Annotated in this window: 42 protein-coding genes, 1 tRNA gene and 1 pseudogene (1 of these 44 running past the window's edge); 11 read left to right on the top strand and 33 right to left on the bottom strand. The window is 68.6% G+C overall.

Annotated features, from left to right (window positions below):
- Positions 1-118, top strand: a pseudogene (locus AB4079_RS05390) (IS30 family transposase); the annotation flags it as partial.
- 76 nt (positions 119-194) lie between these two features.
- Here AB4079_RS05390 and AB4079_RS05385 read toward each other — a convergent pair.
- The 6 genes from AB4079_RS05385 to sufB all read right to left on the bottom strand — a co-directional run bounded on the left by AB4079_RS05385 (position 195) and on the right by sufB (position 6050).
- Positions 195-1793, bottom strand: coding sequence for an ABC-F family ATP-binding cassette domain-containing protein (locus tag AB4079_RS05385; RefSeq protein WP_441786253.1), 1599 nt, complete (start codon positions 1791-1793; stop codon positions 195-197).
- Between the two features lie 101 nt (positions 1794-1894).
- Complete coding sequence (locus AB4079_RS05380) at positions 1895-2224, bottom strand: metal-sulfur cluster assembly factor (RefSeq protein WP_018191123.1); 330 nt, start codon at positions 2222-2224, stop codon at positions 1895-1897.
- Positions 2225-2264: 40 nt separating this feature from the next.
- Positions 2265-3071: a Fe-S cluster assembly ATPase SufC gene (sufC, locus tag AB4079_RS05375; RefSeq protein ID WP_441786252.1), complete on the bottom strand. Its 807-nt coding sequence runs from the start codon at positions 3069-3071 to the stop codon at positions 2265-2267.
- 2 nt (positions 3072-3073) lie between these two features.
- Entirely contained in the window at positions 3074-3403 is a 330-nt protein-coding gene (locus AB4079_RS05370) for a non-heme iron oxygenase ferredoxin subunit (protein WP_441786251.1), read from the bottom strand.
- On the bottom strand, positions 3403-4635 hold the full coding sequence (sufD, locus tag AB4079_RS05365) for a Fe-S cluster assembly protein SufD (protein WP_441786250.1): 1233 nt from the start codon (positions 4633-4635) through the stop codon (positions 3403-3405). The genes AB4079_RS05370 and sufD overlap by 1 nt, the downstream gene beginning before the upstream one ends.
- Positions 4632-6050, bottom strand: coding sequence for a Fe-S cluster assembly protein SufB (sufB, locus tag AB4079_RS05360; protein WP_441786249.1), 1419 nt, complete (start codon positions 6048-6050; stop codon positions 4632-4634). The genes sufD and sufB overlap by 4 nt, the downstream gene beginning before the upstream one ends.
- 377 nt (positions 6051-6427) lie before the next feature.
- Between sufB and AB4079_RS05355 the strand changes: the two genes are divergently transcribed.
- Positions 6428-7369: a COX15/CtaA family protein gene (locus AB4079_RS05355; protein ID WP_441786248.1), complete on the top strand. Its 942-nt coding sequence runs from the start codon at positions 6428-6430 to the stop codon at positions 7367-7369.
- Here the strand turns inward: AB4079_RS05355 and AB4079_RS05350 are convergent.
- Together AB4079_RS05350 and AB4079_RS05345 are read right to left on the bottom strand one after the other, a co-directional pair.
- On the bottom strand, positions 7343-7888 hold the full coding sequence (locus AB4079_RS05350) for a GNAT family N-acetyltransferase (protein WP_441786247.1): 546 nt from the start codon (positions 7886-7888) through the stop codon (positions 7343-7345). The two genes, AB4079_RS05355 and AB4079_RS05350, sit on opposite strands and share 27 nt — an antisense overlap.
- Positions 7889-7958: 70 nt before the next feature.
- Positions 7959-8879, bottom strand: a complete 921-nt coding sequence (locus AB4079_RS05345; protein ID WP_441786246.1) for a heme o synthase — start codon at positions 8877-8879, stop codon at positions 7959-7961.
- Positions 8880-9186: 307 nt separating this feature from the next.
- Between AB4079_RS05345 and tkt the strand changes: the two genes are divergently transcribed.
- Genes tkt through pgl form a run of 6 tightly spaced genes read left to right on the top strand, consistent with a single transcriptional unit; the run spans position 9187 to position 17336 of the window.
- Positions 9187-11277, top strand: coding sequence for a transketolase (gene tkt, locus AB4079_RS05340; protein ID WP_441786245.1), 2091 nt, complete (start codon positions 9187-9189; stop codon positions 11275-11277).
- 27 nt (positions 11278-11304) lie between these two features.
- Entirely contained in the window at positions 11305-12435 is a 1131-nt protein-coding gene (gene tal / locus AB4079_RS05335; RefSeq protein ID WP_441786244.1) for a transaldolase, read from the top strand.
- The gene (locus AB4079_RS05330) at positions 12432-14042 is read left to right on the top strand and encodes a glucose-6-phosphate isomerase (protein ID WP_441786243.1); all 1611 of its coding nucleotides are present in this window, start codon (positions 12432-12434) and stop codon (positions 14040-14042) included. The genes tal and AB4079_RS05330 overlap by 4 nt, the downstream gene beginning before the upstream one ends.
- A 23-nt stretch (positions 14043-14065) precedes the next feature.
- A complete protein-coding gene (zwf, locus tag AB4079_RS05325; RefSeq protein WP_441786242.1) occupies positions 14066-15607 on the top strand; it encodes a glucose-6-phosphate dehydrogenase in 1542 nt (513 codons plus the stop codon).
- The gene (locus AB4079_RS05320) at positions 15604-16569 is read left to right on the top strand and encodes a glucose-6-phosphate dehydrogenase assembly protein OpcA (protein WP_441786241.1); all 966 of its coding nucleotides are present in this window, start codon (positions 15604-15606) and stop codon (positions 16567-16569) included. The genes zwf and AB4079_RS05320 overlap by 4 nt, the downstream gene beginning before the upstream one ends.
- Positions 16566-17336 carry a 6-phosphogluconolactonase gene (pgl, locus tag AB4079_RS05315; protein WP_441786240.1) on the top strand — a complete coding sequence of 257 codons (771 nt, stop codon included), beginning with the start codon at positions 16566-16568 and terminating at the stop codon, positions 17334-17336. The genes AB4079_RS05320 and pgl overlap by 4 nt, the downstream gene beginning before the upstream one ends.
- Here the strand turns inward: pgl and AB4079_RS05310 are convergent.
- The 23 genes from AB4079_RS05310 to polA form a co-directional block, all read right to left on the bottom strand.
- A complete protein-coding gene (locus AB4079_RS05310; protein WP_441786239.1) occupies positions 17317-17751 on the bottom strand; it encodes a hypothetical protein in 435 nt (144 codons plus the stop codon). The two genes, pgl and AB4079_RS05310, sit on opposite strands and share 20 nt — an antisense overlap.
- A gap of 113 nt (positions 17752-17864) precedes the next feature.
- On the bottom strand, positions 17865-18230 hold the full coding sequence (locus tag AB4079_RS05305) for an RNA polymerase-binding protein RbpA (protein WP_441786238.1): 366 nt from the start codon (positions 18228-18230) through the stop codon (positions 17865-17867).
- A gap of 26 nt (positions 18231-18256) precedes the next feature.
- A complete protein-coding gene (gene secG / locus AB4079_RS05300) occupies positions 18257-18502 on the bottom strand; it encodes a preprotein translocase subunit SecG (protein WP_018191139.1) in 246 nt (81 codons plus the stop codon).
- A gap of 72 nt (positions 18503-18574) precedes the next feature.
- Positions 18575-19378 (bottom strand): triose-phosphate isomerase, encoded by an 804-nt coding sequence (gene tpiA / locus AB4079_RS05295; protein ID WP_441786237.1) that lies wholly within the window; start codon positions 19376-19378, stop codon positions 18575-18577.
- On the bottom strand, positions 19366-20583 hold the full coding sequence (locus AB4079_RS05290; RefSeq protein WP_441786236.1) for a phosphoglycerate kinase: 1218 nt from the start codon (positions 20581-20583) through the stop codon (positions 19366-19368). Before AB4079_RS05290 ends, tpiA begins: the two co-directional genes overlap by 13 nt.
- Positions 20584-20598: 15 nt before the next feature.
- Entirely contained in the window at positions 20599-21603 is a 1005-nt protein-coding gene (gene gap / locus AB4079_RS05285) for a type I glyceraldehyde-3-phosphate dehydrogenase (protein ID WP_441786235.1), read from the bottom strand.
- Between the two features lie 104 nt (positions 21604-21707).
- Positions 21708-22334 carry a superoxide dismutase gene (locus AB4079_RS05280; RefSeq protein ID WP_441786234.1) on the bottom strand — a complete coding sequence of 209 codons (627 nt, stop codon included), beginning with the start codon at positions 22332-22334 and terminating at the stop codon, positions 21708-21710.
- Positions 22335-22439: 105 nt separating this feature from the next.
- A complete protein-coding gene (whiA, locus tag AB4079_RS05275; protein WP_441786233.1) occupies positions 22440-23420 on the bottom strand; it encodes a DNA-binding protein WhiA in 981 nt (326 codons plus the stop codon).
- Positions 23421-23476: 56 nt separating this feature from the next.
- Positions 23477-24376, bottom strand: a complete 900-nt coding sequence (rapZ, locus tag AB4079_RS05270; RefSeq protein ID WP_441786232.1) for an RNase adapter RapZ — start codon at positions 24374-24376, stop codon at positions 23477-23479.
- A 36-nt stretch (positions 24377-24412) separates the two neighbouring features.
- Positions 24413-26479, bottom strand: a complete 2067-nt coding sequence (gene uvrC / locus AB4079_RS05265) for an excinuclease ABC subunit UvrC (RefSeq protein WP_441786231.1) — start codon at positions 26477-26479, stop codon at positions 24413-24415.
- Positions 26480-26487: 8 nt separating this feature from the next.
- Entirely contained in the window at positions 26488-29355 is a 2868-nt protein-coding gene (gene uvrA, locus AB4079_RS05260) for an excinuclease ABC subunit UvrA (protein ID WP_441786230.1), read from the bottom strand.
- A 275-nt stretch (positions 29356-29630) separates the two neighbouring features.
- Positions 29631-30152 carry a hypothetical protein gene (locus tag AB4079_RS05255; protein WP_441786229.1) on the bottom strand — a complete coding sequence of 174 codons (522 nt, stop codon included), beginning with the start codon at positions 30150-30152 and terminating at the stop codon, positions 29631-29633.
- Entirely contained in the window at positions 30149-31468 is a 1320-nt protein-coding gene (locus AB4079_RS05250) for a DUF58 domain-containing protein (RefSeq protein ID WP_441786228.1), read from the bottom strand. The genes AB4079_RS05255 and AB4079_RS05250 overlap by 4 nt, the downstream gene beginning before the upstream one ends.
- Positions 31465-32493, bottom strand: a complete 1029-nt coding sequence (locus AB4079_RS05245) for an AAA family ATPase (RefSeq protein ID WP_441786227.1) — start codon at positions 32491-32493, stop codon at positions 31465-31467. The genes AB4079_RS05250 and AB4079_RS05245 overlap by 4 nt, the downstream gene beginning before the upstream one ends.
- Positions 32483-33160 carry a hypothetical protein gene (locus tag AB4079_RS05240; RefSeq protein ID WP_441786226.1) on the bottom strand — a complete coding sequence of 226 codons (678 nt, stop codon included), beginning with the start codon at positions 33158-33160 and terminating at the stop codon, positions 32483-32485. Before AB4079_RS05240 ends, AB4079_RS05245 begins: the two co-directional genes overlap by 11 nt.
- Positions 33157-33915 carry a DUF4129 domain-containing protein gene (locus tag AB4079_RS05235; RefSeq protein ID WP_441786225.1) on the bottom strand — a complete coding sequence of 253 codons (759 nt, stop codon included), beginning with the start codon at positions 33913-33915 and terminating at the stop codon, positions 33157-33159. Before AB4079_RS05235 ends, AB4079_RS05240 begins: the two co-directional genes overlap by 4 nt.
- A gap of 110 nt (positions 33916-34025) precedes the next feature.
- Positions 34026-36092, bottom strand: coding sequence for an excinuclease ABC subunit UvrB (gene uvrB, locus AB4079_RS05230; RefSeq protein WP_441786224.1), 2067 nt, complete (start codon positions 36090-36092; stop codon positions 34026-34028).
- A 306-nt stretch (positions 36093-36398) separates the two neighbouring features.
- A complete protein-coding gene (gene coaE / locus AB4079_RS05225) occupies positions 36399-37001 on the bottom strand; it encodes a dephospho-CoA kinase (protein ID WP_441786223.1) in 603 nt (200 codons plus the stop codon).
- A 112-nt stretch (positions 37002-37113) separates the two neighbouring features.
- Complete coding sequence (gene rpsA, locus AB4079_RS05220) at positions 37114-38556, bottom strand: 30S ribosomal protein S1 (RefSeq protein ID WP_441786222.1); 1443 nt, start codon at positions 38554-38556, stop codon at positions 37114-37116.
- Positions 38557-38663: 107 nt separating this feature from the next.
- Entirely contained in the window at positions 38664-39647 is a 984-nt protein-coding gene (locus AB4079_RS05215; RefSeq protein WP_441786221.1) for an epimerase, read from the bottom strand.
- The gene (locus AB4079_RS05210) at positions 39647-40279 is read right to left on the bottom strand and encodes a DUF4166 domain-containing protein (protein ID WP_441786220.1); all 633 of its coding nucleotides are present in this window, start codon (positions 40277-40279) and stop codon (positions 39647-39649) included. The genes AB4079_RS05215 and AB4079_RS05210 overlap by 1 nt, the downstream gene beginning before the upstream one ends.
- Before the next feature lie 19 nt (positions 40280-40298).
- On the bottom strand, positions 40299-41972 hold the full coding sequence (locus AB4079_RS05205) for a DUF885 domain-containing protein (protein WP_441786219.1): 1674 nt from the start codon (positions 41970-41972) through the stop codon (positions 40299-40301).
- 65 nt (positions 41973-42037) lie between these two features.
- A complete protein-coding gene (gene polA / locus AB4079_RS05200; RefSeq protein ID WP_441786218.1) occupies positions 42038-44710 on the bottom strand; it encodes a DNA polymerase I in 2673 nt (890 codons plus the stop codon).
- 57 nt (positions 44711-44767) lie between these two features.
- Between polA and AB4079_RS05195 the strand changes: the two genes are divergently transcribed.
- Positions 44768-45172, top strand: a complete 405-nt coding sequence (locus AB4079_RS05195) for a hotdog fold thioesterase (RefSeq protein WP_441786217.1) — start codon at positions 44768-44770, stop codon at positions 45170-45172.
- A 229-nt stretch (positions 45173-45401) separates the two neighbouring features.
- Here the strand turns inward: AB4079_RS05195 and AB4079_RS05190 are convergent, their stop codons facing one another.
- The gene (locus tag AB4079_RS05190; protein WP_374010458.1) at positions 45402-46007 is read right to left on the bottom strand and encodes an ANTAR domain-containing response regulator; all 606 of its coding nucleotides are present in this window, start codon (positions 46005-46007) and stop codon (positions 45402-45404) included.
- Between the two features lie 38 nt (positions 46008-46045).
- On the opposite strand from AB4079_RS05190, the gene AB4079_RS05185 reads away from it, so the two are divergent.
- A tRNA-Leu gene (locus AB4079_RS05185) sits at positions 46046-46128 on the top strand.
- Between the two features lie 329 nt (positions 46129-46457).
- On the opposite strand, the gene AB4079_RS05180 is transcribed toward AB4079_RS05185, so the two are convergent.
- Positions 46458-46958, bottom strand: coding sequence for an FBP domain-containing protein (locus tag AB4079_RS05180; protein ID WP_441786216.1), 501 nt, complete (start codon positions 46956-46958; stop codon positions 46458-46460).
- Positions 46959-47043: 85 nt separating this feature from the next.
- On the opposite strand from AB4079_RS05180, the gene trxA reads away from it, so the two are divergent.
- Positions 47044-47095, top strand: partial view of a thioredoxin gene (gene trxA / locus AB4079_RS05175; RefSeq protein ID WP_441786215.1) — the beginning only. 272 nt of this gene lie beyond the right edge of the window; the window shows 52 of its 324 coding nt (coding positions 1-52); it begins with the start codon at positions 47044-47046; the stop codon falls past the right edge of the window.

Genomic DNA, 47095 nt, shown 5'->3' with positions numbered 1-47095 from the left:
CACCCAGGAAGACCTCGACGAAATCGCCCGCCAACTCAACGGACGCCCCCGGCAAACCCTCGGCTGGCATAATCCAGCCAACAGGTTAAACCAACTCCTCGTTGCATCCACCACCTGAAACCGCCCCGCGGCAAGCGTGCAGAAAGTGTGGACTCGACGGTGGGTGGAGGGTGGAGGGCGGGACGCGGTGGGCGCTACGCGAGGGAGATGAGGTCGAGGTAGTCGCGGTTCCAGTGGTCCTCGACGCCGTCGGGCAGGATGAGCACCCGCTCGGGGTTGAGCGCCTCGACGGCGCCCTCGTCGTGGCTGACCAGCACGACCGCGCCCTCGTAGTGCGCGAGCGCATCCAGGATCTCTTCGCGGCTCGCGGGGTCGAGGTTGTTGGTGGGCTCGTCGAGCAGCAGGACGTTCGCTCCCGAGACGACGATCATCGCCAGGGCGAGGCGGGTCTTCTCGCCTCCGGACAGGACGCCGGCCGGCTTGTGCGCGTCGTCACCGGTGAAGAGGAAGGAGCCGAGTACCTTGCGCGCCTCGGTCTCGGTGAGCGACGGCGACGAGGAGACCATGTTCTGCAGCACGCTGCGCTCCACGTCGATCGTCTCGTGCTCCTGCGCGTAGTAGCCGACACGCAGGCCGTGGCCGGGTTCCACCTGCCCGGTGTCGGGTCGGTCGACGCCCGCCAGCATCCGGAGCAGCGTGGTCTTGCCCGCACCGTTGAGACCGAGGACGACGACCTTCGAGCCGCGGTCGATCGCCAGGTCGACCGCTGTGAAGATCTCCAGCGAGCCGTAGCTCTTCGACAGGTCGCTCGCCTGCAGCGGCGTGCGGCCGCACGGTGCGGGCGTCGGGAAGCGCAGTTTCGCCACGCGGTCGACCTGCCGCACCTCGTCCAGACCCGCCAGCAGCTTCTCGGCACGCGCCACCATCTGGTGGGCGGCCGCCGCCTTCGTCGCCTTCGCCCCGAACCGCGCGGCTTGCAGTTGCAGCGCGCCAGCCTTCTTCTCGGCGTTGGCGCGCTCCTTCTTGCGGCGCTCCTCGTCGGCGGCGCGCTGGCGCTGGTAGTTCTTCCAGCCCATGTTGTAGATGTCGATGACCTGGCGGTTGGCATCCAGATAGAAGACGCGGTTGACGGTCTCGCCGACCAGCTCGACATCGTGCGAGATGACGATGAAACCGCCGCTGTAGTTCTTCAGGAAGTCGCGCAGCCAGATGACCGAGTCGGCGTCGAGGTGGTTCGTCGGCTCGTCGAGGATCATGGTGCGCGCATCCGAGAACAGGATCCGCGCCAGTTCGATGCGCCGGCGCTGGCCGCCCGACAGGGTCTTCAGCGGCTGCTCCAGGATGCGATCCGGAAGGTTGAGGTTGGAGGCGATGGACGCCGCCTCCGCCTCCGCCGCATACCCGCCGAGCAGGTGGAAGCGCTCCTCCAGCCGGCCGTAGGTCTTCATCGCGGCCTCGGACACGGACGTGTCGGTGCTCGCCATATCCACGGTCGCCCGCTGCATCCCGAGCACGATGGAGCCGAGGCCCCGAGCGTCGAGGATGCGCGTGCGCGCCAGGTCGTCGAGGTTGCCGGAGCGCGGGTCCTGCGGCAGGTAGCCGAGTTCGCCCGAGCGGTCGACCTTGCCCGCGGTGGGCAGCAGGTCGCCGGCGAGCACCTTCGTCAGCGTGGTCTTGCCGGCGCCGTTGCGCCCGACCAGCCCGATCTTGTCGCCGTCGGCGACGCGGAAGCTCACGTCCTCCATGAGGAGGCGCGCGCCAACGCGCAGTTCTAGCCCCTGCACGGCAAGCACAGTTGCTCCATTCGTTCAGAAGCCATCCGTTCCTCGGTTAATCAGGCGGCACGCCGGGCGCGCGCCGGATCAAGCGAGGAACGGATGGCTGGGAGAGTAAGTCAGATAGCGAAGCCGAGGGCGCGCATCATGTCGCGGCCGTCGTCGGTGATCCGCTCGGGACCCCACGGCGGCATCCACACCCAGTTGATGCGGAAGGCCTCGACGATACCGTCGAGCGCCTCGGCGGTCTGCTCCTCGAGCACATCGGTGAGGGGGCAGCCGGCACTGGTCAGCGTCATCGAGATGATGAGCGCGTTGTTCTCGTCGTCCCAGGCCAGGTCGTAGATCAGGCCCAGGTCGACGACGTTGATCCCGAGTTCGGGATCCATGACGTCTTTCAGCGCCTCCTCGACCTGGTCGAAGAGCGCGGGGCTCAGCGTGGCGGGCATGATCCCTCTTTCCCTGTCAACACAGACTACCTCTCGCCGCTCACGCTTCGGTGGGAGCCGCGGCCAGCTCGGCCGCTGCGGCGGAGGCGGACTCGGGGGCGTCGACGTAGCGGTCGTAGCCCTCCTCCTCCAGCCGATCGGCAAGCTCGGGACCGCCCTGCTCCGCGACGCGGCCGGCGACGAAGACGTGCACGAAGTCCGGTTTGATGTAGCGCAGGATGCGCGTGTAGTGCGTGATCAGCATGATGCCGAGTCCGGTGTTCGCCTTGGCGCGGTTCACACCCTCGGACACGATCTTCAGCGCATCGACGTCGAGCCCGGAGTCGGTCTCGTCGAGCACCGCGAACCGCGGCTTCAGCAGTTCGAGCTGCAGGATCTCGTTGCGCTTCTTCTCGCCGCCCGAGAAGCCCTCGTTGACGTTGCGCTCGGCGAAGGAGGAGTCCATCCGCAGCGCGTTCATCGACTCGCGGACGTCCTTGACCCAGGTGCGGATGGACGGCGCCTGGCCCTCGATCGCGGTCTTCGCGGTGCGGAGGAAGTTGGTGTTGGTGACGCCGGGGATCTCCACCGGGTACTGCATCGCCAGGAAGAGGCCGGCGCGGGCGCGCTCGTCGACGGTCATGGCGAGCACGTCGGCGCCGTCGAGGGTGATGCTGCCCTTGGTGACGGTGTACTTCGGGTGACCGGCGATCGTGTAGGCGAGGGTGGACTTGCCCGAGCCGTTGGGGCCCATGATCGCGTGGATCTCACCCTCGTTGATGGTGAGGTCGACGCCGTTCAGGATGGGCTTGGTGCCCTGGTCCGTCTCGACGGTGACGTGGAGGTCGCGGATCTCGAGGACTGACATGGTTACTTGGTCTCTTTCGGAACGCTGGGGTCGATGTATACGTCTCCGTCGATGATCTCGACGCCGAAGACGGGGACCGGCTCGTAGGCCGGGAGGTTGAGGGGCTTGCCGGTGACGAGCGAGAACTGGGAGCCGTGCGCCCAGCACTCCAGTGTCTCGTCTTCGACGAAGCCCTCCGACAGCGAGATCTCGCCGTGCGTGCAGGTGTCGCCGATGGCGTGGACGGTGCCGGAGGAGTCTTTCACGACCGCGATCGGGACGCCGTCGAGCACCACGCGGGTTGCCTGGTTCTCGACGAGCTCCGCGAGGGCGGCGACGCGCTGCCCCGCCATCAGTTCTCGGCCCCGGCGGCGGTGACCGAGGTCGCTTCGAGCTCGTCCTCGATCTTGACCTGCAGGCGCTCCTGGAGCGCAGGCGAGCCGATCTGCTGGACGATCTCGGCGAGGAATCCGCGCACGACGAGGCGCCGTGCCTCCTCCTCCGGGATACCGCGGGACTGCAGGTAGAAGAGCTGCTCGTCGTCGAACCGGCCGGTCGCGCTGGCGTGGCCGGCTCCGACGATGTCGCCGGTCTCGATCTCGAGGTTCGGGACGGAGTCGGCGCGCGCACCGTCGGTGAGGACGAGGTTGCGGTTCTGCTCGTAGGTGTCGGTGCCGACGGCCTTCGGACCGATCAGCACGTCGCCGATCCAGACCGTCCGCGCACCCGCACCCTGCAGCGCACCCTTGTAGGTGACGCGGCTGCGGGTTTCGGGACCGTCGTGGTGGACGTACACCTGCTGCTCGAGGTGCTGCGACGCGTCGGCGAAGTAGGCGCCCAGGAGTTCCGTGTTCGAGCGCGCGCCGGCGAGGTGCACCGACGGGTTGAGCCGTACGACCCCGCCGCCGAGGGTGACGGCGACGTGCTTGAGACGCGCGCCCTCCGCCAGCTCGGCGAAGTGCGCGGCCACGTGCAGGGCGTCGTCGTCCCACTCCTGGAGGGAGACCACCGTGAGGTCGGCGTCCTTCCCGAGCAGGAACTCGACGTTCTCGGCGAGGTGGGCGGCACCGGTGTTCTGCAGGATGAGGGTCGCTACCGCACCCGGGGCGACCTCGATGACCGTGTGCGCGGCCCGTGGCGCTGCGCCGAGAGCGGAACGCGTGAGGGTGACCTCGCGGTGTTCGGTGCTGCCGTCGGCACTGTTGTCGGCGCTGATGCTGACCAGCAGCGCCTGCTCGAACGCCGTCCAGGCGTTGGCGGACGCGCGGTCCTCCGGCTGGCCGGCGGCTCCGATGCGCGAGTCTCCGCGGCCGACCCACAGGGTCGAGAAGCCCTTCTCTGCGGTCGCGTCGTAGACGTAGGGCGAGCCGTCGAGCTCACCGGCGATCAGCTCTTCGAGGCGCGCGACGGGCGTGTACTTCCACATCGCCTCGCGTCCCGTCACAGCAGGGAACGCCGTGACCTCGGTGGAGGTGAACCGCTCGGCGCGGGACTGGACGGGAACGGGCGCGCGCAGGTGCGTCGGAGCCGGCGCGGCCTCCGTCGTCTCCGACGTGGGGGTCTGCGTCTGCTGGGTCTGCGTCATCCGACGGAGCCTTCCATGCCCATCTCGATGAGCTTGTTGAGTTCGAGTGCGTATTCCATCGGGAGCTCCCGCGCGATCGGCTCGATGAAGCCGCGGACGATCATGGCCATCGCCTCGTCCTCCGGCATGCCGCGGGACATCAGGTAGAACAGCTGCTCCTCGCTGACGCGCGAGACGGTCGCCTCGTGGCCGAGCTGAACGTCGTCCACCCGGATGTCGATCGCCGGGTACGTGTCGGAGCGGGAGATCGTGTCGACCAGCAGCGCGTCGCAGCGAACGGTGTTCGCGGAGTGGTGCGCGTTCGTGTCCATCCGCACCTCGCCGCGGTAGCCGGCACGGCCACCCCCGCGAGCGATCGACTTCGAGACGATCGACGACTGGGTGTACGGCGCCATGTGGATCATCTTGGCGCCCGCATCCTGGTGCTGCCCGGGGCCTGCGAAGGCGACCGACAGGGTCTCGCCCTTGGCGCGCTCCCCCATCAGATAGATCGACGGGTACTTCATCGTCACCTTGGAGCCGATGTTGCCGTCGATCCACTCCATCGTCGCCCCCTCGGCCGCGGTCGCCCGCTTGGTGACGAGGTTGTAGACGTTGTTGGACCAGTTCTGGATGGTCGTGTAGCGCACCCGGGCGTTCTTCTTGACGATGATCTCGACGACCGCGGAGTGCAGCGAGTCGGACTTGTAGATCGGTGCAGTGCAGCCCTCGATGTAGTGGACGTAGCTGCCCTCGTCGGCGATGATCAGCGTCCGCTCGAACTGGCCCATGTTCTCCGTGTTGATGCGGAAGTAGGCCTGGAGCGGGATGTCGACGTGAACTCCCGGAGGCACGTAGACGAAGGAGCCGCCGGACCAGACGGCAGAATTCAGGGCGGCGAACTTGTTGTCACCACTGGGGATGACGGTGCCGAAGTACTCCTCGAAGAACTCAGGGTGCTCACGCAGCGCGGTGTCGGTGTCCATGAAGATCACGCCTTGGGCTTCGAGCTCCGCGTTGATCTGGTGGTACACGACCTCGGACTCATACTGCGCGGCGACGCCGGCCACGAGCCGCTGGCGCTCCGCCTCGGGGATGCCGAGCTTCTCGTACGTGTTCTTGATGTCGTCCGGCAGGTCTTCCCAGGTCTGCGCCTGCTTCTCGGTGGAGCGGACGAAGTACTTGATGTTGTCGAAGTCGATCTCCGACAGGTCGGCACCCCAGGTCGGCATCGGCTTGCGCTCGAACAGCTGGAGGGCCTTCAGGCGGCGCTGAAGCATCCAGTCGGGCTCACTCTTGAGCACGGAGATGTCTTTCACCACCTGAGGCGAGAGGCCACGACGCGCGGACGCGCCCGCAGCGTCCGAATCCGCCCAGCCGAACTCGTACTGCCCCAATGAGGCGAGCTCGGGCCGATCGATCAGGATGTCTGACATATCTACCTCGTTTCCTTCCACTCGTAACCGGATATCAGTCCGGCCCATTCCCTCGCCGCGCACGGCTCACACCGTGCGCTTCGAGCTTTTGGTTGTACGAGTGGCGGTGCGTGTACCAAACACAGCGCGTACCAACACGTGCGTACCTAGACTGTTCGAGGACACGGGCCACGATGCCTCGGCCACGGACGGAGGAATCCGACCGCCTGGCACGCGCACGATGGCGCGTTCTTCGAACCCACCAATTCTACAGGTGCGGCGCGGTAAAAGTAGAGGCGCGGCTGCGCGTTGCCCGAGTATCCGCATCCCGACACCGCTTCATTACCGAATGTTGCAAGCACACACAGAGTCATGAGCACCGAGGAACTACTGAGACCATGAAGCGCATCATCGCCTGGCTGCCCGACCGCGTGGACCGGCGGACCCGTGTCGTCGGCTGGATCTACCTGGCCGCGCAGGTGCTGCTGGTCGCGACAGGTGGTGCGGTGCGACTGACCTCCAGCGGCCTGGGATGCCCCACCTGGCCGAAGTGCACGGCGGACTCGCTGGTCAACACGCCGGAGATGGGCGTCCACGGCGTCATCGAGTTCGGCAACCGCCTGCTCGGCGGGGTGCTGGCGATCCTGGCCATCATCGCCTTCCTCCAGGTCGTCAAGCTCTACCGCACCCGCGGTGACCTGTTCTGGCTGGCCTTCGTAGCCGGCCTCGGCGTGCCGTTCCAGGCGATCGTCGGCGGCATCACGGTGCTGACGGGCCTCACCTGGTGGGTGGTCGGGATCCACTTCGTGACGTCGATCGTACTGGTCGCGCTGACCACTTCGTATCTGGTGCGGGTCTACGCCGTCCCCGGGCCGCGCGTCCGGGCGGTGCCGGGATGGTTCGCCACGACCGCCTGGATCACCAGCGTCGTCGTCCTGGTCACCATCGTGGTGGGCATCATCACCACCGGGTCCGGCCCGCACGCGGGCGACGCGAAGACGCCGCGCAGCGGGTTTAACCCCGAGATCCTGGAGCACGTGCACGCCATCCCGGCGTACGTCACTTTCGCGCTCACGATCGTGCTGGTCGTCGGTTCGCTCCGCTACCGGACCACTCCGGTTCGCCGCTTCACACTGTCCCTGCTGGCCGTCGAGGTCGCGCAGATCGCGGTCGGCCTCATCCAGGCGAACACCGGCCTCCCCGGCATCCTGGTCGGCCTCCACATGACTCTCGCCGCACTTCTCGCTGCCGGCATGACCGCCACCCTGTTCTCGCTCAGTGCGCCGGTCGAGCGGTTCGGTGCGCGGACCGACTCAACGGCCGACGTCGTCGCGGCGTAGCGTCCCGACGCAGGCCTCCCGTGTCTGGCCGTGCAGGCTGACGGAGGTCAGGATCCCCTCGTCGAACCGGAAGCCGGCCGCGACGGCCAGGCGCCTGCTCGCCTCGTTGCCCGGGACGTACACCCAGTTCAGCTGGTCGAATCCCAGCCCCGACGGGTCGAGTGCGAAGCGCGCCACCGCGCCGAGCGCCTCGCGCATGTAGCCGTTCCCGCGTGCCCACGGCCCCGACCAACAGCCGAGCGAGGCCACGCCTTCGGCGTCGTCAGCGCGCACCTCGAGCGCCCCCAGCAGCCGGCCGCCGTCGCGCAGGTGCACTGCCCACACGGTGTAACGGCCGCTGGCGGCACCGTGCGGGCCGTAGCTGCGCACGAAGAACTCGGCGCTCTCCCTGGTGTACGGCGACGGGAGCGGCACCCACGCCTGCGTCTCCGGGTCCTGGCACGCGTCCACGACGTCCGGGATGTCATCCTCGGTCGGCGCCGCCAGCGCGAGGCGAGCCGTCAGCAGGAGCGCTGTCATGCGCACATGCTAGGGGGCGGCGGCGACCGGCGGCAGGCGGTGGGTGCCGTGGCGACCGGGCCCGTCTCTTCTAGAACGGCAGCAGCGGGTCGATCGCGACGGCGAGGAAGATCAGCGTCAGGTAGGCGATCGAGCCGTGGAAGACCCGCATCGGCGAGACGGCGGCATGCCGGATGGCCAGATTGTAGAGGCGGTGCGACTCGTAGATGAACCAGCCGCCCGACACCAGCGAGACCGCCGTGTACAGCAGCCCCATGTGTGCGACAGGGATCAGCAGCAGCGAGCAGGCGACCATCGCCCAGGCGTACAGGATGACCTGCAGGCCGACGACCGCACGGCCGCGCACCACCGCGAGCATGGGAACGCCCGCCTCCTGATAGTCGGAGCGGTACTTCATGGACAGCGGCCAGTAGTGCGGCGGCGTCCAGAGGAAGATGATCCCGAACAGGATGAACGGCGCCCAGTCGAGCGAACCCGTCACGGCCGCCCACCCGATGAGAACGGGCATGCAGCCGGCGATGCCGCCCCAGACGATGTTCTGGGGGGTCCGGCGCTTCAGGATGAGCGTGTAGAAGACGACGTAGAGCAGGATCGCGGCGACCGACAGCGCCGCGGCGAGCCAGTTCGTGAAGAAGCCGAGCACGACCACCGACGCAATACCCAACGCCCACGCGAAGACGAGCGCCTCGCGGTCCGAGAGCTCGCCGGTGACCAGCGGACGGTTCTTCGTCCGTCGCATCACGCGGTCGATGTCGCGGTCGATGTAGCAGTTGAAAGCGCCCGCCGATCCGGCGCTCATGTAGCCGCCGACGACAGTCGCGAGCACCAGCCAGAGGCTCGGGATGCCGTTCGCAGCGAGGATCATCGTCGGAACCGTGGTGACCAGCAGCAGTTCGACGACACGCGGCTTGGTGAGAGCGACATACGCCTTCACCTTGCGTGCGAACCCCGTGCGGCCCGGCTCGACACGACTCTCTACAGCGACGTCCATTGCTCCTCGTGTGGTGTCGGCGGATGGGTGCGAAAGCCCCACCCGAAAGTCTACGGCACGTAGAGGCGCGGCCGGGCGGCTACCCCGTGTCCTCGTGTGACGCAACCGTCTGGGGGAACACCCCACGTTACGTGCGCGTTACCTATACTTGGAGGTGCTCGCCAGCCGAACCCCCTCCCCGGTCGACCGTTCTTGTAGGACTGTGACGGAGAGGACACCGGCGCCGATGACGTCCACGGCGCGCACTACCTCAATCGGTGCGGGTTCCACGACGACCCTCACCTCATCTACGAAGGGTCAGTTTTCAGTGGCAGCATTGCAGTGGGATCCCATTGACAACAAGGCAGTAGACACGGCTCGCATCCTTGCGGCCGACGCGGTCGAGAAGGTGGGCAACGGGCATCCCGGCACCGCCATGAGCCTCGCCCCCGCGGCATACCTGCTCTTCCAGAAGGTCATGCGCCGCGACCCTCGCGACCAGCACTGGCTCGGCCGGGACCGCTTCGTCCTGTCGGCCGGCCACTCGTCGCTGACCCAGTACGTCCAGCTCTATCTGGGCGGCTACGGTCTCGAGCTCGACGACCTGAAGAAGCTCCGCACCTGGGGCTCCCTCACCCCCGGCCACCCCGAATACGGACACACCGACGGCGTGGAGATCACCACTGGACCACTCGGCCAGGGCATCTCCTCCGCCGTCGGTTTTGCATATGCCCAGCGTTTCGAGCGCGGCCTGTTCGACCCGGACGCCGCCCCCGGCGAGAGCCCGTTCGACCACCACATCTACGTGATCGCGTCCGACGGCGACCTCGAAGAGGGCATCAGCTCGGAGGCGTCGTCGCTCGCCGGCCACCAGGAACTCGGCAACCTGATCGCGATCTACGACAGCAACCAGATCTCGATCGAGGACGACACCGACATCGCCTTCACGGAGGACGTCAAGGCGCGCTACGAGGCGTACCACTGGCACGTGCAGGTCGTCGACTGGAAGAAGACCGGCGTCTACGAGGAGGACGTGCAGGAGCTTCACCAGGCGATCGTCAACGCCCAGGAGGTGACCGACAAGCCGTCGCTCATCATCCTGAAGACCATCATCGGCTGGCCGTCGCCGAAGAAGCAGAACACCGGCAAGATCCATGGATCCGCCCTCGGCACCGACGAGCTGCGTGCGGTCAAGGAGGTGCTCGGCTTCGACCCTGAGCAGTCCTTCGAGGTCGCCGACGAGGTCATCGAGCACACCCGCAAGGCCGTCGAGCGCGGCGCCGAGGAGCACGCCGAGTGGCAGAAGGACTTCGACGCCTGGGCCGACGCGAACCCGGAGCGCAAGCAGCTGCTCGACCGTCTGCTGTCCGGCGAGACACCCGACCTGGAGAGCGCCCTCCCCGTCTTCGAGCCGGGCAAGGACGTCTCCACCCGTGCCGCAAGCGGCAAGGTGATCAACGCCATTGCTGCGGCCATGCCGGAGCTGTGGGGCGGCTCGGCCGACCTCGCCGAGTCGAACAACACCACCATCGAGGGCGCCCCCTCCTTCGTGCCGAGCGAGCGCTCGACCCACGAGTGGACGGGCAACCCGTACGGCCGCGTGCTGCACTTCGGCATCCGCGAGCACGCGATGGCCGCGATCATCAACGGCATCGTGCTGCACGGACCGACCCGTCCGTTCGGCGGCACGTTCCTGATCTTCAGCGACTACCAGCGCCCGTCCCTCCGTCTCGCGGCCCTGATGAAGGTTCCGTCGATCTTCGTCTGGACCCACGACTCCGTCGCCCTCGGTGAGGACGGCCCGACGCACCAGCCGATCGAGCAGCTGTCCACGCTTCGCGCCATCCCGCAGTTCGACGTCGTCCGTCCGGGCGACGCCAACGAGGTCGCCTGGGCCTGGAAGACCATCCTCGAGCGCCGTCAGGGGCCGGCCGGCATCGCGCTGACGCGGCAGAACCTCCCGGTGTTCGAGCGCGGTGAGGGTGACGCAGAGGGCGACACCCTCGCGTCGGCCAAGAACGTCGTCAAGGGCGCGTACATCCTGGCCGAGGCGCCGCGCGGCACGCCGGACCTGATCTTCATCGCGACCGGCTCCGAGGTGCAGATCGCACTCGAGGCCCGCGAGGTGCTGCGCGGCGAGGGCATCAACGCCCGCGTCGTGTCCGCGCCCAGCCTGGAGTGGTTCGCCGAGCAGTCCGCCGAGTACCAGGAGAAGGTGCTCCCCGCAGAGATCAAGGCCCGCGTCTCGATCGAGGCCGGCCTGGCGCTGGCCTGGGACAAGATCGTGGGCGACCACGGTCGCAGCGTGTCGATCGAGCACTTCGGTGCGTCGGCCGACTACAAGACGCTGTTCCGTGAGTTCGGCATGACCACCGAGCATGCCGTGTCCGCCGCGAAGGAATCGCTCGCGTCGCTTTGAGCGCGGGCACAAGAGGAGAGAACAGAAATGACTGACACAACTTCCACCACCCAAACTCCGACGGCCGCCCTGTCCGCCGCCGGAGTGAGCATCTGGCTGGACGACCTCTCGCGTGAGCGCATCAACAGCGGTGGCCTGCAGAAGCTGATCGCCGAGAAGAACGTGGTCGGCGTGACCACGAACCCGACGATCTTCGCCACGGCCCTGTCCAAGGGTGAGGCGTACGACGAGCAGGTCCGCCAGCTCGCCGCCGCCGGCACCGGCGTCGACGAGGCGATCTTCGAGATCACCACCGACGACGTCGCCAAGGCGAGCGACATCTTCCACGACGTCTACGAGCGTTCCAACGGGGTCGACGGCCGCGTCTCCATCGAGGTGGAGCCGGGCCTGGCGCACGACGCCGCTGCGACGGTCGAGACGGCCAAGAAGCTGCGGGCGAAGGTCGACAAGGCCAACGTCATGATCAAGATCCCGGCGACCGTCGAGGGAATCGAGGCCATCGCCGACACCATCGCGGAGGGCATCAGCGTCAACGTGACGCTGATCTTCAGCCTCGAGCGCTACCGCCAGGTCATCGACGCCTACCTCACCGGCCTCGAGCGGGCCAAGGAGGCGGGCATCGACCTCTCCGGCATCCGGTCCGTCGCGTCGTTCTTCGTCTCGCGGGTCGACACCGAGGTGGACAAGCGCCTCTCGGCTCTCGGCACCGACGAGGCCGAAGGCCTCAAGAGCAAGGCCGGCATCGCCAACGCCCGTCTCGCCTACGAGGTGTTCGAGCAGGAGTTCGCCAGCGACCGCGCCAAGCGCCTCATCGAGGCCGGGGCCAACGAGCAGCGTCCGCTGTGGGCCTCCACCGGTGTGAAGGACCCGAGCCTGCCCGACACCCTGTACGTCGAGGCCCTCGTCGCCCCGAACGTCGTCAACACGATGCCGGAGAAGACGCTCGACGCGACCTTCGACCACGGCAACATCACCGGCGACACCGTGACCAGCACCTACGCGGAGTCGAAGGCCGTCCTCGACAAGCTGGCCGAGCTCGGCATCAGCTACGACGATGTCACCGACACCCTCGAGCGCGAAGGCGTCGAGAAGTTCAACGTCTCCTGGGCAGAACTGGTGGAGACCGTGAAGAACGCCCTCGAGGGAGCCGCCAAGTGACGTTCCGCATCCACGTGACCGGTGCGGCGGCCGAGGCCGTCCGCACCGTCGTCCCGCAGCTCGTCGCCGACAGGGTGGCTTCGGGCATCACGGCCCAGGACCCGGCCCTCTGGGGTCCGGCCGCCGAGTCCGAGGCCGCCAAGCGTCTCGGCTGGACCGAGGCCGTCGCCATCTCGCGGCCCCTCGTCGCCGAGATCGACGCCCTGCGCGGTGAGCTGCACGCCAAGGGCGTCAACCACATCGTGCTCGGCGGCATGGGCGGCTCGTCGCTCGCGCCGGAGGTCATCACCCGGACGGCGGAGGCCGAGCTGACCGTGCTCGACTCCACCGACCCGGGTCAGGTGCTCGCCGCGCTGCGCGACCGGCTGGAGGCCACCGCGGTGGTCATCTCGTCCAAGTCGGGCTCGACGCTCGAGACGGACAGCCAGCGCCGCGTGTACGAGAAGTGGTTCCAGGATGCGGGCATCGACCCGCGCGAGCGCATCGTCGTGGTCACCGACCCCGGTTCTCCGCTGGACCAGTCGGCCCGCGAGGCCGGCTACCACGTCTTCAACGCCGACCCCAACGTCGGCGGACGGTACTCCGCACTGACCGCGTTCGGCCTGGTGCCGTCGGGTCTCGCCGGAGTCGACATCGCCGAGCTGCTCGACGAGGCGGAGGCCACGCTGATCGAGCTCGCGGTCGACAACGAGCAGAACCCCGGACTCGTGCTCGGCGCTGCGATCGCCGGCACCAACCCGCTCAAGGACAAGCTGGGCATCGTCGCAGACGGCACCCACATCGTCGGGTTCGCCGACTGGGCCGAGCAGCTGATCGCGGAGTCCACCGGCAAGGAGGGCACGGGCCTCCTCCCGGTCGTGCTGGACAAGCTTGCGCCGGAGCTCGAGTCGAAGCCGGCCGATCTGCAGGTCGTGCGCCTCGTCGCGAACGCGGAAGCCCACCACCTGTTCCCGGCCGACCGGCACGAGGGCGAGATCCTCGTCTCCGGCAGCCTCGGGGCCCAGCTCATCGTCTGGGAGTACGCGGTGGCCGTCGCCGGACGCCTGCTCGGCATCAACCCGTTCGACCAGCCGGACGTGGAGGCCGCGAAGGTCGCCGCTCGGTCGCTGCTGGACAACCGGCCGGAGGCCGTCACCCCGGCGTTCACCGCCGGCGGCATCGAGGTGCGGACCAGCGGTTCGTTCCTGGGATCGGCGAACACGCTCGATGCCGCGGTGGACGCGCTGCTCGCGCAGCTCGGCCCGGACGGCTACGTGGCGGTCCAGGCGTACGTCGACCGCATCGCCCTCCCCCAGCTCGCGGGCATCCGCGACCTCCTGGCTGCGAAAGCGAACCGCCCCGTCACCTTCGGCTGGGGCCCGCGCTTCCTGCACTCCACCGGTCAGTTCCACAAGGGTGGACCCGCGGTCGGCGTGTTCCTGCAGATCACGGCGACGCCGTCCGAGGACCTCGAGATCCCCGGCCGTCCCTTCACATTCGGTCAGCTCATCCAGGCCCAGGCCGCCGGCGACGCCAGCGTGCTCGGCGAGCACGGCCGCCCGGTGCTGACCCTGACGCTCACGAACCCCGAGGCGGACGTCGTCTCGTTGTTCGAGGCCGTCAACTGAGCCCGGTTAAGGAGATCAGTCACTTGTCACCGGTGGATATCACTCCGGAGTTCAACCCGCTGCGGTTGCCCTCCGACCGCCGTCTCAATCGCATCGCGGGGCCCAGCAGCCTCATCATCTTCGGAGTGACAGGCGACCTGTCGCGCAAGAAGCTGATGCCCGCGGTGTACGACCTCGCGAACCGCGGCCTCCTGCCGCCCGGGTTCTCCCTCGTCGGGTTCGCCCGGCGCGACTGGGAGGACCAGGACTTCGAGAAGGTCGTCTACGACGCGGTCAAGCAGTACGCCCGCACGCCGTTCGACGACGACGTGTGGAAGCAGCTGGCGCAGGGCATCCGCTTCGTGCCGGGAGAGTTCGACGACGACGACGCGTTCCAGCGTCTGAAGAAGACCGTCGAAGACCTGGACGTCGCACGCGGCACGATGGGAAACCACGCGTTCTACCTGTCCATCCCGCCGAAGGCCTTCCCGATCGTGACGGAGCAGCTCAAGCGCTCCGGCCTGGCCGACCAGTCCGGCGACGGCTGGCGGCGCGTCGTCATCGAGAAGCCGTTCGGGCACGACCTCCAGTCGGCGCGGGAGCTGAACGCCGTCGTCGAGACGGTGTTCCCGCCGGACTCGGTGTTCCGCATCGACCACTACCTCGGCAAAGAGACCGTCCAGAACATCCTGGCCCTGCGCTTCGCCAACGAGCTGTACGAGCCGATCTGGAACGCCAACTACGTCGACCACGTGCAGATCACCATGGCGGAAGACATCGGGGTGGGCGGCCGGGCCGGCTACTACGACGGCATCGGTGCTGCGCGCGACGTCATCCAGAACCACCTGCTGCAACTCCTCGCGCTCACCGCGATGGAGGAGCCGATCTCGTTCAACGCCGCGGACCTCCGTGCCGAGAAGGAGAAGGTGCTCGCCGCCGTCCGGCTGCCCAAGGACCTCTCCACGTCCACCGCCCGAGGCCAGTACGGCAACGGCTGGCAGGGCGGCGAGAAGGTCGTCGGGTTCCTCGAGGAGGACGGGATGAATCCCCAGTCCACGACGGAGACCTACGCGGCCATCAAGCTGGAGATCGGCACCCGCCGCTGGGCGGGAGTGCCCTTCTACCTGCGGGCCGGCAAGCGCCTGGGCCGCCGGGTCACCGAAATCGCGGTCGTCTTCAAGCGCGCGCCGCAGCAGCTCTTCGCGGAGTCGCAGACCAGCGCCCTCGGCCAGAACGCTCTCGTGATCCGCGTGCAGCCCGACGAGGGTGTGACCATCCGCTTCGGCTCGAAGGTCCCCGGCGCCGGCATGCAGGTGCGCGACGTGAGCATGGACTTCGGCTACGGCCACGCCTTCACCGAGGCCAGCCCCGAGGCGTACGAGCGGCTCATCCTGGATGTGCTGCTCGGCGACCCGCCGCTGTTCCCCCGCCACGAGGAGGTCGAGCTCTCCTGGAAGATCCTCGACCCGATCGAGGACTTCTGGGCCACGCAGGGCCAGCCCGAGCAGTACCGCCCCGGAACCTGGGGCCCGAAGTCGGCCGACGAGCTCCTCGCCCGTGACGGCCGCGTTTGGAGGCGTCCATGATCGTCGATCTTCCCGCGACGACCGTCAGCAACATCTCGAAGGCGCTCGTCAAGATCCGTGAGGAGGGAGGCGCCGTGGCCCTCGGCCGCGTCCTCACCCTCATCATCGCGACGCACCTCGGACAGGAGGAGGAGGCCATCGAGGCCGCCAACGACGCCTCCCGCGAGCACCCGATGCGCGTCATCGTGGTCTCGACCGAGGAGGACGGACCACGGAAGGGCGGCGAGGCCCGCCTCGACGCCCAGATCCGCGTGGGCGGGGATGCCGGGGCCAGCGAGGTCATCGTGCTCCGCGCCTACGGCGAGACCGCGAGCGACGAGGAAGGACTGGTCACCGGCCTGCTCCTGCCCGACGCTCCGGTCGTGGTCTGGTGGCCGGGCATCGCACCCGAGAGGGCGTCGAGCTCTCCCCTGGGCCGCATCGCGACCCGGCGGATCACCGACGCCTCCGCGCAGCCGAACCCGCAGGACTTCCTGTTCCACCTGGGGCAGACGTACGCCCCGGGTGACACGGACTTCGCCTGGACGCGCCTCACCCTGTGGCGTGCACAGCTGGCCGCGGTCCTCGACCAGCCGCCGTTCGAGCCGATCACCGGCGTCGACGTGGCGGGTGCTGCGGACTCCCCTTCCACCCTCCTTCTGGCCGCCTGGCTGCGCCTGCAGCTGCAGGTGCCGGTGCAGTACGACCTCGCCTCGCGCGCGATCGGCTCCGGCGGCATCCACGGCGTCAAGATGGAGCGCGGGTCCGGGGTGATCGAGCTCGCGCGCGAGATCCCCAACGTCGCCCACCTGTCCCAGCCGGGGCAGCCGTCGCACGACCTCTCGCTGCCACGCCGCAACCTCCGCGACTGCCTCGCGGAGGAACTGCGTAGGCTGGACCCGGACGACCTCTACGGAGAGGTGATCACGAAGGGTCTCGCACAGCTGGAGGCCTCTGACGAGGGAGCAGGCGCCAGGGTATGACGAACGAACGGCGGGTGCTCGTCCACCCGGACAAGGAGGCCGTGGCCGCGTCGGTGGCCGCGCGTTTCCTCACCAAGACGATCGACATCCTCGACGACCTGGGACGCGCCAACATCGCGCTGACCGGCGGAACGATGGGAATCGCGGTATTGGAGGCGGTCAACGCCTCCCCCGCCCGCGACACCATCGACTGGTCGAAGGTGCACTTCTGGTGGGGCGACGAGCGTTTCGTGCCGCGGGACGACCCGGACCGGAACGAGCTCCAGGCCCGCGAGGCTCTGCTGGACCACATCGCGGTGCCGCCGGAGAACGTGCATCCTTTCCCGTCTTCGGACGAGATCCCGGACATCGACGAGGCCGCGCGCGTCTACACGGCTGAGCTCGAGGCGTTCGGGACGGACGGCCTGCCGATCCCCAAGTTCGACATCATGTTCCTCGGGGTGGGGCCGGACGGCCACATCGCGTCGCTGTTCCCGGACCGGCCGGGCATCCGGGAGACCGAGCTCGCCGTGATCGCCGAGCGCGAGTCGCCCAAGCCGCCGCCGCAGCGGCTCAGCCTCACCCGTCCGGTGATCAACTCCTCGGACCGGATCTGGCTGGTGCTCTCGGGCACCGACAAGGCGAGCGCCCTCGGCCTCGCTCTCGCCGGCGCCAGCTACACCGAGGTTCCTGTGGCCGGAGCGAAGGGCCGCAAACGCACCGTGTTCTTCGTCGACAAGGATGCAGCGGTCGACGTGCCCGAGAACCTCATCGCTCCCAGCTACTGACCCGCTCCCGGAGCGCCGTCAGCCGTGCGCAGGGCGCACCGGTGAGTGGTCCGCGACTGCGGATCGCCAGCCGGTCGCGCCCTGCCTCGCTGATGTCGCGGTCGAACGCGTAAGTCAGCAGGTGCAGGTAGAAGCCGAGCAACCGCGACGTCTCGTCGCGCACCTCGGCGTCCCGCCCCGCGAGGTCGAGGTCGTCCACCCAGTGCTGGAGCTCGGCGAAGCCCACCCGCAGGCGCAGGTTGCGCCGCGCATCGGCAGCCGACGGCGGGGATCCGTCGGCGTTCCGGGTCAGCAGGCGCTCGGCCTCCTCCGCCGAGTCGACCGCTTGCCCCAGCAGCGCGAGCAGGCTGAGGCGGCCGACCTCGTCGGCGAGGGCACGCGGTACGCCCGCTCGGTCGTCGGCCGGTCCGCGCATCCCACACCTCCCTGCCAGGCAGTGTAGCCGTCGCGACGATTCGTGCCGAATGCCGGTGGGGCGAACGACGAAGGCCGCCCACCCGACTGGTGGACGGCCTCGCGACGGAATGCCTAGTTGGTGGTGGGACGACCTCGGCGGGCACGCAGCTGGTTGAGGGCGTCGTCGAGCAACTGCTCGGCCTCCTCCTCGCTGCGGCGCTCCTTGACGTACGCGAGGTGCGTCTTGTACGGCTCGGCCTTCGCCACCGACGGCGGGTTCTCCTTGTCGCGGCCGGCGGGCAGGCCCGTCGACGGCGAGTCGATGATGTCGGGGATCTCCTCCTCGGGGAGGTTCGCCGCAAAGTAGCGGACGGTCTCGTTACCGAGTGCGTCCCAGTACGAGATGGCGACGCGCTCGGCGTGGAAACCGCGGTCCTGCTCGCCCATGGGACCTGCGCCGACGCGCGAGCCGCGAATTGCACTGCCTCCGGAAGCCATGCTGTTCTCCTTCTACAGTGATGCGCTTACGCGCTGAACTTGGTGATCAGGCCGAGCACCACGATGCACGTGATCCAGATCAGACCGAGGATGACGGTGATCCGGTTGAGGTTGCGCTCGGCGACGCCTGACGCACCGAGGTTCGAGGTGACGCCGCCACCGAACATGTCGGAGAGACCGCCACCGCGACCCTTGTGCAGGAGGATGAGCAGCGTCAGCAGGAGGCTGGTGATGCCCAGCAGCACCTGCAGAACGACCTGGAGAATGAGCACAGGGAACCTTTCGGGAAAGCGTCCGGGCCGAGCCCGGGGAAAGCCAACGGCCAGTATACCGTGCGATGCCGGTTAGAGGCCGACGTGCTTCTGATAGCGGACGATCGCCGCGAACTCGGTCACGTCGAGGCTCGCCCCGCCGACGAGCGCGCCGTCGACGTTGGGCTCACGCATGAAGCCGGCGATGTTGCCCGACTTCACCGATCCTCCGTACAGGATGCGCGTCTTCGCTGCCACGTCATCGCCGAGCACCTCCGCGATCACCGCGCGGAGCGCCGCGCAGACCTGCTCGGCCTGCTCCGGCGTCGCCGCCTGGCCCGAGCCGATGGCCCAGACCGGCTCGTACGCCACCACGAAATCGGCGGCCGAGTCGACCTTCGCCAGCGCGCCACGCAGCTGCGCGACCGGGACGGCGCTCGCGCCGTGGACCTCGAGGTCTTCCGCCGTCTCGCCCACGCAGATGATCGGCGCGATGTTGTGCTTCAATGCTGCCGCGACCTTGCCCGCCACCTGCTCGTCGGTCTCCGCGTGCAGCGTGCGCCGCTCGGAGTGGCCGATGATCACGTACCGCGACTCCAGCGCCTCGAGGAAGGCCGCAGAGACCTCACCCGTGTAGGCGCCGGACTCGTGCTCCGAGACATCCTGACCGCCGAAGGCGAGCGGGAGCTTGTCGGCCGAGATCAGCGTCTGCACACTGCGCAGGTCGGTGAACGGCGGAAAGACCGCCACCTCCACCGCGGAGAAGTCGTGGCTCGCATCCTTCAGCGTCCACGCCAGCTTCTGCACGAACGCGATCGCCTGGAGGTGGTCCAGGTTCATCTTCCAGTTGCCGGCGATGAGCGGCACGCGCCGCACCGCGGGGTTCACTGCTGCCATCCGAGGACCTCCAGTCCGGGGAGTCGCTTGCCTTCGAGGAACTCGAGGCTGGCGCCTCCGCCCGTCGAGATGTGACCGAATTGGTCGTCACGGAAGCCGAGAGCGCGGACGGCCGCGGCGGAGTCGCCGCCGCCGACGACGCTCAGGCCGTCGACCTCCGTCAGCGCCTGGGCGACCGCCTTCGTGCCGGCGGCGAACGGTGCGAGTTCGAACACGCCCATCGGACCGTTCCAGAACACCGTGCGTGACCGGCGGATGTACTCGGAGAACAGCTCGGAGGTCTCCGGGCCGATGTCGAGCCCGAGGCCCTTGTCGCCCCACTCCGTGTCCTCGATGGCGTCGATCGGGCGCACCGCGTGCTCCGCGTCGGCGCCGAACTTCGAGGCGACCACCACGTCGCGCGGGAGCACGATCTCGACACCGAGCTCCTCGGCCTTCGCCAGGTAGCCCTTCACCGTGTCGATCTGGTCCGCCTCCAGCAGGCTCGAACCGACCGTGAGACCCTTGGCCGCGAGGAAGGTGAACAGCATCCCGCCGCCGATCAGCAGCGCATTCACCTTGGGCAGCAGGTGCCCGATGACGCCCAGCTTGTCGGAGACCTTCGAGCCGCCGAGGACGACCGCGTACGGTCGCTGGGGGTTCTCGGTCAGCCGGTCGAGCACCTCGAGCTCGGCCTGGATGAGCGTGCCGGCCGCGCTCGGCAGCAGCTGCGCGAGCTCGTAGACGCTCGCCTGCTTGCGGTGGACCACGCCGAAGCCGTCGGATACGAACGCGTCGCCGAACGCGGCGAGCTTCTCGGCGAAGACCTTCCGCTCGGCGTCGTCCTTCGCGGTCTCCCCCGGGTTGAACCGGAGGTTCTCCAGCAGGGCGACGTCGCCGTTCTTCAGGCCGTCGACGGCTTCCTTCGCGCCACCGCCCACGGTGTCTCGCGCGAAGGTCACCGGCGCGCCCAGCAGCTCGGAGAGCCGCTGGGCGACCGGCGCCAGGCTGTACTTGGCATCGGGCGCGCCATCGGGGCGGCCCAAGTGGGAGATCACGACCACCTTCGCGCCCTGATTGATCAGAGCGTTCAGGGTGGGAATCGACGCTCGCACACGACCGTCGTCCGTGATCCTCGCGCCCTCGAGGGGCACATTGAGGTCACAGCGGACGACGACACGCTTGCCGGCGAGCGAACCGAGTGAGTCGAGAGTGCGGAGCGTCACGTCGGTTCCCTGTCGTTAGAGGCGCTCGGCCACGTACTCGGTCAGGTCGACCAGACGGTTGGAGTAGCCCCACTCGTTGTCGTACCAGCTCGAGAGCTTGACCTGGTCGCCGAGGACGCGCAGCAGACCCGAGTCGAAGATCGACGAGTGCGGGTCGGACACGATGTCGCTGGAGACGATCTCGTCCTCGGTGTACTTCAGGATGCCCTTGAGGGGACCCTCGGCGGCCTTCTTGTAGGCGGCCTTGATCTCGTCGACCGTGACCGGACGCGATGCGGTGACCGTGAGGTCGGTGATCGAGCCGGTGGGCACCGGGACGCGGAGCGCGAAGCCGTCGAGCTTGCCCTTCAGCTCCGGGAGGACCAGGCCGATGGCCTTCGCGGCACCGGTCGACGTCGGCACGATGTTGATCGCGGCGGCGCGGGCGCGGCGGAGGTCGGAGTGCGGGCCGTCCTGCAGGTTCTGGTCGGCGGTGTAGGCGTGGACCGTGGTCATCAGACCGCGCTCGATGCCGAACTCGTCGTTGAACACCTTGGCGAGCGGCGCGAGGCAGTTCGTGGTGCAGGAGGCGTTGGAGATGATGTTGTGCGACGCCGGGTCGTACAGGTGCTCGTTGACACCCATCACGAACGTGGCGTCCTCACCGGTGGCCGGGGCCGAGATGATGACCTTCTTGGCGCCCGCCTCGATGTGCTTGCGGGCGTCGTCGGCCTTGGTGAAGCGTCCGGTCGACTCGATGACGACGTCGACACCCAGGTCGCCCCAGCCGAGGTTGGCGGGGTCGCGCTCGGCGAGCACCTTGATCGGCTTGCCGTTGACGACGATGTTGTCGCCGTCGAGCTCGACGGTGGCGTCCAGACGGCCCGTGATGGAGTCGTACTTGAGCAGGTGCGCGAGCGTCTTGTTGTCGGTGAGGTCGTTCACCGCGACGATCTCGAGGTCGCTGCCCTTCGCGAGGGCGGCGCGCAGGTAGTTACGACCAATGCGACCGAACCCGTTGATTCCGATCTTTACGGACACAGATGTCTCCAGTTACTCGATGGGCGCCGCAGGGCGCACTTTGGTGGGTGGTTGTTGCGGACGTCGAGCGTCCCGGGAGGCTCCCTCCCGGGACGCCATCCTGGTTACGACAGTAGCAGCAGACCCGCGGTCTTCTCGCGCGTCCGGATGAAGCGGTCGTTCACGTCGGACCAGTTGGTGATGTTCCAGAACGCCTTGACGTAGTCGGCCTTCACGTTGACGTAGTCGAGGTAGAAGGCGTGCTCCCACATGTCGAGCATCAGCAGCGGCACGGTTGCAGCGGCGAGGTTGCCCTGGTGGTCGTAGAGCTGCTCGATGATGAGCTTCTGGCCCAGGGAGTCCCAGGCGAGGATCGACCAGCCGGAGCCCTGGATGCCGAGCGCCGACGCCGTGAAGTGGGCGCGGAACTTGTCGAACGAGCCGAAGAACTCGTCGATCGCGGCCGCCAGCTCGCCGACCGGCTTGTCGCCGCCGTCCGGGGACAGGTTGTTCCAGAACACGGTGTGGTTGACGTGGCCGGCGAGGTTGAAGGCCAGGTCCTTCTGCAGCTTGTTGACGTACGTCAGGTCGTCGGCGTCGCGGGCCTCCGAGAGCTTCGCCAGGGCGGTGTTGGCCCCGTCGACGTAGGTCTTGTGGTGCTTGTCGTGGTGCAGCTCCATGATCCGGCCGCTGATATTCGGCTCGAGAGCCGAGTAGTCGTACGGAAGGTCCGGCAGGGTGTAGTCAGCCATTACTCATCTCCACTGTTGTTGTGATTCGAGCGACTCATCGAGTCTCTTCAAGAGCAACCCGAGCGGCCCGCGGATGCTTCCGCCGGCCACAGTCCCGAGTCGAAACTACACCTCGTCCAGATCGGCGGGGAGGTTCGCGTCCGTGCCCGGGATGCCGAGGTCGCTCGCCCGCTTGTCCGCCATCGCGAGGAGGCGGCGGATGCGGCCGGCGACCGCGTCCTTGGTCATCGGCGGGTCTGCGTGGTGGCCAAGCTCGTCCAGGCTTGCGTCACGGTGCGCCAGGCGCAGCTCGCCCGCGTACTGGAGGTGCTTGGGCACCTCGGGCCCGAGGATCTCGAGGGCGCGCTGAACGCGCGAGCAGGCGGCGACGGCCGCCTGGGCCGAGCGGCGCAGATTGGCGTCGTCGAAATTGACGAGGCGGTTGGCATTCGCACGCACCTCGCGGCGCTGGCGCAGCTCCTCCCAGTTGGTGACGGTCAGCACGGCCCCCATCGCGACCAGCATCGCGCTGATCGCCTCGCCGTCGCGGATCACCACGCGGTGAACGCCGCGCACCTCGCGCGCTTTCGACGAGATACCGAGCCGACCGGCTGCTCCGACGAGGGCCATGGCGGCCTCGTTGCCGGGGCAGGTCACCTCGAGCGCTGCCGAGCGGCCCGGGTCGGTGAGCGACCCGCTGGCGAGGAACGCGCCGCGCCAGACGGCGGCCAGCTCTTCGCGGGAGCCGGTGGTCAGGCGGTTCGGGAGACCGCGGATCGGGCGGCGACGCGCATCCAGAAGCCCGGTCTGCCGTGCCAGCGTCTCGCCGCCGTCGAGGACGCGCACGAGGTACTGGCTGGTGCGCCGCAGTCCCGATGCGGAGATCACCGACACATCGCTGCGGACCCCGTAGAGCTCGGCGAGGTCTTTCCGCACGCGCCGCGCGAGTTCGGGCGTGTCCAGTTCGCTCTCCACCGCGATCCGCCCGCCGATCAGGTGCAGACCGCCCGAGAACCGGAGGATGGTGGCCAGTTCTGCTGCGCGCGCCGTGGTCTTGCTGACCTCGACCTTCGTGAGCTCGTCCTTGACGTCGGAGGTGAGAGCCAATCGGATTCCTTACTGTCTCAAGGCGGGGGTGGTGCCGTGGATGGGGTGGGCCGGGATCATTCACGGCCGAGGTCGCGGTGCTTGGTGTTCACCGCCAGACCAGGGAAACTACGCAACCGTGCCGCGAGCTCTTCCGCAATCGCGACGGACCGGTGCTTTCCGCCAGTGCAGCCTATCGCGATCAGAGCGTGCCGTTTGTTCTCTCGCTGGTAGCCGGCCATGATCGGCCGCAGCGCCGACACGTAGCCCTCGATGAACTCATCGGCACCGTTCTGCTCGAGGACGAAGTCGCGGACGACCTCATCGAGGCCGGTGTGCGGGCGCAATTCGGGGTTCCAGAAGGGGTTCGGGAGGAAGCGCGCGTCGGCCACCATGTCGGCGTCCGCGGGCAGTCCGTACTTGAACCCGAAGCTCATGACGGTGACCTGGACGCCGGCAGCGTCCTCCGCGGCGAAGGTGTCGGTGATGTTGGTGGCCAGCTGGTGGATGTTGAGGTCAGTGGTGTCGACGATGATGTCGGCCGCCTCCCGGATCTCCCGCAGACGGGCGCGTTCGGCGGAGATGCCGTCGAGGATCGTGCCGTCGCCCTGCAGTGGATGCGGCCGGCGTACCTGCTCGAAGCGGCGCACGAGCACCGCATCCGACGCCTCCAGGAAGAGCACCCGCACCTTCGTGCCCTCGCGCAGGCTGTGGATCATCTCCCGAAGGTCGGAGAAGAAGTTGCGTCCCCGGACGTCGACCACCGCTGCGATGCGCGGCAGGCCCGACTCGGCACGGTTTGCCAGCTCGACCAGCGGGCGCAGCATCTGCGGCGGGAGGTTGTCGACGACGTACCAGTCGAGGTCCTCGAGCGCGTTTGCGACCGTCGAGCGGCCGGCGCCAGACATGCCGGTGACGATGAGCACTTCCTGCTGCTGTTGCTGGGCGTCTGCGACTGTGTCGCCGTCGGTGGCCATCGACCGGTCTCCTCCGCTGCCTGGTGTGCACCCAGCCTAGCGACTGGTGCGGGCCGCTTGGCCGTCTTCGGCCCGCACATCGGCGCGATCGCCGTCGCCCCGGGCGCTCTCGGCCAACCGCTCGAACACCGCGGTGGCGGTCCGCGGGCCGACGCCGCGCACCTCAGCGATCTGCTCGGGTGTCGCTTTGCGCAGCTGGGCGACCGAACCGAAGTGCTTCAGCAGCTCCTTCACCCGCGACGGCCCGAGGCCCGGGATCTCGCCAAGCACGGTGCCGATGTCGCGCTTGCGCCTGGCGCGCTGGTAGGTGATCGCGAACCGGTGGGCCTCGTCGCGGAGGCGCTGGATGAGGAACAGCGCATCGCTGTTCCGCGGCAGGATCACCGGGAAATCGGAGTCCGGCAGCCAGATCTCCTCCAGCCGCTTGGCGATCCCCGCGAGCTGGATGCCGGTGACGCCCGACTCGTCGAGCGCGCGCTTGGCCGCGGCGACCTGCGGCTGACCGCCGTCGACGATCAGGAGGTTCGGCGGGTACGAGAACTTGCGGCGGCGGCGTTCGGCCGCCTCCTCGACGACCTCGTCGGCACCCGCGGCGCCCTCGGCGTCGAGTGCGGTGTCCTCCTCGGCCCGGTCGGCCTCGGTCTCGACCTGCTCCGACTCGGCCCGGCTGCCGTCCGCAGGCGCGTCCTTCAGGTACGCCAGCCGACGGGAGATCACCTGGTAGATCGACTCGGTGTCGTCGGTGGACTCGGGGATGCTGAACCGGCGGTAGTGGTCCTTCCGCGGGAGGCCGTCCTCGAACACCACCATCGACGCGACGATGTTCGTGCCGCTGAGGTGCGAGACGTCGTAGCACTCCATCCGCAGCGGGGCGTCGTCCATGCCGAGTGCGTCCTGGATATCGTTGAGCGCCTTGGAGCGGGCGACGAAGTCGGAGCTGCGGCGCGTCTTGTAGAGGATGAGCGCGTTCTTCGCGTTCATCGAGACGGTCTGCGCGAGGGCGGCCTTCTCGCCGCGTTGAGCGGTCTTCAGCTCGACGCGGCCGGTGTGCCGCCCGCGTGCGGCGGACGGGTCCGGGGTCTCGCGGCGGCGCTGCGTGAGCCACAGCTCCAGCTCGGCCGTGTCGTCGGGAAGCTCCGGGACGATGATCTCGCGCGGCGGCGCATCCGGCCCGTCGTAAGCGTTCTGCACCACGGTCTCGACCAGCTCGCCGAGCTCGACGTCGAGTTCTTTGTCGACGACCCAGCTGCGGACACCGCGGACGCGTCCGCCACGCACGATGAACTGCGTCACCGCTGCGGCGAGCTCGTCGTGCGCGATGCCGAACACGTCGGCGTCGACGCTCTCGGTCAGCACCACCGCGCTCTTGCCGAGCACCCCCTCGAGGGCCTGGATGGCGTCCCGGTGACGCGCAGCGGACTCGTAGTCCAGGGTGCTCGCGGCCTGCTTCATCTTGTCGTTCAGGTCGCGCAGGTAGCCGCTGTCGTTCCCCGCCATGAACGAGGCGAAGTCGATCGCCAGCGACTTGTGGTCCTCGGGCGTGATCCGGCCGACGCAGGGCGCCGCGCACTTGCCGATGTCGCCGAGCAGGCACGGCCGGCCGGTCAGTTCGGCGCGGCGGTAGACGCCGTCCGAGCAGCTCCGCATCGGGAACGCCTTGAGCATCAAGTCGACGGTCTCGCGGATCGCCCAGACCTTCGTGTACGGCCCGAAGTAGCGCGCATCCTTGATGTTGCGGTTGCGGGTGATCATCACCCGCGGGATGCGGTCGCCTAGCGTCACCGCGAGGTACGGGTACGTCTTGTCGTCGCGGAACTTGACGTTGAAGGGCGGGTTGAACTCCTTGATCCAGGTGTACTCGAGCTGGAGCGCCTCGTACTCGGTGCCCACCACCGTCCACTCGACGCCGGCCGCGGTCGTGACCATGCGGCGGGTGCGCTCGTGGAGGCTGCGCAGCGGCTGGAAGTAGTTGCTCAGCCGCGCGCGCAGGTTCTTCGCCTTGCCCACGTAGAGGACGCGCCGGTTCTTGTCCCGGAACCGGTACACGCCCGGCTGCGTCGGGATCTCGCCGGCTTTCGGCCGGTAGCTGACGGTGTCTGCCACGGTGCGCCTTACGCGGCGCCCCGGGCGGACTCGCCCTGCAGGATCTCCTTGAGGAAGAAGCCGGTGTGGCTCCCCGGCGTCTCGGCGACGCGCTCCGGTGTCCCAGTCGCGATGACCTCGCCGCCGCCTGCTCCGCCCTCCGGCCCCATGTCGATGATCCAGTCGGCCGACTTGATCACATCGAGGTTGTGCTCGATGACGATGACCGTGTTGCCCTTGTCGAGGAGGCCGTTGAGCACCAGCAGGAGTTTGCGGACGTCCTCGAAGTGCAGACCGGTCGTCGGCTCGTCGAGCACGTACACGCTGCGGCCGTTGGAGCGACGCTGCAGTTCGGTCGCGAGCTTGACGCGCTGCGCCTCGCCGCCGGAAAGCGTCGTCGCGCTCTGTCCCAAGCGGACGTACCCGAGCCCGACGTCGACCAGCGTCTGCAGGAACCGGTGGATGGCGGAGATCGGACGGAAGAACTCCGCCGCCTCGCTGATCGGCATGTCCAGCACCTCGGCGATGTTCTTGCCCTTGTAGTGGACGGACAGGGTGTCGCGGTTGTACCGCGCTCCCCCGCACACCTCGCAGGCGACGTACACGTCGGGCAGGAAGTTCATCTCGATCTTGATCGTGCCGTCGCCCGAGCACGCCTCGCAGCGTCCGCCCTTGACGTTGAAGCTGAACCGGCCGGGCAGGTAGCCCCGCACCTTCGCTTCGGCCGTCTCGGAGAACAGTGTGCGGATGCGGTCGAACACACCCGTGTACGTCGCCGGGTTGGAGCGCGGGGTGCGGCCGATCGGCGCCTGGTCGACGTGCACGACCTTGTCGAGGTTCTCGAGCCCGGTCACCGTCCGGTGCTTTCCCGGCACCTTGCGGGCACCGTTGAGCTTGTTGGCCATCACCCGGTAGAGGATGTCGTTCACGAGCGACGACTTGCCCGAGCCCGAGACCCCGGTCACCGCGACGAAGGTGCCGAGCGGGAAGTCGACCGTCACCTTCTTCAGGTTGTTGGCCTCCGCATCCACGACCCTGATCATGCGCTTCTTGTCGATCTTGCGGCGCTTCGCCGGGATCGCGATCTCGCGGCGGCCGGCGAGGTAGTCGCCGGTCAGCGAGTCGGTGTTCTTCAGCAGCTGGTCGTACGAGCCCGAGTGGACCACGTGGCCGCCGTTCACGCCGGCGCCCGGCCCGATGTCGACGATCCAGTCGGCCGTGCGGATGGTGTCCTCGTCGTGCTCGACGACGATGAGCGTGTTGCCGAGGTCGCGCAGTGCGACGAGCGTGTCGATCAGGCGCCGGTTGTCGCGCTGGTGCAGGCCGATGCTCGGCTCGTCGAGCACGTACAGCACGCCGGTCAGGCCGGAGCCGATCTGGGTCGCGAGGCGGATGCGCTGCGCTTCACCGCCGGACAGCGAGCCGGCGGCACGGGCGAGGTCGAGGTAGCTCAGCCCCACCTGGATGAGGAAGTCGAGGCGCACCTTGATCTCGCGCAGGACCTGCGCGCCGATCTTCTGCTCGCGCTCGGTCAGGTGCAGGGTCTCCATGAACTTCCGGGCGTCGCTCAGGCTCAGCTGCGAGGCGTCGGCGATGCTCGCGCCGTGCACCAGCACGGCCAGCACCTCCGGCTTGAGCCGCTTTCCGCCGCAGACCGGGCACGGCACCTCGCGGAGATACTCCGCCCAGCGGGCGCGCTGAGTGTCCGTCTCTGCCTGCAAATACTGGCGTTCGATGTAGGGCACGACGCCCTCGAAGCCGGATGTGTAGGACATCTCGCGGCCGTAGCGGTTCTTCCACTTGACCTTGACCTCGAAGTTGTCGCCGTGCAGAACCGCGTCCTTCACGTCGTCCGGCAGCTTCCTCCACGGGGTCGTGAGCGAGAACTTCAGATCGCGCGCCAGACCGTCGAGCAGCTTCTCGTAGTAGTTGAAGAGGCCCTTGCCCTGCGTGGTCCACGGCACGATGACGCCCTCGGCGATACTCAGCGAGTCGTCGCCGAGCAGCAGCTCGTCATCCACCGACATGCGCGTGCCGAGGCCGGAGCACTCGGGGCACGCGCCGAAGGGAGCATTGAACGAGAAGGTCCGCGGCTCGATCTCGGTGAGCTGGATCGGGTGGCCGTTCGGGCAGGAGAGCTTCTCGCTGAAGTTCTGCCACGCGGCAGCGCCCTCGCGGTCGACGTAGTTGACCTGCACCAGGCCGTCGGTCAGCCGCAGCGCGGTCTCCAGGGAGTCGGTCAGGCGGCCCAGGATGTCGGGGCCGGCGACGAGGCGGTCGATGACGACCGAGATGTCGTGCTTGTACTGCTTCTTCAGCGTGGGAGCGTCGGACAGCTGCACCTGCTCGCCGTCGACCAGCGCACGCGAGTAGCCGCTCGCGGCCAGCTCCTTGAAGAGGTCGACGAACTCGCCCTTCTTCTGCGAGACGACGGGGCTGACCACCATGTAGCGGGTGCCCGTCTCCAGTTCCATCAGCTGGTCGGCGATCTGCTGGACGGTCTGGCGCTGGATGCGCTCACCGCAGATCGGGCAGTGCGGCACGCCGATGCGCGCCCACAGCAGACGCATGTAGTCGTAGATCTCGGTGATCGTTCCGACCGTCGAGCGCGGGTTGCGGTTGGTCGACTTCTGGTCGATGGAGACCGCCGGGCTCAGCCCCTCGATGAAGTCGACATCCGGACGGTCCACCTGGCCGAGGAACTGACGGGCGTACGCGGACAGCGACTCGACATAGCGCCGCTGACCCTCCGCGAAGATGGTGTCGAACGCGAGCGACGACTTGCCCGATCCGGACAGACCGGTGAAGACCACCATGGAGTCGCGCGGGATCTCGAGGTCGACGTTGTGGAGGTTGTGCACGCGTGCCCCGCGCACGCTGAGGTGCGACCCCGTCACTCTGCTGATGTTCCCCGACGTAATGCTCCCGGATTCCCCGTACGCTCGATCGTTGTTCACTCGCCCGCTGCTCACTCGCTCTATTCTCCGCCATCCATGCTGTGATTTCGGGGGCTGTTCGCCCACCGCGCACCGCGCCCGTCACGTCGAACGTGTGTTCGATTCTAGCGGGACCGATGCCCGCCCGCTGCACTTCTCCGCCGCAGGCGCGAGTCTAGGCGGGACCACCGACATTGGTACCCCACCGCCATCGACCGCCTGGCTGCGCGACGGATTCAGCGGCGAGGACCACGCAGCAGCGGCGGCACCAGCATCCCGACCAGCGCCGCCACCGCGAGCCCGGACACGATCGCCAGCGCCGGGATGGACGCGCGCGACGACGGCAGCAGGATCACCGCAGCCGCCACCTGGACCGGTACCTGAACCGCCACGAAACGCCGCAGCGACGGCAGCAGCACAGCCGGTTGCAGGCGCGCGGCCGGCGGCACCGCGAGCATCCATGCTCCGACCAGGTGCAGCGCGTGCACGCCCGCGATCAGCGCGATCAAGCGTGGGGTCAGGGTGCCCGGCTCGACCAGCGATGACAGCACAAGCACCCCCATCAGTACCCACGCGGTCAGCCACCGCGGGCGCCAGACGGCGACCCCCACGAGCAGAGACGCGATGGCGGTCCACGGCCCCTCCGGGACTCCGACGAGCAGGAGAGGGAACGCGATGACGGCGAACAGTGCGCGCAGCGACCAGCCCGGGAGCGTCCGCGTGCCGATGTCCGGCCCCGCACCCGCATCCGCACTCATCGACGCCGCCTCCCCGCCGTCAGCGCGCGCAGCCCCGCCTCGCGCGCCGCCGCGTCCTCCCACGGGAGCATTTCGACACCGCCGGCCTGCAGCTGCTGGAGGCGGAGCCGCCGTTCCAGCTCGATCGTGCGCAAAGCCAGCCGCTCGCGGGATGTGAGGTCACGGGCGTCCCGCGCGGGCAGCACATCCACAGCGATCACCCGGTGGCCCGCCGAGCGCCAGGTCAGCGCCAGGGTCGACGGCTGGTCGTCGAGGAAGGTGGACAGCACGTAGACGATCGAGCCGGGCGACAGCCGCGGTGAGCGGACCCGCTGGAACGTCGTCCCGGTCGCGGTCGTCAGTTCGATCTCGCGCAGCATCCGCTCCCGGTGCCTGGCTCCGGCGCGCGGGGGCAGCACGCGGCGGGACTCCCCCAGGTCGTCGAACCCGACCCGATCCCCATCGGCCGCGTACGCGAACGCCAGAGACGATGCCGCCTCCCGTGCCAGATCGAGCGACGAGATCGCGGGCCGGGGAAAGGCACGCGACCAGTCGGCGACGATCGCGCTCAGGTCGTCGCGGGCATCCACCACCAGATGCACCGCGGCATCGGAGGTCGCGGTGGTCCGGCGCACATACAACTCCCCCGTCCGGCCCGCGCGCGCCGTCGCCCGCCAGTCGATGCGCCGCAGACGATCGCCGGGATGGAACAGGTCGATGTCGCGGAACTCCCCTCCGTCGCCGGGCCGCGTCGAGATGTGCTGTCCGGTGAGTCCGAGCAGCCGCGCCGGGAGCGGGAGGCTCCGCACCGGCGCGCGCCGGGGCCGGACCACCCGTTCGACGGACACCTCGTCGCCCGGAGTGCCGACCCAGGCGGCGTCCGGGCCGATCGCGCGGGCTGCGACGGCGGCCACGCGCTGCCGGCCCGAATGCACCACGGGCACCTCACCGGAGATCGCGGCGGCGGTGCGCGGGGTGAGGACCGCATCCACCGGTGCCGACCCGCCGAGACTCAGCCGGAGCTGCAAGGCATCGGGATGCTGGGAGGCGTCCGAGCGGATGCTGACCGCCAACGCGGTGGAACCGTCCGCGGCCGGGTGCGCCGCACCTTCGGAGTCGACAGACGCGTGGACGACGATATCGTCGCCCGCCGAGCCTCGGCGGGGTCGCCGGTCCCACCCGATCGCGGCGGTCAGCAGCAGCGGGGCGCCGACGAGGGCCGGCTCGACGCGCGTCATCACGAAGGAGGCGATAACGGCGACGACGCCCACCACCACGGCACCCGCGAGCGCCGGACTGAGCGTCCAGCCGGTCCGCGTCTCGGTGCGCGTGCTCATGCTCCCGGCGCCTGCGCCCGCTGGGCCGCGCCCACCGCGGGCGGACCGGCCACCGTGTTGACCACTTCCATCACCACCTGCTCGGCGCGGACGCCGCTCGTCCACGCCTGCACCGTCAGCGTAAGGCGGTGCGCGAGCACGGGAACGGCGACCGACTTCACGTCGTCCGGGATGACGAAGTCGCGTCCGTCCAGCACGGCAAGCGCACGCGCCACCAGGAGCAGCCCTTGCGACCCGCGCGGCGACGCACCCACCTCCACCGACCGGTGGTGCCGGGTCGCTGCGGCCAGCCGCACGCAGTACGCGACGACGTCCGGGTCGACGTCGACGGCCTCGACACCGGCCTGCATCGCCGCGAGCGTCGCCGCGTCGATGACCGGTTCGATCGTCGCGACCTCATGTCGCCGTGCCACCCGGGCGAGCAGGACGCGCGACTCCCCCGCCTCATCCGGATAGCCGACGCTCAGCCGGACCATGAACCGGTCGAGCTGCGCCTCGGGCAGGGCGTATGTGCCCTCCGACTCGATCGGGTTCGCGGTCGCCACGACGTGGAAGGGCGTCGGGAGCGGGAAGCTGCGGCCCTCGACCGACACCTGGCCCTCCGCCATCGCCTCCAGCAGAGCCGACTGCGTCTTGGGCGAGGTGCGGTTGATCTCGTCCGCGAGGAACAGTCCGGTAAAGACGGGTCCCGGGCGGAACTCGAACTCCGCCGTGCTGGGCACGTAGACGAACGAGCCGGTGATGTCGGACGGGAGAAGGTCCGGCGTGCACTGCAGCCGACGGAAGTCGAGCCCGACGGCCGCGGCGATGCTTCGGGCGGCCAGCGTCTTGCCGAGGCCGGGGACGTCCTCGAACAGCACATGGCCGCCCGCGAGGATCGTCGCGAACGCGACGCGGAGCGGCTCGCGCATCCCGACAACGACACTGCTCACCCGCTCGAGGACGTCGGTGCCGAGGCGCGCAACCTCCGGGATCGGGAGCGGCGCGGCGGACGGGGTCTGCGGGATGGCGGGGTCAGCGGGCACGGGGCGGCTCCTGGTCGGTCGGTGCGGGTGAGGCGGATGCTGGTTGGCCGGATGTCGGCGCGGCGGAGGTCGGTTCGCTGGAGGTCGTCGCGGGTGAGGCGGATGCTGGTTCGCCGGATGTCGGCGCGGCTGCGGTCGGTTCGCTGGAGGTCGTCGCGGCGGAGGGCGGCGCGGAGCCGTCCGCGGGGCCAAGTGCCTCGAGTCGGGCGAGCGCCCGGGCCACGGCCGCTGTTCGTGGTGGCGTGACCCCGGAGCCGCGGCGCAGCAACGCCAGCGTCTCCTCGCCGAGCACCCGTTCGAGCTCGTCGTCGGCGGCGCGGTCCTCCAGCTCGAGCCCGTGCGCCCGCAGCGCCCGTTCAGCCACCACCCGGAGCCGGCGGACCCCCTCCGGCGACGCGCGACCGCCGCGTGCGCCGAGCGACCAGCCCAGCTGCACGATGTCGCGCCGTGCGCCGGGCCGGAGCTCCGGGGCGGGAACCGCCCAGGCGATGTCCACCGCCTCGCCGAGGGCGGACAGGCATGCAGCCAGCGCGAAAGCTGCTGCTCCCAGCCCGACGGCGTGCGCCGCGTCCATCCCGAGGTACCAGGCCGTCACGCCGAGCGCGATCCCCAGCACGCCGCTCAGGATGAGTCTCCGCAGCATCCGCGGCGGCAACCGGCGGGTCATGGGCGCGCCCCGAACCGGTCGGCGGAGGTCGAGGGGTGGCTGCGCGTCGGCGGCGCGTCCCAGGAGGCGCGCAACACGTCGACGGCGCGACGTGCGTTCTCCACGTCTTCCGTGGTGACCGGAGCGCTGCTGAAGCGCGCACGGACATAGAGCCCGAGGAAGCGCTGGGCCGCGTCGCGGTCGGCGGCCACGCGGGCGACGACCCGCGCCGCGAACTCAGCGGGCGTCTCGGCGGGCAGACGACGGACGCCGGAGTCCGCCGCACCCTCCTCCAGGCCCACCCAGGCCCGCTCGATGGCGTCGCGCGGCTCACGCGGCTCGGACAGCTCGGCGGAGGCGCGGTCGAGGCCTCGACGCACGTGCTCCGGTTCCGGCTCGTGCTGTGTGTCCCGCGGGGCGTCCGACACGTCGGCTGCGGACACCTCGACGAGCGGCGGCAGCTCGGGCGCCGCCTGGCGGCGGCGCCGCAGCCGCCACAGCAGGGCGAGGGCGATGACCACAGCGAGCACGATGAGGGCGACCAGCAGCCAGGAGAGGTCGATTCGGATCTCGCGGTACTGCTGTTGCGGCTCGGGGCTTCCGGTCACCGCGGGTTCCGGCTGGCCGGTGACCGTGGGCCCGGGAGGCAGCAGCACGCGCGGTCCGGTGAACTGGGGCGCGCCCTGGTACGCGAGCGCGAACACCGCGAGGCCGACCAGCACAGCGCACACCACAAGGGTGGTCACACGCCGTCGTCCCGTCGTCCTCGAAGCCACCCTGCCACCGTAACGCGCCAGCCCCGCTGGCGCCGCTGCACGGCTGCCGCGCCGCCAGGCCGCTGCCGCGCCGCCAGGCCGCTGCCGCGCCGACCCTTTCGGCTGGCCGGTCAGCCCAGGTGGCCGGCCTTCTCCATCTGTCGCAGGTCGCGCTTGAGGTCCGACAACTCGTCGCGAAGGCGCGCCGCGAGCTCGAACTTCAGTTCGCCGGCCGCCGCCAGCATCTGCTGGTTGAGGTCGGCGATGAGGCCTTCGAGTTCAGCCGCGCCCTGTGCGGCGATCCCGCCGCTGCGGAGGTTCGGCGTCGGGCTCTTCCGCTTCTGGTCGCGGCCCGCCAGCATCCGCGCCGTGTCGGCCTCCTCGCGGGCGAGGATGTCGGTGATGTCGGCGATGCGCTTCCGCAACGGCTGCGGGTCGATGCCGTTGACGCGGTTGTACTCGATCTGCCGGTCACGGCGACGCTCGGTCTCCTCGATGGCGTTCTTCATCGAGTCCGTGAGCACGTCGGCGTACATGTGCACCTGGCCGGAGACGTTTCGCGCCGCACGACCGATCGTCTGGACGAGCGAGGTCGATGACCGCAGGAAGCCTTCCTTGTCGGCGTCCAGGATCGCGACCAGCGACACCTCCGGCAGGTCGAGCCCCTCACGCAGCAGGTTGATGCCGACCAGTACGTCGTAGACGCCTGCGCGCAGTTCTGTCAGCAGCTCGACGCGGCGTAGCGTGTCGACATCGGAGTGGAGGTAGCGCACCCGCACTCCGGCTTCCGCCAGGAAGGCGGTCAGCTCTTCGGCCATCTTCTTGGTCAGGGTGGTGACCAGCACGCGCTCGTCGCGCTCGACGCGGAGGCGGATCTCTTCGAGGAGGTCGTCGATCTGGCCCTTCGTCGGCTTCACGACGATCTCGGGGTCGACCAGACCGGTCGGGCGGATGATCTGCTCGACCACGCCGTCTGCGATTCCCATTTCGTATTTGCCCGGGGTGGCCGACAGGTAGACCGTCTGCCCGACGCGATCTTTGAACTCGTTCCACTTGAGCGGACGGTTGTCGAGCGCGCTCGGGAGCCGGAACCCGTGCTCCACCAGGGTGCGCTTGCGGGAGGCGTCGCCCTCGTACATCGCGCCGATCTGCGGCACGGTCACATGCGACTCGTCGATCACCACGAGGAAGTCGTCGGGGAAGTAGTCGAGCAGGCAGTTCGGGGCCTCGCCCGGTCGCCGGCCGTCGATGTGCCGCGAGTAGTTCTCGATGCCCGAGCAGAACCCGATCTGCTCCATCATCTCCAGGTCGAACTGGGTACGCATCCGCAACCGCTGCGCTTCGAGCAGCTTGCCCTCGCGCTCCAGTTCCTGGAGCCGCTCCCCCAGCTCTTCCTGGATCGTGACGATGGCCCGCTGCATCGTGGCCGGGCTCGCCGCGTAGTGCGTCGCAGGAAAGACCGAAACGGCGTCCATCTTCGTGACCACGTTGCCGGTCAGCGGGTGCAGCGAGTACAGGGCCTCGATCTCGTCGCCGAACAACTCGATCCGGATCGCGTTCTCTTCGTAGACCGGGATGATCTCGATCGTGTCGCCGCGCACCCGGAACTTGCCGCGCGAGAAGTCGACGTCGTTGCGCTCGTACTGCATGTTGACGAAGCGCCGGATGAGCGCGTCGCGGCCGACCTGCTGACCGACCTGGAGCGCCACCATCGCCTCCAGGTACTCCTCCGCCGCACCGAGACCGTAGATGCAGGAGACGGTGGACACGACGACGACGTCGCGCCGGCTGAGCAGCGAGTTCGTCGTCGAGTGCCGCAGCCGCTCGACCTCCGCGTTGATCGAGGAGTCCTTCTCGATGAACGTATCGGTCTGCGGCACGTACGCCTCGGGCTGGTAGTAGTCGTAGTACGAGACGAAGTACTCGACCGCATTGTTCGGCATGAGTTCGCGGAACTCGGTCGCAAGCTGGGCGGCGAGCGTCTTGTTGTGCGCGAGCACCAGGGTCGGACGCTGGACCTGCTCGATCAGCCACGCCGTCGTCGCCGACTTACCGGTACCGGTCGCACCCAGCAGCACGACATCCGTCTCGCCGGCATTGATGCGCCCCGCCAGTTCGGCGATCGCCTGCGGCTGGTCACCGCTCGGCGAGTATTCGCTGACGACCTCGAAGGGGCGGACGGCGCGCGTGGGAAGCATGCCTCCAGTCTAGGAAGGACCACTGACACTGCTGCAGCCTCTCGCTCACAGCGGAACGACCGGTGTGACAGTGGCAATGACAGTGGCAGTGACAGTGCCAGTGGCGGAGGAATCCCCGAACGGTCCGGTCACCCTCTCCTCCGCTTCCCGCGTCTCGGGTCGCTGTCGGCCAGATCTCCTCCCTTTCCGCTCGGGAGGGAGACGGAGGAGTTCAGCCTCGACAGTCCACGAGAAGCGGCCAACGGAGGAATCAGCGGCGGGACGAGCCCCAGCGTCCTCCTTTCGGCGCAACCGGTGCGACCGCGCTCAGGAGCGGCCGCGCAACTCCGTCCAGAGCGCATCCACCTGGTCGAGGGTGTGCGCGAGCGTGCCGCCCGTCTCGATCACCACATCGGCGACGGCCAGCCGCTCGTCGTCGGTGGCCTGCGAACGGATGCGGCGCTCGGCCTCGGCGGCATCCATCCCGCGCAGTTCCACCAGCCGTTGAACGCGTGTAGCGGCGTCCGCGTGTGCCACCACCACCCGGTCGAACGGGTACTCGTTGGCCGACTCGACGAGCAGCGGGACGTCGTAGACGACGATCGCGTCCGGGTCGGCGGCGCCCGCGGCCGCGAAGCGCGCGGTCGATTCGGCCAGGACGGCCGGGTGGGTGATGCCGTTCAGCGCCTGCAGCGCCTCCGGGTCGCCGAAGACAATCGCCCCGAGGGCGGGCCGGTCGAGGGTGCCGTCCGCGGCGATCACGCCCGGACCGAAGCGCCGTGCGATCTCCGCCAGCCCCGGGGTGCCCGGCGCGACGACCTCGCGGGCGATCCGGTCGGCGTCCACGACGACCGCGCCGTGCGACGCGAGGCGGGAGGCGATGGTCGATTTTCCGGAGGCGATCCCGCCGGTGAGTCCGATCAGCTGCACCCGCCCAGCCTAGCCGCCGGGCACGGCCCGGCCACCGGCGCCCGCAGGCGAGAGCCCGGTAACGACGAAACGGCCGGCCCCGAAGGGCCGGCCGTTCCTGGAGAGAGGATGCTCAGTTGTTGGAGCTGAGCTTCTCACGCAGAGCCGCGAGCGACTCGTCGTCGGCGAGGGTCCCGCCGTTGGCGGTCTCGGACGAGAAGGTGGACGAGCCGGTGTCGGCCGCAGCCTCTTCGAGGCCCTTCGCGACCTGACGCTTGTGCGCCTCCCAGCGCGCCTGGGCGGCAGCGTACTGCTGCTCCCACTCCTCGCGCTGCGACTCGAAGCCTTCCTTCCACTCGTTGGTCTCCGCGTCGAAGCCCTCCGGGTACTTGTAGTTGCCCTGGTCGTCGTACTCGGTGACCATGCCGTAGAGCGCCGGGTCGAACTCGGTGCCCTCGGGGTCGACGCCCTCGTTCGCCTGCTTCAGCGAGAGCGAGATGCGGCGACGCTCCAGGTCGATGTCGATGACCTTGACGAACACCTCGTCGCCCACCGAGACGACCTGCTCGGCCAGCTCGACGTGCTTGCCCGACAGCTCCGAGATGTGCACGAGGCCCTCGATGCCGTCCGCGACGCGGACGAACGCACCGAACGGGACGAGCTTGGTGACCTTGCCCGGCGCGACCTGACCGATCGCGTGGGTGCGGGCGAAGACCTGCCACGGGTCTTCCTGAGTCGCCTTCAGCGACAGGGAGACGCGCTCGCGGTCGAGGTCGACCTCGAGGATCTCGACGGTGACCTCCTGGCCCACCTCGACGACCTCGGAGGCGTGCTCGATGTGCTTCCACGACAGCTCCGACACGTGGACGAGACCGTCGACGCCGCCGAGGTCGACGAACGCACCGAAGTTGACGATCGACGAGACGACGCCCTTGCGGACCTGGCCCTTGTGCAGGTTGTTGAGGAACGTGGTGCGCGACTCGGACTGGGTCTGCTCCAGCAGCGCGCGGCGCGAGAGCACCACGTTGTTGCGGTTCTTGTCGAGCTCGAGGATCTTGGCCTCGATCTCCTGACCCAGGTACGGGGTGAGGTCGCGGACACGGCGCAGCTCGATGAGCGACGCGGGCAGGAAGCCGCGCAGGCCGATGTCGACGATCAGGCCGCCCTTGACGACCTCGATGACCGTACCGGTGACGACGCCGTCGGCCTCCTTGATCTTCTCCACGTCGCCCCACGCGCGCTCGTACTGCGCACGCTTCTTGGACAGGATGAGACGACCCTCTTTGTCCTCCTTCTGGAGAACGAGGGCCTCGACGGTGTCGCCGACCTCGACGACCTCGGTGGGGTCGACGTCGTGCTTGATGGAGAGTTCGCGCGAGGGGATGACACCCTCGGTCTTGTAACCGACGTCGAGGAGGACCTCGTCGCGGTCGATCTTGACGACGGTGCCTTCGATCAGGTCTCCGTCGTTGAAGAACTTCAGCGTCTTTTCGACCGCGGCAAGAAAGTCTTCAGCAGATCCGATGTCGTTGACGGCGACCTGCTTGGGTGCCTTGTCGGTCGTTGCGGTTGTCATGTAGTGGATGCTCCGTAATGGACAGGATTCAGGCCGGACGCGATGGTGGTGTGTTATTTTCCGCGAACGGCAGGCGGATAGAGGTGTCACAGAAGTGACGATCTAGCTTACCGGGCTGCGGACGCGTGCAGCAAGTCGCGGTCGGCGAGAATCTCGCGCAGTGCCGGCTCCAGTTCGGGATAGGCGAACACGTATCCGGCATCGAGCAGCCGTTCGGGCAGCACCCACCGGCTCTTCAGCACCAATTCGGTCTCCGATCGGATCGCGGCGGTGCCGACTTCGAGCATCCACCGGTACGCCGGGAGCCCGACTCGCACCCCCAGCAGGTGCCGCAGCGTCGCCATGAGAGCTCGGTTGTCGGTCGGTTGCGGCGCCGCGACGTTCACCGGGCCGTCGAGGTCCGGCCGCTGGCGCAGGAACTCGATCGCACCGAGCACGTCGTCGATGTGGACCCAGCTGAATCGCTGGTGCCCGCCACGCGCCCGGAACTCGTGGAACGTGCCGGCGTTGCGTCGCGCCGCCCTGGCGAACCACGGGCCGTCGAGCTGCGGACCGCCGAGCCCGAAACGCACGAGGTTGACCAGTGGCGTCAGCGCGCTCCCGTCGCCCAGCACGATCGCCATCCGTAGGGCGATCCGCCGGGTGGCGGGGAGCTCGCACTCGAACAGCTCCCGTTCCCACGCCTTCGCCACCTCGACAGAGAAGCCGGTGCCGAGCTCGCCGGTGGACTCCGTCATCGGGCGGTCTTCGGCGTGCCGGTAGATCGTTGCGGTGGAGGCATTGAACCAGACCGGCGGCGGCGCGTCGCTCGCGGCGATCGCCGCCCGGACCGCTTTCGTGGTCGACAGCCGGGAGCGGAAGATCTCGGCGCGGTTCGCGTCGCTGTAGCGGCAGTTCACGCTCTTGCCTGCGAGGTTGATCACAGCCGCCGCACCGGTGACCGCGGCGCGTAGGCCGGCGGCGTCATCCCAGCGGACATCCGGCCCCCTCCGCCCGACCAGCACGACCTCTGCTCCCGTGCCGCGGTAGTGCTGCTCCAGGCGCCGGCCGATGAATCCGGACGCCCCGGTGATCACGATGCGCTCGCTCACTACGGCTGCTCACCCTCTGCGGCGATCCCGTAGCGGAACCGCCCTCGATACTGATAGAGCCTGCCGATGACCGGCAGAGCCACAGTAATGGACACCAGCTGCCGCTCGTCGGCGTCATCCCAGCGCTCGGTGAGCACCACGACGGGAGCCAGCGGGCGCGGGATGCGCAGCCGCCGGCCGCCGAGGACCACCCAGACCGCGTTCGACCGCAGCCGCAGGCCGCCGTCGCGCACGGTCGCCGTGAACCGCGCCTCCGTGCGGACCGGCTCCCCGAGGCGGTCCACCAGCCCCGGCTCCCCGCCGGAGAGTCCGATCTGGTCGACCATCCTGAGCCTCCGCCCGTGAAGATCGAAGACGCGGACGGCCGCGACCGCCGGCGCCCCATCCCGCGTTACGGAAGGACGATTCTCCACGGTGAAGGGCACCGACCGCTCCCACACGGGAAACATGACGTGCGACCGCGCGAACAGGGCGAGCACCGGCCACAGCCATCGCCGCGGCGTACCGACCGTGTCGAACACGCCGCTCCCCCGCCCCACCGCGCCGGCCGGGATGGCGTCGAAGTACGCCTGCAGTCGCGGGTGCAGGTCGTCGAACGACGCGCCCAGCACAACGCGGTACGGAGAGGTCACGGCTGACGGGGTGCGCTGCTCAGTCGAGCAGCGCCGCCTTCAGCGTGTCGAGGCCGACGCCGCCGATATCGAGCGCCTTCTTGTGGAACGCCTTGATGTCGAAGGACGCTCCCTCGCGGCGCGCGTACTCGTCGCGCAGCTGCTCCCAGATGCGCTGACCGATCTTGTACGAGGGCGCCTGACCCGGCCAGCCGAGGTAGCGGTTCACCTCGAAGCGGACGAACCCGTCGTTCATGTTGACGTTCTCGCGGAGGAACGGGAAAGCGTCTTCGCCCGTCCAGGGTCGGGAGCCGTCCGGTAGCGGCTTCTCGAGGTGCACTCCGATGTCGAGCACGACGCGAGCTGCACGCATCCGCTGACCGTCGAGCATCCCCAGGCGGTCGGCGGGGTCGTCGAGGTAGCCGAGCTGCTCCATCAGGCGCTCGGCGTACAGCGCCCAGCCTTCGGCATGGCCGGACGTACCCGCGATGCGGCGCCACGAGTTGAGCTGGGCCTTGTTGTAGGTCGCCTGGGCGATCTGCAGGTGGTGACCCGGCACCCCCTCGTGGTAGACGGTGGTCAGCTCGCGCCAGGTGTCGAACTCCGTGACGCCCTCTGGCACGCTCCACCACATCCGGCCGGCGCGCGCGAAGTCGTCGCTCGGCCCGGTGTAATAGATGCCGCCCTCCTGCGTGGGGGCGATCATGCACTCGAGGCGCCGGATCTCAGCGGGGATGTCGAAGTGGGACTTACCGAGTTCTTCGATCGCGCGGTCGCTGGTCTCCTGCATCCACCGCTGCAGTGCGTCCGTGCCGTGCAGCTTGCGGCTCGGATCGCCGTCGAGGAAGGCGATCGCGTCGAGCACGCTCGCTCCCGGCTTGATCTCGTTCGCGATGGACTCCTGCTCGGAGCGCATCCGGGCCAGCTCCTCGATGCCCCACTCGTAGGTCTCGTCGAGGTCGACGGTCGCGCCGAGGAAGCCGCGCGAGGCGAGAGCGTAGTGCTCGCGGCCCACCGCGTCCTTTTCGGGAGCGTGCTGTGCCAGCTCGTTCTCGAAGAAGTCGGCGAGCGTCGCATAGGCCTGCGCCGACTCCGCGGCACCGGCGGCCAGGTCGGATTTCAGCGACTCGGGCAGCACGCCGTCGAGCGGCTTCGCGTGTGCGGTGAACTCGAAGAAGAACCCGGTGTCGGCGACCTGCTTGCGCGCCTGGATGAGCACCTCGCGCACCTGACGGATCGCCGGGACGTTGCCATTCCGGATGCCGCTGCGCAGGGTCTCGATGTAGCCGTCCATCGCCGCGGGCAGGTTGTGCAGGCGCTTGGCGACGTTCGCCCAGTCGTCCTCGGTATCGGTCGGGACCAGGTCGAAGATCTCGCGGAGTTCCTGCGCCGGGGAGGCGATCACATTGAGGTCGCGCTGCGCGAAGCCGGCCTCGTGCTTCTCGATGGTGAGCTGCAGCTCGCGCGCAAGGTCCATCTTGGTGACGCGGTCGATCTCGTCAACGGGCTCGGCCGCCTCGATACGGGCCAGCGCCTCTTTCACCTTGGCGATGGCGTGCTCGGCACCGGCCGGCGAGTAGTCGGCGTACTCGCCCTCACGGCCGGGGCGGCCCAGCCAGACGTGGAATTCCGGGTACAGCTCGAGTTGGGTGTCCACCCACTCCTCGGCGATCGTGTCGACCGGGGTGGGTTCGCGCTTCTGATCGTTGGTCATGATTCGACCCTACCGACGACGCCCCTCGCTGGACACGGGAACATCCGGGCTGTGGATAACTCGCCTCAGTGTGCAGCCGCGTCCCAGTTCGCGCCGCGACCGACCTGGACGTCGAGAGGAACGCGGAGGTCGACGGCCCCGGTCATCCGTGCCCGCACGATGGCCTCCAGCGCATCCCACTCGCCGCTCGCGACTTCGAAGATGAGCTCGTCGTGCACCTGCAGCAGCATCCGTGATTCGAGCCGCTGGTCGATGATGTCGCCGGCGATCCCGAGCATCGCGACCTTCATGATGTCGGCCGCCGAGCCCTGGATGGGCGCGTTCAACGCCTGGCGCTCGGCGTTCTCGCGCAGCACGCGGTTGGTGGATGTCAGGTCGGCGAACGGCCGACGACGCCCGAAGATCGTCTCGGTGAAGCCGTCCACGCGTGCCTGCTCGACCACGTTGCGCAGGTAGTCGCGCACCGCGCCGAAACGCTCGAAGTAGTCGGTCATCAGCTGACGAGCCTCGGAGGTCTCGATGCGCAGCTGCTTGGAGAGACCGAAGGCGCTGAGGCCGTAGGCGAGCCCGTACGACATCGCCTTGACCTTGGTGCGCATGGCGGAGGTCACTTCGGCCGGGGAGACGCCGAACACGCGCGAGCCGACGAAGCGGTGCAGGTCCTCCCCCGCGTTGAACGCCTCGATCAGCCCTGCGTCGCCGGAGAGGTGCGCCATGATCCGCATCTCGATCTGCGAGTAGTCGGCCGTGAGGAGGGTCTCGAAGCCCTCGCCCTGCGTGAAGGCCGAGCGGATCTCGCGCCCCTCCTCCGTGCGGATCGGGATGTTCTGCAGGTTCGGGTCGTTCGACGAGATGCGGCCGGTGCTGGTGCCGGTCTGGTCGTAGGTGGTGTGGATGCGTCCATCGATTTCGACCGACCGCTCCAGCGTCTCCACGATCTGCTTCAGCTTCGTCGCGTCGCGGTGCTGGAGCAGCAGGCCGAGGAACGGATGCGGGTTCTTCTCCTGCAGGTCGGCGAGCGACCCGGCGTCGGTCGAGTACCCGGTCTTCGTGGAGCGGGTCTTCGGCATCCCGAGCTCGTCGAAAAGCACCTGCTGCAGCTGCTTGGGCGAGCCGAGGTTGATCTCGTGACCGATCTGGGCGTACGCCTGGGCGGCGTAGTCGTTGGCCTTGTCGGTCAGCTGACCGCGGAGCCGTGAGAGGACCTCGGAGTCGATGGAGACGCCGTTCAGCTCCATCTCCGCCAGCACGGCGACCAGCGGCAGCTCGATGTCGTCGAGGACGGCGCGCGTGCCCTCGTCGAGGGCGATCATCTGCCCCTCGGCGACGCGGCGGATGAACCAGGCTTCGGTCGCCGGGCTCACGGCGTCGTTGATCGGCACGAGCTGGTTGGGGTCGGAGACGGGGAGCGTCTCGCCGAGCACCTCGTAGACCTGCTCGGCGAGCGACTGCGGGGCGGCGCCCGGCTTGACCAGCCAGGAGGCGACGCGCGTGTCGAAGGCGAGCCCATCGACCACGAAGCCGGCACGGCTCAGCGCCTTGAACTGCGGCTTGGCGTGGAAGAAGTACTTGGGCGCACCGCTCGCGAGCCACGTCTCCAGCGCTTCGTAGTCTTTGCGACCGGCTGTCCACGGCACGTAGACGCTGTCGTCGCCGATGGCCAGGCCGAACCCGGTGATGCCGGCCGGGCCGGTCTCGAGCTGGACGGCGATGGCCGCGCCGTCGGCTGAGGCCTTCGTCAGCCAGTTCTCCAGCTCTTCGTCGACCATCGTGCGGACCGGCGGAGCGCTGACCGCTCCCGCGTCGCCGATCTCGGTGGCCGAGGCGACGCCGTCGAGCATCCCCTCTTCTGCCGCCGTCTTCATCAGCCGGTCGAGCAGGGTCTTGAACTGCAGCCGGGCGAAGATGTCGCGCACAGCGTTCTCGTTCAGCGGCTTGCGTTCGAGGTCGGCCGGGCCGATCGGGAGTTCGACGTCGTCGAGCAGCTGGTTCAGGCGCCGGTTCCGGAGGGCGTTCTCCTTCTGGTCGCGAAGGTTCTGGCCGACGACGCCCTTGATCTCGTCGGCGTGCGCCACGATGTTCTCGACCGTGCCGTACTGCTGGACCCACTTGACGGCGGTCTTCTCGCCGACCTTGTCGATGCCGATCAGATTGTCGCTGGTCTCGCCGACGAGGGCGGCGATCTCGGGATACTCGTGCGGCTCGATCCCGTACTTCTCGCGCACGGCGGCGGGGTCGTACACCTTCAGCTCGGACACCCCGCGGACGTTCGGGTACAGCAGGGTCACGTCGTCGTTGACGAGCTGGATGGTGTCACGGTCACCCGAGACGATCAGCACCTTGAAGCCCTGCTCGGCGCCCTGACGCGCAAGGGTGGCGAGGATGTCGTCGGCCTCGTAGTCCTCCTTGGCGATCGTGGTCACGTTCATCGCGTGCAGCGCCTCTTCGAGGAGCGGAACCTGGCCGGCGAACTCGGACGGCGTCTCGCCGCGGGTGCCCTTGTACTCCGGGTATTCGCGCGTGCGGAACGAGTAGCGGGAGATGTCGAACGCGACCGCCAGGTGGGTCGGCTTCTGCTGCTGCAGCAGGTTGATGAACATGGCGATGAAGCCGTGGATCGCGTTGGTGTGCTGACCCTCACGGTTCACGAAACTGTCGACAGGGAGAGCGTAGAAGGCCCGAAATGCCAGCGAATGGCCGTCGATGATCAGGAGGGTAGGCTTTTCGGAGTCTGACACCAGGCCAGCCTACAAGGGGCCGGTGACAGTCCAGACGACCGTCAGGAGAGGCCGAGGATGACCGACGACGCGCTCACATATGTGCAGCAGAGGGGGCTCGGTCGGCTGGCCGAGAAGATGGGCATCGAGATGCTCGAGTTCAGCGTGGAGCGCGCCGTGGCGCGGATGCCGGTCGAAGGGAACACCCAACCGGCCGACCTCCTGCACGGCGGCGCCTACGTGGTGCTGGGCGAATCCCTCGGCTCGATGTCGGCCAACCTGTATGCCGGCGAAGGACGCCTCGCGGTCGGCATCGAGATCAACGCGTCGCACACCCGCTCCGCGACGAGCGGCTACGTGACCGGCGTCTGCACGCCCATCCACCTGGGCCGCACGCTGACGACGCACGAGATCGCCGTGACCGACGACCGGGGTCGCCGCTGCTCGACCATCCGCATCACGAACCTGATCAAGGAGCTGTAGGAGCCGCCTTCCGCCCTCACCCGTCGAAAACGGAGGACGGCTCGCGACCTTCCGAACTGGGCTCCTCCTTTTCGTGCCCGGGCACCGCGTGTCACAGGCGAAGCCCTCCGCTTCCTGACGCAAACGGAGGAGTCCGTGAACGTGGTTGCCTCAGAAGACGGGAAAAGGAGGAGCGCTCGGCAGCTTGCGCCGAAAACTCCTCCCTATGTCGCCGGCCGCGAAAAGGCGACTACTTCTTCGGCGCGAGCTGCTCGATGATCGCCTGGGCGACGTCGTGCATGGTCAGGCGGCGATCCATCGACGCCTTCTGGATCCAGCGGAACGCCTCCGGCTCGGACAGGCCCATCTTCTCGTTGAGGAGGCCCTTGGCGCGGTCGACCAGCTTGCGGGTCTCGAAGCGCTGCACCATGTCGGAGACCTCGGCCTCCAGCGCGATGATCTGCTGGTAGCGGGCGAGGGCGATCTCGATGGCCGGAAGGAGGTCGTTCGGCGTGAACGGCTTGACGACGTACGCCAGAGCGCCGGCCTCGGTCGCGCGCTCGACCAGTTCTTTCTGGCTGAAAGCGGTCAGCAGGACGACGGGAGCGATGTGGTCCTTCGACAGACGCTCGGCAGCCGAGATGCCGTCGAGCTGGGGCATCTTCACATCCATGATGACCAGGTCGGGGCGCAGCTCGGTGGCCAGGGCGACGGCCGTCTCGCCGTCTCCGGCCTCACCGACGACCTCGAACCCGTTGTCACGCAGGATCTCGACGATGTCGAGGCGGATGAGGGACTCGTCCTCCGCAACGACGACGCGGCGGGGTGCGGTGGGGGTCGTTTCCTGGTCAGTCACGCACAAAAGCCTACGGTATTGTTCAGGTGTTGTTGTGCGCCGCCGTGGCGGAATGGCAGACGCGGAGCACTCAAAATGCTTTGTCCGGAAGGGCGTGTGGGTTCGAGTCCCACCGGCGGCACGACTGTCATGAGTCGCGACATAGGTCTCACCTGAGTCGCGACATAGGTCTCACTTCAGAGGGTCCCCGGTTCTGGCCGGGGACCTTTTGTGTTGTTGGCCCAATAGCTGGGTGACATGCCTCCGACTGTGTCATGTCACTAGCGTCGGAGATCCGGCCGCTAGGTTCGGAGATCCGCGCCGATCGGGGCCCAGATCTCCGACATACCGCGGCCGGTCGGAGATTCGCGCCCGTCTCTCCGACGCAAGGCGCGCCCCCGCTCGGAGCTCGAGGCCGAGTTCCCGCTGAGACCTATGTCGTGAACTCAGACACCACCGGCGGCACGACGATCAGATACGGGCACCGACGACGGTCGCGGCGAAGCGGCGGGCGCGCTGGGCCAGCCCCGCGATCCGCTCGGCGACCACCAGGTCGGCGTCGAAGCCGACGTACGACGGCGGCGGCGTCCTCCGCACATTGGCGCTGCACTCGAAGGCTCCGCAGACCAGCGTGCCCACCGTGTCGCCATTGCGGCCGGCCTGCCCCGCGCGTCGCGCCGACCAGAACCAGACGTCGTTCGTGAGGTGCACATCCTGGCACCAGCCGCACATGGTGGGCGCGTTCGACCGCATGGACGCTTCGGACGCGCGCAGCACGATCCCCACCGGGCCGTCGGCGGCCGGGATGACGACGTAGCCGCGTTGCGGGAGCCGCGGATCGCGCCAGCCGAGGTACTCGCGTCGCGCCCAGTCCACCTCGTGCAGGCCGGGTGGCAGGGGAAGCTCCTCGGCTTCGCCGCGGGAGCAGTTGACGAACGACTCGCGGATCTGCTGCGGGCTCAGGATCTCCATGCGCACCTCCTGACTCCCATGCTCGCACAGGATTCGAGCCTCACCCCTTGACCCTGCCCCCGAGGTCAGGGCTTAGCGTGCCTGCATGACCACCATCGAGAGCGTCACCGACGCCAGCTTCCAGGAGGATGTGCTCG

Origin of the sequence: Leifsonia sp. 2MCAF36 (assembly GCF_052115525.1) — a bacterium.
Lineage (GTDB): Bacteria > Actinomycetota > Actinomycetes > Actinomycetales > Microbacteriaceae > Leifsonia.
Note: the sequence above shows the minus strand (reverse complement) of the source record. Positions and strands in the feature narration are given on the sequence as shown.

Bases quoted from the DNA above. Each gene is read 5' to 3' on its own strand.
- AB4079_RS05380 (WP_018191123.1), bottom strand. From the start codon at position 2,224: ATGCCCGCCACGCTGAGCCCCGCGCTCTTCGACCAGGTCGAGGAGGCG.
- sufC (WP_441786252.1), bottom strand. From the start codon at position 3,071: ATGTCAGTCCTCGAGATCCGCGACCTCCACGTCACCGTCGAGACGGAC.
- AB4079_RS05370 (WP_441786251.1), bottom strand. From the start codon at position 3,403: ATGGCGGGGCAGCGCGTCGCCGCCCTCGCGGAGCTCGTCGAGAACCAG.
- sufD (WP_441786250.1), bottom strand. From the start codon at position 4,635: ATGACGCAGACCCAGCAGACGCAGACCCCCACGTCGGAGACGACGGAG.
- sufB (WP_441786249.1), bottom strand. From the start codon at position 6,050: ATGTCAGACATCCTGATCGATCGGCCCGAGCTCGCCTCATTGGGGCAG.
- AB4079_RS05355 (WP_441786248.1), top strand. From the start codon at position 6,428: ATGAAGCGCATCATCGCCTGGCTGCCCGACCGCGTGGACCGGCGGACC.
- AB4079_RS05350 (WP_441786247.1), bottom strand. From the start codon at position 7,888: ATGACAGCGCTCCTGCTGACGGCTCGCCTCGCGCTGGCGGCGCCGACC.
- AB4079_RS05345 (WP_441786246.1), bottom strand. From the start codon at position 8,879: ATGGACGTCGCTGTAGAGAGTCGTGTCGAGCCGGGCCGCACGGGGTTC.
- tal (WP_441786244.1), top strand. From the start codon at position 11,305: ATGACTGACACAACTTCCACCACCCAAACTCCGACGGCCGCCCTGTCC.
- AB4079_RS05320 (WP_441786241.1), top strand. From the start codon at position 15,604: ATGATCGTCGATCTTCCCGCGACGACCGTCAGCAACATCTCGAAGGCG.
- pgl (WP_441786240.1), top strand. From the start codon at position 16,566: ATGACGAACGAACGGCGGGTGCTCGTCCACCCGGACAAGGAGGCCGTG.
- AB4079_RS05310 (WP_441786239.1), bottom strand. From the start codon at position 17,751: ATGCGCGGACCGGCCGACGACCGAGCGGGCGTACCGCGTGCCCTCGCC.
- AB4079_RS05305 (WP_441786238.1), bottom strand. From the start codon at position 18,230: ATGGCTTCCGGAGGCAGTGCAATTCGCGGCTCGCGCGTCGGCGCAGGT.
- tpiA (WP_441786237.1), bottom strand. From the start codon at position 19,378: ATGGCAGCAGTGAACCCCGCGGTGCGGCGCGTGCCGCTCATCGCCGGC.
- AB4079_RS05280 (WP_441786234.1), bottom strand. From the start codon at position 22,334: ATGGCTGACTACACCCTGCCGGACCTTCCGTACGACTACTCGGCTCTC.
- rapZ (WP_441786232.1), bottom strand. From the start codon at position 24,376: ATGGCCACCGACGGCGACACAGTCGCAGACGCCCAGCAACAGCAGCAG.
- AB4079_RS05255 (WP_441786229.1), bottom strand. From the start codon at position 30,152: ATGAGTGCGGATGCGGGTGCGGGGCCGGACATCGGCACGCGGACGCTC.
- AB4079_RS05250 (WP_441786228.1), bottom strand. From the start codon at position 31,468: ATGAGCACGCGCACCGAGACGCGGACCGGCTGGACGCTCAGTCCGGCG.
- AB4079_RS05240 (WP_441786226.1), bottom strand. From the start codon at position 33,160: ATGACCCGCCGGTTGCCGCCGCGGATGCTGCGGAGACTCATCCTGAGC.
- uvrB (WP_441786224.1), bottom strand. From the start codon at position 36,092: ATGCTTCCCACGCGCGCCGTCCGCCCCTTCGAGGTCGTCAGCGAATAC.
- rpsA (WP_441786222.1), bottom strand. From the start codon at position 38,556: ATGACAACCGCAACGACCGACAAGGCACCCAAGCAGGTCGCCGTCAAC.
- AB4079_RS05205 (WP_441786219.1), bottom strand. From the start codon at position 41,972: ATGACCAACGATCAGAAGCGCGAACCCACCCCGGTCGACACGATCGCC.
- AB4079_RS05195 (WP_441786217.1), top strand. From the start codon at position 44,768: ATGACCGACGACGCGCTCACATATGTGCAGCAGAGGGGGCTCGGTCGG.
- AB4079_RS05180 (WP_441786216.1), bottom strand. From the start codon at position 46,958: ATGGAGATCCTGAGCCCGCAGCAGATCCGCGAGTCGTTCGTCAACTGC.